Annotated in this window: 62 protein-coding genes, 1 pseudogene and 1 riboswitch (1 of these 64 only partly in view); of the genes and pseudogenes, 7 read left to right on the forward strand and 56 right to left on the reverse strand. The window is 38.7% G+C overall.

Features of this window, described 5'->3' with window-relative positions:
* A protein-coding gene (locus FS608_RS17155) for a MerR family transcriptional regulator (protein WP_144553196.1) crosses the window boundary here: on the forward strand, positions 1-347 show its end. The gene continues 487 nt to the left of window position 1, outside the view; the window shows 347 of its 834 coding nt (coding positions 488-834); the start codon falls outside the window, past its left edge; it ends in the stop codon at positions 345-347.
* Between the two features lie 154 nt (positions 348-501).
* On the opposite strand, the gene FS608_RS17160 is transcribed toward FS608_RS17155, so the two are convergent.
* From FS608_RS17160 to FS608_RS17215, 14 genes are all read right to left on the reverse strand, one after another.
* Complete coding sequence (locus tag FS608_RS17160) at positions 502-1,110, reverse strand: transglutaminase-like domain-containing protein (protein ID WP_144553198.1); 609 nt, start codon at positions 1,108-1,110, stop codon at positions 502-504.
* A gap of 92 nt (positions 1,111-1,202) precedes the next feature.
* Complete coding sequence (locus FS608_RS30840) at positions 1,203-1,370, reverse strand: hypothetical protein (RefSeq protein WP_222127371.1); 168 nt, start codon at positions 1,368-1,370, stop codon at positions 1,203-1,205.
* A 78-nt stretch (positions 1,371-1,448) separates the two neighbouring features.
* Complete coding sequence (locus tag FS608_RS17165; protein WP_144553200.1) at positions 1,449-2,930, reverse strand: amino acid permease; 1,482 nt, start codon at positions 2,928-2,930, stop codon at positions 1,449-1,451.
* 216 nt (positions 2,931-3,146) lie between these two features.
* Positions 3,147-3,794, reverse strand: coding sequence for a HutD/Ves family protein (locus FS608_RS17170; RefSeq protein WP_144553202.1), 648 nt, complete (start codon positions 3,792-3,794; stop codon positions 3,147-3,149).
* A 155-nt stretch (positions 3,795-3,949) separates the two neighbouring features.
* Entirely contained in the window at positions 3,950-5,623 is a 1,674-nt protein-coding gene (hutU, locus tag FS608_RS17175; protein ID WP_144553204.1) for a urocanate hydratase, read from the reverse strand.
* Positions 5,624-5,826: 203 nt separating this feature from the next.
* Positions 5,827-5,985 (reverse strand): hypothetical protein, encoded by a 159-nt coding sequence (locus tag FS608_RS30380; protein WP_186328783.1) that lies wholly within the window; start codon positions 5,983-5,985, stop codon positions 5,827-5,829.
* Positions 5,986-6,148: 163 nt separating this feature from the next.
* The gene (locus FS608_RS17180) at positions 6,149-7,447 is read right to left on the reverse strand and encodes a Glu/Leu/Phe/Val family dehydrogenase (protein WP_144553206.1); all 1,299 of its coding nucleotides are present in this window, start codon (positions 7,445-7,447) and stop codon (positions 6,149-6,151) included.
* A 73-nt stretch (positions 7,448-7,520) separates the two neighbouring features.
* Entirely contained in the window at positions 7,521-7,703 is a 183-nt protein-coding gene (locus FS608_RS17185) for a YolD-like family protein (RefSeq protein WP_144553208.1), read from the reverse strand.
* 241 nt (positions 7,704-7,944) lie between these two features.
* Positions 7,945-9,483, reverse strand: a complete 1,539-nt coding sequence (gene hutH, locus FS608_RS17190) for a histidine ammonia-lyase (RefSeq protein ID WP_144553210.1) — start codon at positions 9,481-9,483, stop codon at positions 7,945-7,947.
* Between the two features lie 113 nt (positions 9,484-9,596).
* A complete protein-coding gene (gene hutP / locus FS608_RS17195) occupies positions 9,597-10,046 on the reverse strand; it encodes a histidine utilization transcription antiterminator HutP (protein WP_144553212.1) in 450 nt (149 codons plus the stop codon).
* A 447-nt stretch (positions 10,047-10,493) separates the two neighbouring features.
* Positions 10,494-11,105, reverse strand: coding sequence for a LysE family translocator (locus FS608_RS17200; protein WP_144553214.1), 612 nt, complete (start codon positions 11,103-11,105; stop codon positions 10,494-10,496).
* Positions 11,106-11,274: 169 nt separating this feature from the next.
* Entirely contained in the window at positions 11,275-11,835 is a 561-nt protein-coding gene (locus FS608_RS17205) for a CBO0543 family protein (protein WP_144553216.1), read from the reverse strand.
* A gap of 167 nt (positions 11,836-12,002) precedes the next feature.
* Positions 12,003-12,158: a YrvL family regulatory protein gene (locus FS608_RS31780; RefSeq protein WP_144553218.1), complete on the reverse strand. Its 156-nt coding sequence runs from the start codon at positions 12,156-12,158 to the stop codon at positions 12,003-12,005.
* Positions 12,159-12,248: 90 nt separating this feature from the next.
* The gene (locus tag FS608_RS17215) at positions 12,249-13,172 is read right to left on the reverse strand and encodes a DMT family transporter (RefSeq protein ID WP_144553220.1); all 924 of its coding nucleotides are present in this window, start codon (positions 13,170-13,172) and stop codon (positions 12,249-12,251) included.
* A 149-nt stretch (positions 13,173-13,321) separates the two neighbouring features.
* Between FS608_RS17215 and FS608_RS17220 the strand changes: the two genes are divergently transcribed.
* Positions 13,322-14,695 carry an aminotransferase-like domain-containing protein gene (locus FS608_RS17220; protein ID WP_144553222.1) on the forward strand — a complete coding sequence of 458 codons (1,374 nt, stop codon included), beginning with the start codon at positions 13,322-13,324 and terminating at the stop codon, positions 14,693-14,695.
* 207 nt (positions 14,696-14,902) lie between these two features.
* Here the strand turns inward: FS608_RS17220 and FS608_RS17225 are convergent, their stop codons facing one another.
* The 18 genes and pseudogenes from FS608_RS17225 to FS608_RS17300 all read right to left on the reverse strand — a co-directional run bounded on the left by FS608_RS17225 (position 14,903) and on the right by FS608_RS17300 (position 31,082).
* A complete protein-coding gene (locus FS608_RS17225; protein WP_260871722.1) occupies positions 14,903-15,727 on the reverse strand; it encodes an AraC family transcriptional regulator in 825 nt (274 codons plus the stop codon).
* Positions 15,728-15,839: 112 nt separating this feature from the next.
* A complete protein-coding gene (gene bla / locus FS608_RS17230; protein WP_144553493.1) occupies positions 15,840-16,718 on the reverse strand; it encodes a class A beta-lactamase in 879 nt (292 codons plus the stop codon).
* 398 nt (positions 16,719-17,116) lie between these two features.
* Positions 17,117-19,102: a peptidoglycan D,D-transpeptidase FtsI family protein gene (locus FS608_RS17235; protein WP_260871723.1), complete on the reverse strand. Its 1,986-nt coding sequence runs from the start codon at positions 19,100-19,102 to the stop codon at positions 17,117-17,119.
* A 191-nt stretch (positions 19,103-19,293) separates the two neighbouring features.
* Positions 19,294-21,090 carry a BlaR1 family beta-lactam sensor/signal transducer gene (locus tag FS608_RS17240; protein WP_144553228.1) on the reverse strand — a complete coding sequence of 599 codons (1,797 nt, stop codon included), beginning with the start codon at positions 21,088-21,090 and terminating at the stop codon, positions 19,294-19,296.
* Positions 21,090-21,476 carry a BlaI/MecI/CopY family transcriptional regulator gene (locus tag FS608_RS17245; RefSeq protein ID WP_144553231.1) on the reverse strand — a complete coding sequence of 129 codons (387 nt, stop codon included), beginning with the start codon at positions 21,474-21,476 and terminating at the stop codon, positions 21,090-21,092. Before FS608_RS17245 ends, FS608_RS17240 begins: the two co-directional genes overlap by 1 nt.
* Before the next feature lie 190 nt (positions 21,477-21,666).
* Positions 21,667-21,822 (reverse strand): hypothetical protein, encoded by a 156-nt coding sequence (locus tag FS608_RS30385; RefSeq protein ID WP_186328784.1) that lies wholly within the window; start codon positions 21,820-21,822, stop codon positions 21,667-21,669.
* Complete coding sequence (locus FS608_RS17250; RefSeq protein ID WP_144553233.1) at positions 21,822-22,340, reverse strand: YfiT family bacillithiol transferase; 519 nt, start codon at positions 22,338-22,340, stop codon at positions 21,822-21,824. The genes FS608_RS30385 and FS608_RS17250 overlap by 1 nt, the downstream gene beginning before the upstream one ends.
* Positions 22,341-22,803: 463 nt before the next feature.
* Positions 22,804-23,304 carry a hypothetical protein gene (locus FS608_RS17255; protein WP_144553235.1) on the reverse strand — a complete coding sequence of 167 codons (501 nt, stop codon included), beginning with the start codon at positions 23,302-23,304 and terminating at the stop codon, positions 22,804-22,806.
* Complete coding sequence (locus FS608_RS17260; protein WP_144553237.1) at positions 23,279-24,289, reverse strand: DUF3231 family protein; 1,011 nt, start codon at positions 24,287-24,289, stop codon at positions 23,279-23,281. Before FS608_RS17260 ends, FS608_RS17255 begins: the two co-directional genes overlap by 26 nt.
* A 207-nt stretch (positions 24,290-24,496) precedes the next feature.
* Positions 24,497-24,658: pseudogene (locus FS608_RS31330) on the reverse strand (DedA family protein); the annotation flags it as partial.
* Positions 24,655-24,900: a DedA family protein gene (locus FS608_RS31335; protein ID WP_260871724.1), complete on the reverse strand. Its 246-nt coding sequence runs from the start codon at positions 24,898-24,900 to the stop codon at positions 24,655-24,657. The gene FS608_RS31335 and the pseudogene FS608_RS31330, both read right to left, overlap by 4 nt.
* A 209-nt stretch (positions 24,901-25,109) precedes the next feature.
* On the reverse strand, positions 25,110-25,619 hold the full coding sequence (pssA, locus tag FS608_RS17270) for a CDP-diacylglycerol--serine O-phosphatidyltransferase (RefSeq protein WP_395947784.1): 510 nt from the start codon (positions 25,617-25,619) through the stop codon (positions 25,110-25,112).
* Between the two features lie 378 nt (positions 25,620-25,997).
* A complete protein-coding gene (gene phoU, locus FS608_RS17275) occupies positions 25,998-26,657 on the reverse strand; it encodes a phosphate signaling complex protein PhoU (protein WP_144553241.1) in 660 nt (219 codons plus the stop codon).
* 14 nt (positions 26,658-26,671) lie between these two features.
* The gene (gene pstB, locus FS608_RS17280; RefSeq protein ID WP_144553243.1) at positions 26,672-27,445 is read right to left on the reverse strand and encodes a phosphate ABC transporter ATP-binding protein PstB; all 774 of its coding nucleotides are present in this window, start codon (positions 27,443-27,445) and stop codon (positions 26,672-26,674) included.
* Between the two features lie 14 nt (positions 27,446-27,459).
* Positions 27,460-28,242: a phosphate ABC transporter ATP-binding protein PstB gene (gene pstB / locus FS608_RS17285; RefSeq protein ID WP_222127376.1), complete on the reverse strand. Its 783-nt coding sequence runs from the start codon at positions 28,240-28,242 to the stop codon at positions 27,460-27,462.
* Between the two features lie 55 nt (positions 28,243-28,297).
* Positions 28,298-29,185 carry a phosphate ABC transporter permease PstA gene (gene pstA, locus FS608_RS17290; RefSeq protein ID WP_144553246.1) on the reverse strand — a complete coding sequence of 296 codons (888 nt, stop codon included), beginning with the start codon at positions 29,183-29,185 and terminating at the stop codon, positions 28,298-28,300.
* Positions 29,182-30,105, reverse strand: a complete 924-nt coding sequence (gene pstC / locus FS608_RS17295; protein WP_144553248.1) for a phosphate ABC transporter permease subunit PstC — start codon at positions 30,103-30,105, stop codon at positions 29,182-29,184. The genes pstA and pstC overlap by 4 nt, the downstream gene beginning before the upstream one ends.
* Before the next feature lie 77 nt (positions 30,106-30,182).
* Entirely contained in the window at positions 30,183-31,082 is a 900-nt protein-coding gene (locus FS608_RS17300) for a phosphate ABC transporter substrate-binding protein (RefSeq protein WP_260871725.1), read from the reverse strand.
* Between the two features lie 138 nt (positions 31,083-31,220).
* Between FS608_RS17300 and FS608_RS17305 the strand changes: the two genes are divergently transcribed.
* The 5 genes from FS608_RS17305 to FS608_RS17325 all read left to right on the forward strand — a co-directional run bounded on the left by FS608_RS17305 (position 31,221) and on the right by FS608_RS17325 (position 33,599).
* A complete protein-coding gene (locus FS608_RS17305) occupies positions 31,221-31,454 on the forward strand; it encodes a hypothetical protein (RefSeq protein WP_144553252.1) in 234 nt (77 codons plus the stop codon).
* A gap of 159 nt (positions 31,455-31,613) precedes the next feature.
* Positions 31,614-32,012 carry a YkvA family protein gene (locus tag FS608_RS17310; RefSeq protein WP_144553254.1) on the forward strand — a complete coding sequence of 133 codons (399 nt, stop codon included), beginning with the start codon at positions 31,614-31,616 and terminating at the stop codon, positions 32,010-32,012.
* Between the two features lie 228 nt (positions 32,013-32,240).
* Complete coding sequence (locus tag FS608_RS17315; protein WP_144553496.1) at positions 32,241-32,534, forward strand: ArsR/SmtB family transcription factor; 294 nt, start codon at positions 32,241-32,243, stop codon at positions 32,532-32,534.
* Between the two features lie 315 nt (positions 32,535-32,849).
* Positions 32,850-33,248, forward strand: a complete 399-nt coding sequence (locus tag FS608_RS17320) for an ArsI/CadI family heavy metal resistance metalloenzyme (protein WP_144553256.1) — start codon at positions 32,850-32,852, stop codon at positions 33,246-33,248.
* A gap of 150 nt (positions 33,249-33,398) precedes the next feature.
* Positions 33,399-33,599 carry a hypothetical protein gene (locus tag FS608_RS17325; protein ID WP_144553258.1) on the forward strand — a complete coding sequence of 67 codons (201 nt, stop codon included), beginning with the start codon at positions 33,399-33,401 and terminating at the stop codon, positions 33,597-33,599.
* Between the two features lie 419 nt (positions 33,600-34,018).
* Here FS608_RS17325 and arsC read toward each other — a convergent pair whose 3' ends face one another.
* From arsC to cobJ, 24 genes are all read right to left on the reverse strand, one after another.
* Positions 34,019-34,438 carry an arsenate reductase (thioredoxin) gene (arsC, locus tag FS608_RS17330; RefSeq protein WP_144553260.1) on the reverse strand — a complete coding sequence of 140 codons (420 nt, stop codon included), beginning with the start codon at positions 34,436-34,438 and terminating at the stop codon, positions 34,019-34,021.
* A gap of 13 nt (positions 34,439-34,451) precedes the next feature.
* Complete coding sequence (locus tag FS608_RS17335; protein WP_144553262.1) at positions 34,452-35,093, reverse strand: MIP/aquaporin family protein; 642 nt, start codon at positions 35,091-35,093, stop codon at positions 34,452-34,454.
* A gap of 29 nt (positions 35,094-35,122) precedes the next feature.
* Positions 35,123-35,470: an ArsR/SmtB family transcription factor gene (locus FS608_RS17340; RefSeq protein WP_144553264.1), complete on the reverse strand. Its 348-nt coding sequence runs from the start codon at positions 35,468-35,470 to the stop codon at positions 35,123-35,125.
* Positions 35,471-35,594: 124 nt separating this feature from the next.
* A complete protein-coding gene (locus FS608_RS17345; RefSeq protein WP_144553266.1) occupies positions 35,595-36,095 on the reverse strand; it encodes an arsinothricin resistance N-acetyltransferase ArsN1 family A in 501 nt (166 codons plus the stop codon).
* Between the two features lie 184 nt (positions 36,096-36,279).
* Entirely contained in the window at positions 36,280-36,756 is a 477-nt protein-coding gene (locus tag FS608_RS31340) for a hypothetical protein (RefSeq protein ID WP_260871726.1), read from the reverse strand.
* Positions 36,757-36,793: 37 nt separating this feature from the next.
* Positions 36,794-39,394: a phosphoenolpyruvate synthase gene (gene ppsA / locus FS608_RS17355; RefSeq protein WP_144553269.1), complete on the reverse strand. Its 2,601-nt coding sequence runs from the start codon at positions 39,392-39,394 to the stop codon at positions 36,794-36,796.
* Positions 39,395-39,653: 259 nt separating this feature from the next.
* Positions 39,654-40,454 (reverse strand): HoxN/HupN/NixA family nickel/cobalt transporter, encoded by an 801-nt coding sequence (locus FS608_RS17360; protein WP_144553271.1) that lies wholly within the window; start codon positions 40,452-40,454, stop codon positions 39,654-39,656.
* Positions 40,455-40,671: 217 nt separating this feature from the next.
* A complete protein-coding gene (locus FS608_RS17365; protein WP_144553273.1) occupies positions 40,672-41,562 on the reverse strand; it encodes a GHMP family kinase ATP-binding protein in 891 nt (296 codons plus the stop codon).
* Between the two features lie 64 nt (positions 41,563-41,626).
* Positions 41,627-43,144 (reverse strand): cobyric acid synthase, encoded by a 1,518-nt coding sequence (locus tag FS608_RS17370; protein ID WP_144553275.1) that lies wholly within the window; start codon positions 43,142-43,144, stop codon positions 41,627-41,629.
* 97 nt (positions 43,145-43,241) lie between these two features.
* A complete protein-coding gene (locus tag FS608_RS17375; RefSeq protein WP_144553278.1) occupies positions 43,242-44,441 on the reverse strand; it encodes a CbiX/SirB N-terminal domain-containing protein in 1,200 nt (399 codons plus the stop codon).
* A 101-nt stretch (positions 44,442-44,542) separates the two neighbouring features.
* Positions 44,543-45,382 carry a methyltransferase domain-containing protein gene (locus tag FS608_RS17380; protein ID WP_144553280.1) on the reverse strand — a complete coding sequence of 280 codons (840 nt, stop codon included), beginning with the start codon at positions 45,380-45,382 and terminating at the stop codon, positions 44,543-44,545.
* A 94-nt stretch (positions 45,383-45,476) separates the two neighbouring features.
* Positions 45,477-46,016, reverse strand: a complete 540-nt coding sequence (locus FS608_RS17385) for a cob(I)yrinic acid a,c-diamide adenosyltransferase (protein WP_144553282.1) — start codon at positions 46,014-46,016, stop codon at positions 45,477-45,479.
* Between the two features lie 12 nt (positions 46,017-46,028).
* Positions 46,029-46,583, reverse strand: a complete 555-nt coding sequence (locus FS608_RS17390) for a nitroreductase family protein (RefSeq protein ID WP_144553284.1) — start codon at positions 46,581-46,583, stop codon at positions 46,029-46,031.
* Positions 46,577-47,338: a uroporphyrinogen-III C-methyltransferase gene (gene cobA, locus FS608_RS17395; RefSeq protein ID WP_144553286.1), complete on the reverse strand. Its 762-nt coding sequence runs from the start codon at positions 47,336-47,338 to the stop codon at positions 46,577-46,579. The genes FS608_RS17390 and cobA overlap by 7 nt, the downstream gene beginning before the upstream one ends.
* Positions 47,335-47,964: a precorrin-2 dehydrogenase/sirohydrochlorin ferrochelatase family protein gene (locus FS608_RS17400; protein ID WP_144553288.1), complete on the reverse strand. Its 630-nt coding sequence runs from the start codon at positions 47,962-47,964 to the stop codon at positions 47,335-47,337. Before FS608_RS17400 ends, cobA begins: the two co-directional genes overlap by 4 nt.
* Entirely contained in the window at positions 47,961-49,319 is a 1,359-nt protein-coding gene (locus tag FS608_RS17405) for a cobyrinic acid a,c-diamide synthase CobB (protein ID WP_144553290.1), read from the reverse strand. Before FS608_RS17405 ends, FS608_RS17400 begins: the two co-directional genes overlap by 4 nt.
* Positions 49,316-50,452, reverse strand: coding sequence for a cobalt-precorrin 5A hydrolase (locus FS608_RS17410; RefSeq protein ID WP_144553292.1), 1,137 nt, complete (start codon positions 50,450-50,452; stop codon positions 49,316-49,318). Before FS608_RS17410 ends, FS608_RS17405 begins: the two co-directional genes overlap by 4 nt.
* Entirely contained in the window at positions 50,445-51,227 is a 783-nt protein-coding gene (gene cobM / locus FS608_RS17415; RefSeq protein WP_144553294.1) for a precorrin-4 C(11)-methyltransferase, read from the reverse strand. The genes FS608_RS17410 and cobM overlap by 8 nt, the downstream gene beginning before the upstream one ends.
* Positions 51,227-51,931, reverse strand: coding sequence for a precorrin-2 C(20)-methyltransferase (gene cobI, locus FS608_RS17420; RefSeq protein ID WP_144553296.1), 705 nt, complete (start codon positions 51,929-51,931; stop codon positions 51,227-51,229). Before cobI ends, cobM begins: the two co-directional genes overlap by 1 nt.
* A complete protein-coding gene (gene cbiE, locus FS608_RS17425) occupies positions 51,928-53,124 on the reverse strand; it encodes a precorrin-6y C5,15-methyltransferase (decarboxylating) subunit CbiE (protein WP_144553501.1) in 1,197 nt (398 codons plus the stop codon). The genes cobI and cbiE overlap by 4 nt, the downstream gene beginning before the upstream one ends.
* Positions 53,099-54,235, reverse strand: coding sequence for a cobalt-precorrin-5B (C(1))-methyltransferase (locus FS608_RS17430; protein WP_144553298.1), 1,137 nt, complete (start codon positions 54,233-54,235; stop codon positions 53,099-53,101). The genes cbiE and FS608_RS17430 overlap by 26 nt, the downstream gene beginning before the upstream one ends.
* Positions 54,210-54,884, reverse strand: a complete 675-nt coding sequence (locus FS608_RS17435; RefSeq protein ID WP_144553300.1) for a precorrin-8X methylmutase — start codon at positions 54,882-54,884, stop codon at positions 54,210-54,212. The genes FS608_RS17430 and FS608_RS17435 overlap by 26 nt, the downstream gene beginning before the upstream one ends.
* Positions 54,865-55,641 carry a precorrin-6A reductase gene (gene cobK / locus FS608_RS17440; RefSeq protein ID WP_144553302.1) on the reverse strand — a complete coding sequence of 259 codons (777 nt, stop codon included), beginning with the start codon at positions 55,639-55,641 and terminating at the stop codon, positions 54,865-54,867. Before cobK ends, FS608_RS17435 begins: the two co-directional genes overlap by 20 nt.
* A 9-nt stretch (positions 55,642-55,650) precedes the next feature.
* The gene (gene cobJ / locus FS608_RS17445; protein ID WP_144553304.1) at positions 55,651-57,273 is read right to left on the reverse strand and encodes a precorrin-3B C(17)-methyltransferase; all 1,623 of its coding nucleotides are present in this window, start codon (positions 57,271-57,273) and stop codon (positions 55,651-55,653) included.
* 139 nt (positions 57,274-57,412) lie between these two features.
* Positions 57,413-57,590: riboswitch (cobalamin riboswitch) on the reverse strand.
* Between the last annotated feature and the right edge of the window lie 81 nt (positions 57,591-57,671).

The raw sequence follows: 57,671 nt of genomic DNA on the forward strand, positions 1-57,671 counted from the left end.
TCTCTCATCTGGATTCAGGATATCCAATTGGTGGGATTACGAAACGGGAGCAGGTATTGAAGGGAGAATTCTCTAATTATAGCTTTTTATATATTGAGCAGCCACATCCAAAGGTGGGATATCCGTATTTTCAGGCTGTCAAAGGTGACTTTCTCATTGGGTATCATATTGGGGATGAGAAAACAATACATAAAACATATAAGCGACTTTTTTCAGAGATGGAACGTTTAAATTTAGCTTTAGCTGATTATGTTTTTGAAGAGTATATTTATGATACCGTTGTAATGAATCAGAAGGAACATTACGTCACCAAAATTATGATTCAAGTCGAACAAATAGAGAGTTAATTATTTTATGGACGTGCTTGGGAAATTTAACCCAAGCTTTTTTTATTTTGATAGTAAGCAACTCTTATAAAACAATCCTGCACGTTACTAAAACAAGCAAAAAAAGACCGCCGAAGCGATCCAGGTCAAACTCTTGCATCCGTTAGTGAAACAACTACAAACTCTCTGGTAAGTGATGTTTATACATATCTAATACATTTGTATTTTCTTCTAAAACAGCCACAATTTTGGGATGAGGCTTAGCATAGATAACTGGATAATCCTTTTCATCAAGTTCTTCATTAATGCGAAAAGCTAATTTTTCTTCTTCAATTGAAAATTGGGCATCAATTCCCTCTTTATTTCCACGAGCATCAACCCTAATCCATTTATTAAGTGAATTAAGGAAGATAGCATTTAAAGCGTGTATACAATACCCTTTTTCTGGAGTATCAAATAACATCAATCTTTGATAACAAAAACCTGTTGGTATTCCCTGTAAACGCAATAAAGACGCTAATAGGTGTGATTTTGCATAGCAAATTCCTTCTTTAAAGTCCAATACTTCCGAAGCATTACAAGTAACTTGCTTCGATTGAATATCCCAAGAATGGGAAATTTCATCACGAACAAATTCAAAAGCGATTCTTGCTTTTTCAATTTCTGTTTGAGATGGATTAAAAAGTTCATATGCTTTCTTTTTTATAATTGGATTAGAATAATTAACTTCGTTTAATTCGAGTAAATAGTCATCTAATTTTTCCGACTTACAAACCAAAATCATAAACCGTCCTCCCCTCATAAAGTGTATAAATATGTATATATAAGCAATATTATACAATTTTCATTTGTTGAATTAAAGGATTTATTATTGTGCTACATGCCCCTCAGTGGAACAAGAACAAAGGGCTGCCGAAGCAACCCTTTAATCAACTCAAACACCCGATAGTTTAAGTATAACATTTCACAAACTTTATCCAGAAATAAGAGTAGGGATGTCATTCCTTCCGATTGAACAGTGTTCATCGGAGATACGGTAATCATCTGATATCTGCATGGAAAACGCCCCCTATGAATAGCACTAACGCCTTGAAATTCCAAAGCGTTAGTGAAAAAGTGATCTTATTCTCGACTGAAATCAGCCTCTTGTAATGGAACCATCTTAGATTTCTTTACAATTTTATAGCTAAAATATCCAAGTAAGAATAAAGGTAATCCAATATAAGAAACCAGAATTCCATACCAGTCAATCTTATCCCCGATAAATGCCCCGTAATTTGTTCCGAGCATTGCCACTAAACATAATATTGTCGCTAGTATTGGTCCTAACGGGAACCATTTCGCAAAATAAGGAAGATCTTTAAAGTCTCTGCCTTGCGCAATAAAAGCTTTTCGGAATCGATAATGAGTAACAGAAATACTTAACCATGAGAGATAACCTGCTAGTCCGGCAGCATTTAATAACCATGAATAAACTGCTCCGTCACCGAAAAATGAGGTTAGGAAGCAAAGCATTCCTATAATAGTAGTTGCATACAATGCGTTTACCGGAACGCCCCCTTTATTTACTTTTTTCAAAAATGCTGGTGCTTTACCTTCTTCTGCCAATACCCATAGGACCCGTGAACCAACATATAAACATGAGTTTCCTGCAGATAAAACGGATGTAAGGATGACAGCATTCATCACAGCTGCGGCAAAGGACAGCCCAGCATGTTTAAAAACAAGAGTAAATGGACTTACAGCAACATTTTCAAGATCAGAACCTAATAAATTTGGATCATTATAGCTAACTAAGCATCCGATGACAAAAATGGCTAAAACATAGAATAAAAGAATTCGCCAGAAGATTTGCTTAATCGCTTTAGGGATATTTTTTTCAGGATTTTCACTTTCACCTGCAGCTACTCCAACCATTTCTGTTCCTTGAAAGGCAAATCCTACTACCATAAAGACACTAAATATGGATAAAAGACCTCCCTTAAATGGCGCCTCTCCTTTTGTAAGATTTCCAAATCCACCGGTATGCCCATTCATAATTCCAAAGATCATCAATAATCCAACAACAATAAAAATCATAATGGTTACAACCTTGATGATGGAAAACCAAAATTCGGATTCACCATAACCTTTTACAGATAAAACATTTAGACCAAAAATAAGGAAGAGAAAAATTGCACTCCAGATAATGCCTGGAACATTAGGCAGCCAATATTTCATAATCAATGAAGAAGCCGATAATTCAAGAGCAAGAATAATAGCATTGTTATACCAATAATTCCACCCAACCGCAAACCCTAAGGCAGGGTCAACAAATCTTGATGTATAGGTACTAAAAGAACCCGAAATTGGTATAAATGCAGCCATCTCCGACAAGCTTGTCATGAGGAAATAAACCATGATCCCAGCAATAAGATAGGCCGCAATCGCCCCTCCTGGACCGGCATCATGAATAGTAGTACCACTAGCTAAAAAAAGACCTGTTCCAATTGTTCCACCAATTGCAATCATGGATAGGTGCCTAGTTTTTAATTTTCTTTCTAAGTGTTCATGTTGTTCTCCTAGATTTGTTTGCTGCGTTTGTATTTTTTGTACCGTTTGCATAAAACACCTCTTTTTTTAGTCTCTTATAATTAATTCTTATACAATCTTAAAAATACAATAAGACAGTATAAAAAAGCGCTTTCATGGATTCATTTATTTAAATATTAATATCCTCCAAAATAGTAGATTAATTGAAGTAATTCCGAGACATAAGTAACTGTGATAGTGATTGATTTTGTTCAGCAGATGCAATACTGAGAAATAGGCATCCTGTTATTAAACAACCATGCTTGCTCTAATAATCGTAACCATTTTTTCCATTTTACGACGAAACTTAATACTCATTTCCTCAGATAAATTCTCCCTCATAATAATCAGTGTATCGCCTTTTTCGAAAGATAAAGGGTCTTCTTCACCTATTTCAACTCCTACCATTCCATCAACACAATAAAAAACCTCTGCTGTTCCTGTCACATCCAACATTAAATCTTGAATATCCATATTAAACTGAATGCAGGTAAGCCCTCCATTCCACCCCTCTGATAACATTAAATTAAAATCCCTAACAATCCCTTTGCTTCGTGTTGTCCATCCACCATCAAAGCGATCTTGCTCAAAAGGCTTCAAAACCACCGAATGTTTTCCTTCATGCACCAGATACATTTCACCTTCTAGTGTCATAATTACTCTTTGGATACCTGGCAGATGTGTAAATAGGGATTCTTCTAGTTCGATATCAGCAGTACTAATGCGCCATTGGAAATTCCGTTTACTATATTCCGCATCTTCAGGATAAATGGCCAGTTGCGTTGTTTTTCCACCGGACCATAAATTCGTAGTTTGTTCATTTTTTTTTACAAATTTTATTGAATAAGTCATATTCCCACTCCACATATCTATCAAAAAATTTAACTCTTTGCTCATTCATGCAGATCCCGGCGATATTCTTCTATACTTTTGTTCAGACATCACACCTTTAACAAGGGGAGTTGTTGAGCTCCCCTGCAAGGTAAAGAGCTGAGAAGCATTTCTGATAAAAAGTGCTTTACTCAATCGTTTCAATCCATTTCGGTCCGGTCTTAGTCTTGCTTTAACATTGGCATTTTGATGCCTTTTTCTCCAGCTGTTTTAATCGCTAGTTCATAACCAGCGTCAGCATGGCGGACAACACCCATACCAGGGTCAGTCGTTAATACGCGCTCTAAACGTGTTTCCGCTTCTTTCGTACCATCGGCAACGATTACCATACCAGAGTGTTGAGAATATCCCATACCTACCCCGCCGCCATGATGTAAGGAAATCCAGCTTGCGCCACCTACTGCGTTGATCATAGCATTAAGAATTGGCCAGTCAGAAACTGCATCACTGCCGTCTTTCATGCTTTCTGTTTCACGGTTTGGAGAAGCAACAGAACCAGCGTCTAAGTGGTCACGACCGATAACGATTGGCGCGGAAACTTCACCTGAAGCAACCATGTCGTTAATGATTTTACCAAAACGGGCTCTTTCACCGTATCCTAGCCAGCAAATACGTGCAGGAAGTCCTTGAAACGCAATTCTTTCTTGTGCCATACGAACCCATTTGCAAAGATGCTCATCATCTTTATAAACACGAAGTAATGCTTCATCAATTTTGCGGATATCTTCTGGATCTCCGGATAATGCTGCCCAGCGGAAAGGTCCTTTACCTTCACAGAATAATGGACGGATATAAGCTGGAACGAATCCAGGGAAATCAAAGGCATTTTCTACGCCTTCGTCTTTTGCTACCTGACGGATATTGTTACCGTAGTCAAATGTGACAGCGCCTTTTTGCTGCATTGTAAGCATTGCTTTTACGTGTGTTGCCATGCTTTGTTTAGATAGTTTTACATATAGTGTAGGATCTTCTTCTCTTAAACTAGCTGCTTCTTCTAATGAATAACCAACTGGAACATATCCATTAAGCGGATCGTGAGCTGAAGTTTGGTCTGTTAGTACATCTGGGTTGAAGCCTTTTTCAATCATTAATGGTAAGATTTCTGCTGCATTTCCAAGAAGTCCGATGGAAAGTGCTCGTCCTTCTTTTTTCGCGTCAAACGCTATTTTAAGCGCCTCATCAAGGTCTTTTGTTTTTACATCCAAGTATCTTGTTTCGATACGACGGTCAATTCTCCATTCATCTACATCGATCGCGATACAAACTCCATCATTCATGGTTACTGCAAGTGGCTGAGCGCCGCCCATTCCGCCAAGACCTGCTGTTAATGTAATGGTATGTTTTAAAGAACCGCCAAACTCTTGACGTGCAAGTTCTGCAAATGTTTCATACGTACCTTGAACAATACCTTGGCTTCCAATATAGATCCAGCTACCTGCTGTCATTTGACCGTACATCATCAAGCCTTTTTTATCTAGCTCATGGAAATGCTCCCAGTTTGCCCATGCAGGTACAAGGTTTGAGTTCGCAAGCAATACGCGTGGTGCATCTTTGTGTGATTTCCATACAACTACTGGCTTACCTGATTGAACTAAAAGTGTTTCATCATCTTCTAGTTCTAAAAGCGTTTTCACAATTGCATCAAAAGATTCCCAGTTTCGAGCTGCTTTCCCAATCCCGCCGTAGACAACAAGATCTTCTGGTCTTTCTGCTACTTCTTGGTCTAGGTTGTTATATAGCATTCGAAGAGCAGCTTCTTGAATCCAGCCTTTTGCATGTAGTTCCGTACCTATACAGTTTTTAATGATTCTTTTTTCAAATGTTTTCGTTTCCATAACATCTACTCCTTTTGTTTAACTATGGCTTAATTATAAAAATAAAATCTTTTAAAAAATACGAATGAAAAATTCTAAAACTTAAAAATTCCTTAAAAATTGCGTGTGATTATATAAAAGGTATTTATCTAAAATAGCCATATTTTTAGAATTGTTCATTATTTTTTAATCCCATAAATAAAGGTCGATTCATAGTAAAGATCTTAAACAGTGACTAATTCCCTACTTTGTTCAGTAATGTAAATAATCTCAGAAAGAATCCTATAGTCTTCCATGTTTTCGAAAGCAGCTCTTGCATCTTCTTCTGAATCAAATTCATACATAGTAATATTTGAATTTGAATAGGAAGTGATGACCCACATAAAATCTCCTCCAATTAAGATTCTTATATATTGCTAGATAATTTTTAAATTTTATCAATAGTATGAATAGATTTATATTTCAAAATACTCTGTACCATCCCCAACAAATCTTTAACTATATAGATTCCATGGGTATTCGGTTATTAAATAATAGATAATAGATTTAAACCCAGCCACGAAAATGCGATGCTTCTGCCATTTTTCTTATTCCAACCATATATGCAGCCAAGCGCATGTCTACTTGGTATTGTTGGGACGTGGAGAAAACCCTTTCAAAGGAATCGACAATTTTATCACGTAACCTTTGGGCTACTTCTTCTTCAGACCAATAAAAACCTTGGTTGTTTTGTACCCATTCAAAATAGGAAACAGTTACACCGCCAGAACTTGCAAGTACGTCCGGTACAAGTAATACGTTACGATTTGTTAATATGTGTGTTGCTTCGAGTGTTGTTGGTCCATTTGCGGCTTCAACAATAATATCAGCCTTAATCTTATTTGCATTCTCGCGTGTAATTTGATTAGAAATCGCTGCAGGAACAAGAATTTCACATTCTTTTTCAAGTAACTCCTGATTCGTTATAACGTTTGTAAATAAATTTGTTACTGTACCAAAACTATCGCGCCGATCGAGTAGATAATCAATATCAAGCCCTTCCGGATCATAAAGAGCACCATATGCATCTGAAATGCCAATCACTTTTGCTCCTGCATCTTTCATAAATTTTGCAAGATAACTTCCTGCATTTCCAAACCCTTGGATAATAATGCGTGAACCCTTTATTGGAATCCCTCTTCGTTTTGCTGCCTCTTCGATGCAAATCGTCACTCCGGCAGCCGTTGCCGTTTCACGGCCTTGAGAACCTCCAAGTACAATCGGTTTTCCTGTAATAAATCCTGGCGAATCAAATTCTTGAATTCGGCTATACTCATCCATCATCCATGCCATAATTTGCGGGTTTGTATAGACATCTGGAGCAGGAATATCCTTCGTTGGCCCAACAATTTGGCTAATTGCACGCACATATCCTCGACTTAAACGTTCTAATTCAAGAAATGACATGCTGCGAGGGTCACATATAATTCCCCCTTTTCCACCGCCGTATGGAAGATTAATAATACCGCATTTTAAACTCATCCACATGGACAACGCTTTTACTTCCTCTTCACTTACCTCCGGATGAAAACGTATTCCCCCTTTTGTAGGACCAACAGCGTCGTTATGTTGCGAACGGTATCCAATAAAAATTTTAATGGAACCGTCATCCATTCGGACGGGGATACGTACCGTGAGAATTCTAAGCGGTTCTTTTAATAACTCATACATTTCCTCGCTATAGCCTAATTTTCTTACCGCCATTTTTATAATAGATTGAGTGGAACTTAATAATTCCAATGTATCATTTTGCGAGCCATCTTGTTTTTGAACTCGTTCGCTATTTATATCAACCGCCACTTTCATTCGATGCACCTCTTATATAAGTTGTTTGAATTGAATGGACCAATGTATTATTTAAAGCAAAAAAAGATAATATTTAATGAATTTTTCTAATATCGGATAAACGAATGGAGAGATTTTTTTGCTGTCTGTCTTCTAATAAAAGTGCTTGTTTCTGTATATCAATTAGACATACACGACCATTGCATGTTAGTAATGAACTATTCTCATAGTAAGTAATTGTAATATATTCTTTTTTTGTCAACTCTTTTAAAAACATCTGTTATCCCTTCTCCGAAGCTTGGAATTTCCGAAAACAAATAAAAATAATTGATCCTTTAGATCGTATGAGTTCTGTACTATTCAGTAAGAAAATAGTCACCGGAGCAAACCATGCTCCGGAATGACGTTAAAGATTTGAATAAGAGGCGAGCATAGTAACCACTATAACTATTCCTTCCATTTCCGAAATAGGGATGATTTTGAAAGATGTTTTTCTAAAAACAACTCCATCACCTTGATTACTGTTTGGAAATTTCCTCTTTTCTAACATGTAAGTTTTTTTCTACAAATGATTTCCAGTCGATTTCATTTAACCAGTTTGTAGCTGCCTCAATATCCTTTGAGAACACACGATCTTGCGTAATGCTTGGGATAAGCTTTCTCGCTTCCGTATAAAAAGCATTTGTAAATGAAGCCATCTTATCTATGCCACGATATTCCACTGCCTGCAAGGCGCAAATAAGTTCAATGGCCAATACACGGCGGACGTTTTGAATGATTTGATGAGCATGACGGGATCCAATTGTCCCCATGCTTACATGATCTTCCTGGTTCGCTGAAGATGGGATGGAATCCACACTTGCCGGGTGCGCCAATGTTTTGTTTTCTGATACAAGCGCAGCCGCCACATATTGCATAATCATCGCTCCCGACTGCAAACCCGGCTCTGGGCTTAAAAACGGCGGTAGATCATTTAGCTGCGGATTGACGAGACGCTCAATTCGGCGCTCTGAAATATTCGCAAACTCCGCCATGGCAATTTTAAGGAAGTCCATTGCAAATGCGATCGGCTGGCCGTGAAAGTTCCCTCCCGAAATAACCTTTTCACCATCATCGAAAATAAGCGGATTATCGGTTGCTGCGTTCATTTCAATTTCAAGTTTCTCTTTTACATAATCAAGTGCCTGCCATGATGCGCCGTGTACTTGTGGGATACAGCGGAGAGAGTATGCATCCTGTACCCGAAGTTCTCCTTGCGTAGTGACAAGCTGACTGTCACTAATCATTCGCCGAATACGTTCCGCGACTTCAGACTGTTGACGATACCCACGTGAAAGATGAACATCAGCATCAAAAGCATCCTTAATGCCACGTGATCCTTCTAATGTCAATGATGCTATCGCGTCCGTTTGAAGTGCAAGCTGCTCGGCTTCGATGTAATTGACTAGACCCATTGCTGTCATAGCTTGAGTACCGTTAATTAACGCTAAGCCTTCCTTCGCTTGCAATGTCAGTGGAACGATACCTTCTTTTGACAAAGCTGTGACGGCCTTCATTTGTTCCCCTTTATAAAACACTTCACCCTCACCCATAAGCACAAGAGCCAAATGGGACAGTGGTGCTAAATCCCCGCTCGCTCCAAGTGAACCTTGCTGCGGAATGACCGGATGTATATGTGCATTCAAAAGCTCAAGCAAGCGTTCAATGACAACGGGACGCACTCCAGAAAAACCTTTTAATAATGCGTTAGCACGGAGCAGAAGCATGGCACGTGAAACTACTTCAGGGAACGGTTCTCCTACGCCGCATGCATGAGAGTGAATCAAATTCCACTGCAACTGCTCGACATCTTCAGCATCAATCAATACATCACTAAACTTTCCAAACCCAGTTGTAATACCGTAGATGACTTTCTTTTGCTTTACGATCATTTCAACAGCTTCCCTGCTTTTTTCCACATTGCTCCAACTTTCCGCTGAAGCTTTTACAAACGCATCATTATATAAAACCTCTTTTGCTACTTCAATCTTTAAAGTCTGACCTGTTAATTCAATCATTTCTTACACCCCTTATCATTTTTTAAAAAACCAAAAAGGGGGCCGTATTGACAGACGTATCCCGTCGTCAATACAGCCCCCTGTTTAACTAATAACTATAGGCTTGTTATTATTTAAATGTGGTTAATACCTAATCCGATCGCTTCATGCTCAAACCCGCGAACCGGTGCTCCAATTGTTCCATACACTGCAACGGCAATCCATTCGCCTTCTGCCTTGTTTTCAAACGGATGGCCTCGAAGAATCGCAAAGCGAAGCCCTGCTGTTCTAAGCATTCCGCCAAGCTCAACTTGACCACGTGTTACACCGTGCATCGCTTCAATAATCGCATGATACAATGCATGCATTTCACGATAAAGTTCAGAGTTGACTATTTCTTGCCTTTTCGCTGACGTTTCAATGGCTGCTACGATTTTCTGCAGCTCCATTGATCCAACCTTCCCTTTTCCATAGCGCCAATTCATTTGCGTAAGCTTACTTACTATTAAAGCTTCTTCCTCTTCTTTTGCAAACGCGTACATGATTGCCTGCTGACCAATTTTTCTGTCGAATCCCTTCGTCATGCAGTTACCTCTTTTGAATTTTAATTTTCTAAATTGACTAATAACTGATTTTCATTTTAAACGTATTCCTATCGTTAGGTCAATAAATATTTTTCCCATATTATTATTATTTATATACTTTCAGTAACTACATAACGGGAACGACATAACACCTGCCTTCACGAAATCGTATGCCGAATTTCTAAGACACCAAGGATACCTTCCATTGATACCGCATGTGACCCTCGCCATTTAACTCCAACTACGCCAAGTTAAAGGCATGAACTGAAGCGGACTGATTGTAGGATCAGTGATAGGTTTTGATGCTTTCCATTTAGTAGAAGAGCTACTAACTCAACATTTACAAATAATTATTGGTAGCGAACAAGGTGGATTAGGTTCAAATAAAAATAGTAATTATATTTATGTAGTTATCATAATCTCTTCTTCTTGAACAAACCTGCCCCGTTACTGCAATAAACCCCAAAAGGAATATATTCCAAATAAAAAAATGATAAGACCCGATAATCGGTTAATCCATATTAAGGTTTGTTTTTTTAGAGATTTCTTGAAAAACCCCACAACAAAACAGAGGATAAGCCACCAAATTCCTGAACCAATAAATACACCTAAAACCAAAGTGACCACTGATCCTTCATTAGCTTGAGTGAGTCCTAATCCTGAAAAAATGCCAAGAAAAGATAATATCGTCATAGGGTTTGTCAAAGTAAGGAAAAAAACTGAAGCATAATCGCCAAATAAATGCTGACCTTGGACTTGTGCAGGGTTTTCTGAAGCTTTAGATATTGCTATTTTTATTCCTAAATAACAGAGGAATGCTCCCCCTGCTAAATGAAACCAAAACTGGTGTTCTATAAAAAAATTTGTAATAAAGGTCAAACCCAGCCCTGCAATAAGTCCATAAACGCCATCCGCACTTGCTGCCCCAACTCCCGACACAATTCCATATATTCTCCCCTGACTTAATGTTCTTTTAATAACTAGGACACCAATAGGTCCTACAGGAGCAGCAATAGAAAAACCAATAACTAAACCTTTCAAAAACACAAGAATCTCCATAGGTGGGTATCCTTCCAAATAAAATATCTTTAATTTAATGTAGTGTAACACTATGTTACGCTATTCTACTTTGAAGCACACAAAAAAAGCTGCCTTCAATTTGCAGCTGGATTTATAACATAAGCCCCCTTTAGTTGATCAAAAATTTCTAAAGGTTAGCATCTTTAGATTAATTTTTATTGATTTTCTCAAAGGAATTCCTTCGACTAAACCAGTGAGCGATTAAATAGAATAAAGTTAAAATAAAGAATGAATATGTATAAGCCCAATCAATTTTTTTGTATAAATCAATCATACCTAATACTGGCATTCCCACATATGCAGCTAATCCACCAAAAATAACAGCTTTTAAATATGGATTAAAGCCAGGCTTATATTGCAACAATAGCATTACAAACACAGGTAAAACAGAAAGCCTGAATGAAAAGTTTATTGTTGCTACGGGGACTAACTTCACTGGGTAAGCCCACTTTCCAAAACTGACCCCAACCGTATCAAGAATCTCTGATAAAACCATCACCAATAAACCTGCCGAAAAAATACGAGCTGAACTCTCACGGTTACGGAATATCCCCCAAATAACCCAAGGGATAACCATCATAGCTAATGCAACCCACCATTGCCAAGTAAATAAGAAAGCGTTCATTATTGCTTCAATAATTAACTGATTTGCTTCAGTAATTTTTTGAGTTGCTCTATCAATTTGGTTCAATCCTTCTTGATATGTCATCGAATATTCACCTTGTTCAATATATTTATTGTCTGTTAGTTTTTACCACATTTTCTTCAATTATTCTGCCCCTTTAACTTAATAAGGACCGCCGTTTCAATTTAGAAATTGCGTTGCTTTAATTCACTCTTGCAACCGTAGCTTAAAAAGAACCAATCAAGTAAAAATTAATTTTTATTTTTTTCTCTATTATCAATAGCAATGTCAATACAGAATAATAATAAAACGGCAATGATTTCTGTTTTCGATGAAATTGTACTTCTATCCAAATATTCATCCACTGTATGCAATGCTAGCCAAGTAAATGTGCAATCAATAACCATCCGTATTACAAATTATTTATATTTACCAGAACAAAGGGCTGTCGAAACAGCCCTTTGTTCAACTCAAGCACCAGTTTTATGAATATTTCGTCACAAACTTTTACTTTTATCATGAAAAACATTATTTTTATAATGTGACCCCTTCTTTATCACAGGTGTTTTTTTTCCAATTATTACGCATATCACTACAACACTCGCTAAAACAATCGTAAGCCATGTAATCGATTCTCCTAAGAAAAATACAGAAAATCCGATCATTAAAAAGGGCTGTAAATATTGAATCTGTCCAACTCTTGCAATCCCTCCTAAAGACATCCCACCGTACCAAGCAACATAGGCTAAAAATTGGCTTACAACAGATAAATAGAACAAACTTATCCAAGCTTCGATAGGTGCTTGTAACATATCAACTGATATGCTTAAGCCAACAGGAATAATAAAAAACGGAGCTCCAATTAATATAGCCCAAGCGATGACTTGCCAACTACCAAGCTCTTTTGAGAGTTTTCCACCTTCTGCATAACTTAATCCAAGTACTAAGACAGCAATAATTAGTGCAACATCTCCATTTTGTAATTGACCTAAACCTAAATACACGGCATAAAGAAGCACTATGATCGAACCAATAATACTAGCAATCCAATAGCGCTTAGAAGGCCGCTCGCCTCCACGCCACAAAGCAAAACCAGCTGTCGCGAGTGGCAGTAAAGCCAGTTCAATTGCGCCATGTGATACAGGCAGTGATTTCATTGCAAATGTTGTTAATAACGGAAAAGCAAGTACAGCACCAACGGCAACAATACCCAAGCTTTTTAATTGTTTTTTATTAGGTACTGATTCTTTTTTTATGATAAAAATGATACTTACGATTATTGCTGCAATAACTGTCCTACCCAACCCAACAATTGTCCCACCGAAATAAGGGACAGCAATACTTGTAGCTGGTAATGTAAGACTAAAACTAACGATCCCGATAAAGCCCAATAGCATTCCCCTTTTAATATTGTTTTCCATTCAAATTCCCCCTTAACAAACATACAAATGTATTCCATAATCAAGTTAAACAGAATTAGCTAATTAAACATGATTGTAATGAATATCAACTCTTTTTAAAACAAGAAAATTCCATATCTGTCATGGGACAGATACATAGGAGAAAATACATGACAACAAAATATAAAGCTATTTTAGAATGGGTGAAACAACAAATAGAGGATGAGCAGTTAAAAACAGGTGATAAACTGCCTTCAATTCGGCTGCTCGCTGAACAATTTCAATGTAGTAAAAATACGGTTGTAAAGGCATTACTTGAATTGGAACAACAACATATTGTCTATGCTAAACCTAAGAGTGGCTATTACGTTGTTGATTATTACCAAACACCTAGTCCACACGAAAATGATATTGATTTTTTATCTGCTGGTCCGGATAAACGGATCATGCCTTATGAGGACTTTCAGCATTGCATGAACCAGGCGATTGACCATTATAAAGAACAATTATTTACTTATAGTGAGCAACAGGGACTTTTTTCTTTACGAAAGGAACTTGTGAAGTATTTACAACATTTGCAAGTATTCACGAAACCTGATCGACTTGTTATTACTTCTGGCTCACAACAAGCTCTTCACATTCTATCCATCATGCCGTTTCTGAATGGGAAAAAGAATGTATTAATTGAGCAGCCCACTTACTTTGGGATGATAGATACTTTACAGCTTAATCAGATTACAACATTAGGAATTAAATTAACAATGGAGGGTATTGATTTTGAAAGGCTTGAAAACTTATTTCGAACCAATGATATTAAATTCTTTTACATCGTTCCAAGATGCCATAATCCACTTGGGCATCATTATACAAATGAAGAAAAGAAAAAAATCGTTGCTCTTGCAGAAAAATACGATGTATACATTGTAGAGGATGATTTCTTAGCAGAGTTAGATACGGATTTAAAAGCAGACCCATTGTTTGCGTATGAACCTAACGGAAGAGTTATTTATGTAAAGAGTTTTTCGAAAGTATTTTTGCCAGGGCTGCGTATTGCCACTGTTGTACTCCCTGAAAAAATGATTTCCACCTTCGTAAGCTATAAATTTAGCACTGATTTCACTTCATCGCCACTTTCACAAGGAGCATTAGAAATCTATTTAAAAAATGGTATGTTTCAATATCATTTAGAAAGCGTAAAAAAATTGTACTTAAAAAAAATGAAAACACTATTAGAAGCCTGTACATTGTATTTACCGAACTATGTACAATTCACAAAGCCAAAAAGTGGTTTTTATCTCACCATCTTTTTGCCTTCACATATAGATGTCGATAAATTGATTTACCTATTACAGGAAAAACATATTTATGTGGACAACGCTTCAAGAATGTACCTAGCTGAAAACAAACAGCAAGCAATTCGATTAAGCATTTCACAAGTAAATGAAGATAAGATTAATCTCGGTATTCAACAATTAGCAAGATATATAATCGATATGTGTGAAAAAAAGAAATACAATCCATTCTCGTTTAAATCCTATCATTAAGGTCGATTCTAAATAGGGTGTTACCATTATAAAGGCAACACCCTTTCCTGTTACTCCGCCACCCATTTTGATTGTACGGCAGATAAAATTCCCAATTTAGCCCCCTCATCTTTCATTACCCGAAAAGCTGTATCATCTTTTCACGCTGGTTTGCCCTTATTTAAGGTTTATTTCTTTTTATATCAATCCATTCATCTTGCCTTAAACTTAATCAATGATTAAACGATCAATTAAGACAACGTCTTTACTTTCACGAAACGTCCCGGCGGATACACCAACGGCTTTGCGGAATACTTTGTTGAAATAGTTGGCATTTGCATACCCTACCTGGGCAGCAATGTCTGTTACAGAGGAACTCGTTGAACGTAGAAGCCCCGCTGCTTTTTGAATTCTGATTTTGGTAAGGTAATGCACAGGTCTCATGTTTAGTTGTTGTTGAAACTGCTTAATAAAGTAATATCTTGAGAAACCGGATACGGCCGCTATTTCGTCGAGTGTGATTGGTTCATGATAATGTGTTTGGATAAAGGATAAAGCTTCTGTTATCTGGAGAGAGAAACCTTTCGTTGCTTTTTCAATATTCCTTATGAAACGATAACACTCCATAATAAACTCATAAGCTTTTGCAGAGGCATAATAGGCATCTGTAATCTTTTGATCATATGTTTCTTGATAGATTTTCAGCAAAAGCTGGATCAATTTTGAAACCGGAGGAACTTTCAAGACAGGACCACTCTGTTCTTTCATAAACCGCCAGCAATCGGCGGCTTCTCTTCCCACTAATGTAATAAACATAAACTCCCATCCCTCGCTATCCTTTGGAAAGTAATAACGATGATTGCTAGGAATTTCGGCAATTAATGCTTCTCCTGCCTTCACTGTATAACTTTTATCCCCTATCTCAAATCTTCCCGATCCTGACAGAGTGTATTGAAACACATACGTGCCGACGTCTCTTCGCTTTAACCCATGCCAATCATAAAATTCACCGGGTATTTTCTCCTCCCGGCCTAGCACGAAAATGTTTGCCACGTCGTTAGGAAGTACATCTTGAAAACGAAAACCGTACGTTCCGTAATCAATTCGATAGGTAGTCCCAGCTTCACTTTATAGGAGGTAAACATGAGTAAATTTATCTTTCTCTTCACTTCATAGCGTTAAGTGCAACCCTAGCAGCTTCGGCAATAAGGGTATTGTTATAGGTGGCATTCTTTGTATCCCGACTAGATAGAACTGCGATGACAATGGGAGCTCTATTCGGAGGCCAAACAATCGCAATGTCATTCCGCGTTCCATAGCTTCCTGCCCCGCTCTTATCATCGACTTTCCAACCTGTTGGTGCACCAGCACGAATCAATGCATCTCCGGTTTTATTTCCCTGCATCCAATCTGTCAGGATCTTACGTTTATCCATAGAGAGCAAGTCGCTAACTGCGTAAGCCTTGAGGCTCGTAGCAAGTGATTTTGGTATGCTTGTGTCACGTGTATCTCCAGGAAGTGCTGAGTTCAAATCCGGCTCGTAGCGATCAACCTGGGTAACGTTATCGCCAATTTGCCTCAGTGCTGTTTCAAATCCCTTAGGGCCTCCCAGTTTCTCTAATAAAAGGTTCCCTGCAGTGTTGTCGCTATATCGGACAGCAGCCTCAATAACTTCCCTAAGAGTCATCCCGGTATCTACGTGAAGCTGTGTGACGGGTGAATATGAAACTATGTCCTCGCTATTGTATGTGACTAACTCGTTTAGTTGATCAATTGAGTAATGCTTCAGCAATGCACCAGCCGCTAGAGCTTTGTATGTAGATGCGTAAGCGAACCGATCATGAGGCCGATAGGATACAGTCCGATTTGTACCTGTATCGATAGCATAGACTCCGAGCCGGGCGTCAAATTTGCTCTCGAGTTCAGCAAACTCACGGTGTATATGGGGTACTGGTGTTTTCCTGACTGCCTTTTCGGGCTTGTCGGAAAGGTTATTGGTGGTCATCGACCAGCCGGCAAGAGGTACAATTGCAACCACTAGCATAAGTAGGGCGAATATAAGATTATCTATGTTAAAAATATCATGTTTCCTCAAGATCTTAACCTCTTTCTATTAATACTAGATGTCTGGAAAATAGAATAAGCGAGTTTAATCATAATGTTTTAATTACCCCCGCGGCTATTAACCAGCAGATTCTACAAATTGTGTGTTACACTCAGATTCATTTCCATTATTTATGGAACGAAAAATTTATTCCGTTAGCAGCTTATTTAATCATGTTCAATATCATTTTCATAACTTTTACTGCCCTGAAATGCTGGGGGAGAATTTCCTCCTTTCTTTAATTTGACGCATGTGTAATATTAGATTACAAAAAATACTACATATGTAGTATTTAACCACGCATGTAATACTACACGTGTAATAAAAAGATGTCAATATTATTTTGTTGTCAGCTGTCCTTTTTCATTAAGGTCAAAATATGCCCGAAAAACCCGCTGGCTGATGATATTAGCTGCACTGTGTGGCGAAGCATAACCATCACGGTAGGCATTAGGTACAATAACGGCAATAGCAATCTCGGGATCATTGAATGGAGCATAACCAGCAAAAGAAAGATTCCAAGTCTTCACCCCATTTTTATAGGATTCCGAGGTCCCGGTTTTACCTGCGGCATTGTAGGGTTCGTCTTTAAAATAACCTCTCGCCGTTCCTTTGGAACCATGGGTAACCAGCCAAAAACCTTGTTGAACCCGATTTAGCATCTCCTCACTCATATCCACCTGATTCAGCACCATTGGTTCGATTTCATCGATCACGTTGCCCGGTTCATTGCCATTCTTATTGGATTCCCGAATCTCCTTCACCAATTGGGGCTTCATTCGGTATCCTCCATTAGCAATCGTTGTAATATACTGGGCAATTTGCATCGGTGTATAGGTATCTAATTGTCCGATGGCAATTTGAAAGTAGGTGCTAGTATTGGTTCCTTTAATTCCTGCCGTTTCATTATTAAAACCAATTCCGGTCGGAATGCCCAAACCAAATTGGTTGAAATAATAGCGGATAGTTTCAATTTTTTTCGGATTAATATTCAATGTGCCATTGGGTATATACTTGCCGCCCATAATTTCTATCGCGGTTTTCCACATATAAACGTTTGATGAACGCTCTAATGCCTCTAATTCGTTAATTCTGTTCATGACTTGGTAAGAGGAAAAGGTTCCCGACCCCTTAAATCGCATGACCTCATCCAGCTCGGTTTCCCCGAAATCCCTGACACCCGTTTGGTATCCGGTTAATACGGTGGCGCCCTTTACAACGGAACCCTGTTCAAACGCATAAGTGAAGGTTCCCGGTGTAAAATCGGTAAACTCCCTGGACTGCCTGTTATACACTTTGCCTGACATTGCAAGAATGCGGCCTGTTTTCGGTTCCATCGCCACAACAAAGGCAGTGTCAAGCGTATCCGTATGCGGCTTTTGGATTGCACTGACTAATTCTTCCTGCATAATTTTTTCCACTTGGACTTGGAATTCCATATCAATGGTCAGAACAAGATCCTTACCGCTCTTCCCTTCCGTCACAGTCTCTGTACTCACCACATTTCCATTTGTATCTGTCACCGTTTTCACTTTTTCCTTTTGGCCTTGCAACACTCCATCATAAAGCTCTTCAATATAGCTTTTCCCGACGCGGTCATTCAATTTGTACCCTTTAGTCGTATAGTATTCCACCTTATCAGCCGGAAGGCCTTCATCTGCACTAGTTACTTCCCCTAGCATATTCCAAAACGCTTCCCCGTATCTTCGGCCCCTCTTCCAATCAGTCGTGACATCTACGCCTGGCAGATTTTCCATATTTTCATTGACCTTCGCATATTCTTCCTCTGTTACATTTTCATTTTTGATCATCGTCGGGGTTAATGCGATAGCGGAAGAAAGTTTCCGATAGATGGCTGCTAGATTTTTGTCCATTGCCTGGAGATCGCTTTCTGAAATGCGGTTCAGTTTTAATTGATATAAATCCTTGTCATTCAGCTTTTCGTGTTTGTATAATTTCTCCTCATTCTTTGTGATTAAATCCATGCCATTGTTGTTATGTACCAACAGCCAGATATCTTTCAAATCCCGATCGGTTACTTTATTAATTTCTCTATCAGTCATGACCAGAAAGGTATTTAACTTTTTGGCCAGTTCAAGCAAATCACCTGGCTGCGGATTTTTAGGCGGTGTATAGACTATCGCCTTTTCCGGTATATTGTAGACAACCAACTTATGATTCTTATCATATATTTTTCCACGCGGAACTGAATAGCTGACAGGAGTCACATCTGTCTTCTCTGCCTGAGCCGCATAGGTTTCCCCTTTGATAATTTGGATAACGCCAAGGCGGAGAATCAGGATAGAAAAAAGAACAAAGATCATGAAAAAGAGACCATTCAGTCTCCATCGGATTGGATTTTTTACTATATTTTCCTTCTGCCTTTTCTTCTTCAAAACGCATCAGCCCTTTCATATTGGAAAGTTTATGTACAAGGTTACCAAAATACTACAATTGTAGTATTTAGTCCGAAAAAAGTCCCAAAAAGTTGGGGTATCCTTTCTGGGGTTAATTATTAATATATCTTTTTATGATTCAGGATCTGCTTAGCTATCTCCGCTGCCTTGCTTCCTTGCGCTTCCCCATTCATGTTTTGAATATTAATGGCAAAATAAAAACGATTATCACCTTTATCAACAAAGCCAATAAACCAGCCATTTACATTCTTTCCATTAATCATGCCGGTTCCCGTTTTACCATACAACCGTCCATTCTTTTGGACATCGATTAACATTGCCTTTTTTACCGCTTTGATATTTTCATCTTTAAAATCCCATCGATTTTCTTCTAATTGGTATAATAATTGTACTTGTTCAATGGGTGATATTTTTAAGGAAGATTCCATCCAGTAACTATCCAGATTCCCTGAAAGATCCTCATTCCCGTATTTTATTTTGTGAAAATAATCTTGCAGCTGCTTTCTCCCTACCTCCCGATCGGTATTTTGGAAATACCAATTAACGGAACGGCCCAAGGCAGTCGCTAAATTTTGATTTTGATTCCATTCTGAATAGGGATAAACTTTCCCGTCCCAAACCTGTTCATTGTTATTCTCGGAAATCACATTGGATTCCAATGCAAATAAGGCAGAATATATTTTATAGGTGCTATCAGGAGAAATCCTCTGTTCACTCATCTCTCGATTATAAATTCGATATTGGTTTTTAGAGGGTTCATATAAAACAAAGCTTCCCTTGTACCCCTTAAAATAGGAGCTTAGATCTTCATAGACCGCATTATTGCCGCTAAATCGATACATATCATCTGAGCTGGCAATAACGTTTGTGATTGGAGCAAGCAATAGCACAACAATTCCTAAAACAGAGCAGATGGCCTTGCTTTTCCATTTCAATAAAAGAGAGTCGCTAGAGAAACTTGCAATGCACTGGATTCTTTGCGTGATTTGTTTTTTTGTACCACCTATACCTGGAGCAAAATGTTCAAGGGTACGATTATATTTTTTATCCGCAAACCGAATGATGGTATGCCCATATTCAATATATCCGCCCTCATCCAAGAGATTTAATACAGAAGCATCACAGGCTAATTCCCTATCGAATCGAATCCTTTTTAAGGCATACCAAACGAACGGGTTAAACCAATAAATTATACGAAACAACCACATGACGTAATTCACGAAAAGATCCTTGCTTTTATGATGGTACAGCTCGTGCAAAAACACATACTTTAATTCATTTAAAGAGAATGCTTCTCTCGTTTTACTTGGTAAAAAAATATAGGGGTGAAAAATCCCCACCGTGATTGGCGAGGTAATAAGAGACGTCTCCCGCAGCCTTATGTTTCTTTTCACCCCAACCAACTCTTTGCACGCTTCTAATAGTTCATTTAACTTTTGGTTATGAACAGCCGCAGCTGACTTTTTCATCTGATAGATTTGATAGTTTGAATAAACAGCAGCCACAACAAGAATAACCACTCCAATGATCCACACTGTAGAAAATGTATGGTAAACGAAATCGGGCGTTGACTTGTTTACCGATACCGTGAAATCATGTATTAAATCACTGTTAGACGCCTGAGAGGCATCCACTCCATTAATTCTTTTACTATTCGATGGTTCGTCTCTATGAAAAAAAAGTAGGCTTTTAAAATAGCTCGTTCCTGTACCAAGGCGAAAATAATTCCAAGGTATAAAGGTAGCAAGGAATGGAATGCAAAGAAAATACCAAATATGATAATGTGCTTTCACCGTCATATGATTGTTTAATAGCTTTTTGATTAACAGAATGATGAAAATAAGAAGGGATACCACGATTGTACTAACTAAAATTCGCAGCAACATGGTATCCATTATTCTTCTCCTTTCTTGTCTCTCATGGATAATATTTTCTTTAATTCCGAAATATCTTCATTCGATAACTTATCATTTTCTATAAAATTTAATATCATTGAATTTATCGTGCCACCGAAAAACTGCTGTAGAAAGGAATTACTTTTTTGCTCAACATACTCGTGCTCTTCAACTAGTGAAGAATAAATAAACACTCTCCCATCTTTTCTTGCGTGCAAAGCCTTTTTCTTAACTAGGCGCGCCAGCATGGTGTGAATGGTATTTGGCTTCCAATCACTTCTATTCGATAATTTCTCCACTACCTCAGGAGTCGAAATCGGCTCAAAGTTCCATATAACCTTCATCACTTCATATTCTGCTTCTGATATTTGTGGAATATCTTTCATGATAGCCCTCCTACTTTTACAACTGTAGTATTTATTATAGCAAGATGGTCCAAAAACATAAAGAAATAGTCGTGACTTTAGCTTATGGTAAATAATCCCCTTTGCATGCTGAATTTGTTACAAATTCCTCTTTGATCTCTTTCAGTAGTAATTGACATAAGATTCTCCCAAACCTTTTTCACTTAAAAATTCAACAGAGATTGCCCACGTCCATTCTTTCACTAAGCTGCCCCATACGTAATATACGTCTTGTCAGTTCAGAACGTACAGGTGTAGCCAATGTTAAGTGTTCCTTCTTTAACAAACCTGCCCCGTTATCTTTAAATGTAATGTTCACAGCGTCCATTACCAGCCCTTACGATGACACAAAGAAGTAATATGTGCAAGATGATGTCGCCCGTGCCAAGCGTAGATTCCTATATTTTTACCTACTGAAACTTCACCCGAATCTGGGTGGATAAATGTCTTTTCTATATCAACTGGACTTAGACTACGTAATAGGTTTGTCCAGCGTTGGTGTAATGCTTCGAGCAGAGAAAGTGACATATTAATTGGTAATTTATAATCTGAAAGTTCCGCCCATTTCGTCTCGTCGTATGGCTTAATTACAGGTTTTTCTTCTGTAAGAGCCAATTTAAAGCGAACGTAGGCATTCATATGACTATCCGCAAGGTGATGTATTACTTGTCGAACAGTCCACCCTCCAGAACGATAAGGTGTATCAAGCTGTTCATTATCTAATTCTTTTACAGCATCTCGTAATAATCTTGGTAAACATTCAATCTCATTTATCCAATCCTTTGTAATGCTGCTAGTAATCTCACCATTAAATTGAAATTTTCCAATAGGATATTTCATATCCATCTACTTTTCCTCCTATATAGCCCCTTGTAATTTTTTTGGCTAACTAAATGAAATGTTTAAAAATATGAATTCTACATCATTTCCTATAGTTCCTTTAAACCAATAGAGGTTTTACCTAAACAGCTCGTTAATCCAATAAGAAAAACAGCCTAAATGCAGCTGGATCTTCAACTCATGCCCCCAATTGATATGGACATGATAAAAAAACTGAAAACTATTCGGAATGACTTGTTTATTCTTCAACTAATTGCCTTTGGAGTTGCTAAAGTTAATCAAGGATAAATGGATGGTTTATGACGATCCATTTTTTATTGCCTTTATTAAGCCACGTTAGTACCATAAGAAAACGGGATAGCCGCAGCCATCCCATCTTTAACATAAGCAACGGTTATTTTAAATGTACTCCTTCACAAGCTTTATTTTAAGAAAACTCGATTTATCGTTATACCACTGCAAATGAAGGTTATCCTGTCTTTATGTTTAATATTATCTTTAGAGCAAAACCGATTATCAATCCAGGAATAACACACAGCATTGGAAACCACACCGACCCCAATAATACCCCAAAAACTTTCACTTGTGTTGAATACATAATTCCTACGGTCACAAGGAATGCCGAACTAACGAAGGCAAAATAGGAATAAGGTAGTTTTCCTCCTCCAGCATCCTTAAAGGCATCCCACATCGCAAAGAAGTATAAACAAGGATAAAACATAAGCCATTGATAATTTGCTTGTGAGACCGCCCCTTCAATATTTCCAATAAAACTCAAACGGATAATTTCATTAAAGTTTGCCATCACGTTTATTACAAACTCTAATCCAATAAATAAAAAGCCTTTAAAAAGTCTACCGTTTAATATTTGGGAAAAACCAGGTAAGGCTATACTCCACAAAATACTCTCAATTATTTTATCTTTTTTCTCCACCTTATTTACATCATTTGTTCTTTGCCAAGTCTTCATGGTTTGTTGCCAGAGGAGGTTGCTCCATCCACTCATTTTCTATTAAAAGATTTATGCCATCTTCAGCAAGCAGCCCCATTTCTACAATCATTTTGGAGTAATTTACTGACAAATCCCTCCGCTGACACATTGACATTGCTTCACCATAATACCCGATAGCCGAGGATAGTAAGGTAGTTATAAAAACCATCATTAGTTTATCGGAAAAAGGAGGTATTGTTGAATCAGTTACCTCGGAATCAAAAGTCCTTGGAATATGTAAATTATCTTCTTTTAACATCGAGGCTAGGATTTCTAAGTGACTTTGGCACACATGTCTAGCCCTATCCATATATTTTCGGACATCTTTAGATTGTGCAACCTGACTAAATCCCAACTCTAATACTAATTTTGTCATTGTTTTTTGCATGTTAAGATAGGTACCACTCACTTCAACTGCATTGATAGGTCTACGTTTTCCAAGCCAGCCTGTTAAAAAATTTTGTTTTTTTATAAACTCAACTTTCTGGTGATTGTTAAAAGTAGGCGGTTTGCTAACAATTCCTTTATTTACAAGAACATTAGTAGCTATATCATACAATTCCAGCGATTCAGAAATAACTTGCTTAAAATACTTCCTTTGATCTTCTCTAATGGCACACCCTATTGCACCCGCATATCTAGTTAAGCCGTGAATAGACATTATTTGAATAAAAACACTAATATAAGTATCTGTAAATAAAGCAGGTGCCTCTAGTGTTACATCATCATCTGTAAACCCTTTAGGGATTGGATAATTTTCTTTCGTTAAGAATTCCTTTATCTTTTGAAGGTGGCTTTCCGATAAATCAAGGGCAAATTGAAGCACCTCACTAATGTCTTTATCTTGTACAGTATTAATAAAATAGCGAATCATACAGCGTGATAAACTGTCATTCAGATATTGTGACCAAAGGTTTGCAAGTTCCGAAGAACTCAACTTGCTACTATGGTTAATGGGTTCCAATTTTTAGACCTCCTACATACTTGTCTAACATAGTTTATCCTGTAACTAGTTATTAATTACGGCTAACAATACACCAATGACAATAATAAAAATGACGAAATATTTACTTGCTGCTTCATGGAAAGCCTCCCACTCAGGTCCCAATACTTTTCCCAGAGTAATAAAACAAATGCCCCATAGAAATACACATATATAAGAAGGTATGATGAATTTTCGAAAAGGCATTTTAGATATTCCGTATATATAACCGGTAAAATGCCTAATCCCTGGAATGAAATAAGCAAAAACTAATAATTTACTGCCTGAGCGTTCAAACCAAGCAGAGACTTTTATATATCTTTCAGGTCCAAGATGGATATATTTCCTTATTTTTCAATAAGTTTATACCCTCCAGCCCTCCCAATCCAGTATGTTACTGTAATTCCGGCACCCCCTGATATAAAAAAGGTTAGGAGTGCAAAAAGGTAATTCATTTTCCCCTGAAAAACAAAATATCCAGCGTAACTCATTAAGAATTCACCAGAAATGGGCAAAGCCATGAGTTCAAGAAAAATACCTAAGAATAAAATCAGGTAACTGTGTTGTTCAAATAAACTTATTAAATATGACATACAAATGCCTCCATTATTATCAAAAAAGCTACATCTATTGGTTTATAACCTTCCATTTTGTTCTAATTCAATGTAGCACGATAAATGAATGAATTCGCCATTTTAATGGATTCTTAATTATGAATTAATAGAAATAATAGATTTATGGCTAAAAACAAAAAAGCTATCCCCTTTGCGAAAGGTTACTAGCTTTTTCAAATGAATCTAAATTAAAATTTTTTTACTTTAATTGGGCTCACCATTAAAACAGCAAGAATAATGGTAAACCAAGCATTACTATATGAAAAGAACCCCATTGCAGCAAGTGGCAATCCAGCCGCAGGAATAGGCAATCCTTTAAAATACCCTATGGTTGGTTTTACATTAAACTTGGCTAATCTTAACGCACCCAATAAGGGGAAAAGGATAAATGCCAAAGAGGTTAAAATGGACGGTGCAGCAATTGTATGAAATAGCAGCGCAGGAGCAACACCAAAACTAACAATATCCGCTAAGGAATCCAATTGTACACCTAATTCACTGTTAACTTTTAATCCTCTTGCAATCCTTCCGTCAAGTAGATCAAAAATAGCTGAAATGAAAATTAACATGGAGGCTACTTCTATAAAGCCACTCATATTACAGGTAATGGAAAGAACCCCGCACAATAAATTTCCCATTGTAAATAAATTGGGCACTGCTTTTGCTACTTGACTAAACAAGGTAATCCCTCCTGACATATTTAATTAGGATTTTCTATATATATCCTTCCGTTAATTCTTTAAACCACATTTTGCATTTTAATGAAATATTGATGTTTTTTAGGGGAATATACAGAATTATTTTATATCATTAACTTGCCCAATTTGATGGAAGTACCATTCTTGAATTCACTATAAAAAACGATAAAGTTATTTGGGTTAAGGTATCAGCTAATAACATCTAAAAGGCTTGGAGGAAACGTCCAAGCCTTCTTTTATATGTTTATGACACTTATTTTATCTCCTTTTTCTTGATTAGGGGAGTATCATTTTCTTCTATTACCTGAAACTTCTTTAAGATAACAAAAAAGGCTTCCATACCTCTTGTATTGTATTGGAGCCCCCTTGTTTATTGAATTAAGCGTTTAAATCATAACGTTCGCCTGTCACAAGGTAAATGACATGTTCCGCTATGTTAGTAGAATGATCAGCAAGCCTTTCAATGTAGCGGCATATGAAAGCTAACTGTGTAATTTGATTGGTATGATCGGGAGATTTCTGTATATACCCCATCAGTTCCTTAACCAATCTTCCGTACATTTCATCTACCTTGTCATCCTTCTGTGCACATTTTCTTGCAAGATCTACATCCTCTTCAAGGAATGCCTTTAAAGAATCACCTAACATTTCTAAAGCAAGATCCATCATCTTTGGGATATCAACGATTTCCTTTATATGTTTCTCTTTGCCAATATGTATGGTTGATTTTGCAATGTTGACGGCATTATCGGCAATTCGTTCAACTTCGGACGAAATTTTTAAAGCAACTACGATTCTTCTAAGGTCTTTTGCTACAGGGGATTCCTTTGCAATTAAAGTAATGGCCTTATTGTTAATTTCATGTTCTAAATCATCAATCACTGTATCATTAGTAAGGATTTCATTGGCTTTATCCAAGTCTTGATTAATAAGTGAATGGATACTATCTTTTATGGCATTTTCCGATTTCTGGGCCATATCCATCAACATATCTTTTAATTGTTTTAAATTATTATCGAAATTTAATCTTGTAATCATGATTTTTCACTCCTTTAACCAAATCTTCCCGTAATATATCCTTCCGTACGTTCATCCCTTGGGTTTGAGAATATCCTTGAAGTCTCGTCCAGTTCAATTAACTCCCCCATCAAAAAGAAAGCAGTTTTATCCGAAACCCTGGAGGCTTGCTGCATATTGTGTGTCACAATAACAATCGTATATTTTTCTTTTAGTTTTAAGATTAATTCCTCTATTTTTAACGTTGAAATTGGGTCCAGGGCTGATGTTGGTTCGTCCATTAACAAAACATCCGCTTTTGTGGCCAGGGCTCTCGCTATGCACAACCTCTGCTGTTGTCCTCCGGAGAGTCCTAGAGCAGGGGCACCTAAACGGTCCTTTACTTCATCCCATAATGCAACATCCATCAATGATTTTGTAACAACCTCTTCAAGATGAGTTCTTTTTTTGATTCCATGGATTCTTGGGCCATAAGCGACATTATCAAATATCGATTGCGGAAAAGGATTTCCTTTTTGAAATACCATCCCCACGTTTTTCCTCAGTTCGACCATATCGATTCTATCATTTAATATATTTTGACCATTATAATTAATTTCCCCAGTCATCCTTACCTTTGGGACATAATTAATCATCAAGTTCAACGTTTTGATAAAAGTAGATTTTCCGCATCCGGAAGGACCAATAATAGCGGTTACTTCTTTTTTGTTAATGGGAAAATTTATTTTCTTTAAAGCCTGATGCTCTCCATAATATAGATCTAAATCATTTATTTGAAAAACCTGTCTATGCACAGATATTTCGGACATAGTACGCCCCCCTTTTACCCGAACCTTCCTGAAATATATTCTTCTGTCTTTGTTTGTGAAGGGTTGGTAAAGATTTTTTCTGTTAAATCATATTCAATCAAATCACCGCTAAGGAAGAATGCTGTTTTATCCGATACACGAGAGGCTTGCTGCATATTATGTGTTACGATAATAATGGAATAGTCCTTTTTTAAATCCACGATCAAATCCTCAACCTTTGCATTAGAAATAGGATCAAGTGCAGAGGAAGGTTCGTCAAGAAGCATTACAGTTGGTTTCATGGCAATCGTCCTGGCAATGCAGAGACGCTGCTGCTGTCCTCCCGAAAGTGCAAGGGCTGATTTATGAAGACGGTCCTTTACCTCTTCCCACAATGCAGCCTTACGCAAGCTTTCTTCAACAATACCATCAAGCTCACTTTTCTTTCGGATTCCTGCAAACTTTAATGCATGCGTAAGATTTTGGTAAATAGATTTTGGAAACGGATTTGGCTTTTGAAAGACCATCCCTATTTCTTTACGTAAAGCGACAACATTAATTTGTTCTGATAAAATATTTAGATCCTCATAAATAATTTCCCCTTCAGCTCTTGCTCCAGGAATTAAATCGTTCATTCTGTTAATGCTTCGCAGGAAAGTCGATTTTCCGCAGCCAGATGGTCCGATAAGCGCTGTTACTGAGTTTTTTTCTATATCTAATGAAATCCCATTAACCGCCCGTTTTTCTCCATAGAAAATTTCTAAGTTTTTGACTTGCAAAATATTCGTTTTCTGGACGTTCTCTTTGCTTTGTTCCACATTCGTTTCAACCGCTCGTTCCTTAGTAGCTGTAACCAAGATTCTCACCTGCTTTTTATTTTGTTGCTGTAATTTTTCGGTGTATCAAACTGCCAATCCATCTTGCCAATAAATTAAAGATTAAAACGGAAATGACTAAGACGGCGGACGAACCGCTGGACACCTCTTCGACATCTGGTATTAAGCCTTGAGTATTGACAGACCAAATATGAACGGCCAATGTTTCCGCCGGCCGAAAAATATTTAATGGGGATCTATCTGAAAATGGATTCCAATTTGCATAATCAAGCCTTGGTGTAGATAATCCTGCTGTAAACAAAAGGGCAGCCGCTTCCCCAAAAACCCTTCCGGAAGCAAGGATAATCCCTGTTAATATGGTTGGAAATGCACTTGGTAATATTACCGTTTTTATCGTATGCCAATGGGTAATCCCCAAAGCAAGGCTCGCCTCTTTTAATTCACGAGGAACAGTTCGGATTGCGTCCTCACTTACTCGTACTATAACGGGTAAGTTGAATACTGTAAGGGCGAGAGCACCTCCTAATATGGAATAGCCCCATCCAGTAAGATTAACAAACATTAATAAACCAAACATACCGATAACGATTGAAGGGAGAGATGCCAAAACTTCCACACAAGAACGAATGAAATCCGTCACCTTGCCGGGTTTTGAATACTCTGCCATATAAATTCCTCCGCCTACTCCTAGAGGTACAGCAATCAGCATCGTAATAAACAGGATATAAAACGAATTGAATAATTGGTCACGGATTCCTCCCCCACCTCTAACATTGCTTGATGGTGTGGTTAAGAAAGAAAGGGATATGTTTTTTAGCCCGTTGACTAAAATATAGTAAAACAAACCAACAAGTATAGAAATAATAATGATCGCTATTAAATAAAATACAAAAGACGCAATTCGATCAGCAGACTTGGCATTCATTTCATTTTCCTCCTTGAAGATAGATAACGGATAAAGAGGATAAATGCAAACGACATGATTAATAGAATTAATCCCATCGACCAGAGAGTGTTATTTTCTACACTCCCATATGTTGTATGACCCATGTTCAACGTAATAATGGTTGTTAAGGTAGCAGAAGCTTCTAACAAACTTGATGGTAATGTCTTCACATTCCCAATGACCATCTGAACAGCCAATGCTTCCCCAAACGCTCTCGCCATACCAAGTACAATGGCAGTAAGCAGCGATGGCAATGCTGCAGGAATCAACACTTTCCTAATCGTTTGCCAACGGGTTGCTCCTAATGCATAAGAACCTTCTCTTAATGGCTTTGGCAAGGAACTCATTGCATCAGTGGCAATGCTTGTTACGGTTGGTAATATCATAATCGAAAGCACAATCGTTCCGGAAAGCAGACTAAATCCCAGGCCTCCAATATGTTCCCGGATAAATGGAACTAAAACGGTAAGCCCAATGAATCCATAGACAACGGAAGGAATTCCGACAAGTAACTCAATTACCGGCTGCAGGACCTTTTTCCCCCAGGACTGAGCAATTTCTGTCATAAAAATGGCGCCGCCAATCCCTAATGGTGCTGCAACAAGGGCCGATAAAAAGGTCACAGCAAAGGAACCAAAAATAAAAGGTAATGTTCCATACTTCGGATTAGCTTTGTTAGTAGGGTCCCAGCTCTTACTGGTTAAGAACTCAATTACATTGACACCATTCTTAATGAAGGATTGCAGCCCTTTTGTAGTTAGAAAAATAGTAATGGCAATAGTTGCGGAAATCATGATCACCGCACATAAAAGAACAAGGACTTTTCCTCTGAATTCCCCGCCCGCTCTATCTTTAGCTGATTTTAGTAGTCTTTCTTTTGCCGGAAGCAGTTTTTCCATAATGCACAAACACCCCTGAATTACGTTATAAGGGTAAATGTGTTCGTACATTTACCCTGTTCCCACCTACGTTCTCATTATTTATTTGTTTGATTCCCTTTAGCGTCACGTTCCACCTGCATTTTTGTGACGGGTAGGTACCCTTGGTCTTTTAATAAGGTGTTTTGAACGTCGTCTGACATTAAATAGTCCAAGAATTCTTTCGTTGCCCCACTTGGTTCACCTTTTGTATAAGAATGTTCATAGGCCCAAATAGGGAATTTACCGGATTGTACATTTTCATCAGTAGGTTCCACTCCATCAATCGACAGCGGATTTACCTTATCATCAGTGAAATAAGAGAGGGCTAAATAACCAACGGCACCTGCGGTTTCATTAACGATTTTTTTAACAGTATTTGAGGAATCCTCGGTAATCCCTTCCGCGGGTGTTGCACCATCTAGACCGAACTTGTTAAATACGGCACGAGTACCGGAAGCATCTGGGCGGTTAACTAAGACGATTTTTTGATCTTTACCGCCAACGTCTTTCCAGTTAGTAATTTTCCCAGTAAATACTTTAATCAGATTTTCTTTTGAAATGTCTTTAATCCCGACTCCAGGATTAACTGCGGCAGTAATACCAACAACGGCTATTTTATGATCGACTAATTGATCTGCAGGGATCCCTTCTTTTTCTTCTGCAAATACATCGGAGTTACCTATTTGAACGGAACCTTCCGCAACCTGCGATAAGCCTGTACCAGATCCGCCGGCATTCACTTGAATATCCACATCCGGATTGTTCGCCATAAATTCTTCCGCTGCAGCTGCAATGAGTGGCTGCATGGCAGATGATCCTGAAACAACTATGGAACCAGATACTCCTTTGTTAGCGGTGTCTCCACCGTTATTCTTATCATTGCCTCCACCGCATGCAGCGGAGAAAACTATTAAAGCTAACATCGTCATCCATAAACTAATTTTTTTCATATTCATCATTCTCCCAAAAAAAATTTAATTTCATATTTAGAATGCCTTCCGGGGTTTTTTTTATTAATAAAATTTGCTAAAAAATTGCATGTATCAATTGTTTATAAACAACAAAATTAATAAGAGATAGTATGAGCACAAAAAATGAATAAGCGAGGGAACGATGTGATAAAAGAAAGCGAAACGAGTAATGCTACTACGCAGGCAAATCAGGCTATGAGTAAAAGTTTTAATGATTATAGTGAGAGGATGTCTTCCGAGCCTACTTCTGATACAGAAATGGCAAATCAAAAAATTCAGGAACAATTTTATCAAAATGAAGATGATAATCTTTTGCCTTTTCATGTAGATATCAACAATCCTCCTGTAAAGAAATAAAAATAAGTAAAATCCCATCTATCAGCCAGATGGGATTACTTAATAATAATAAAAAAAGTGACTTCAAGTTAGATTTAAATAAGACCTAGTAATAATCCCAAAACGGATTCAACTCCCTCCTTTTTTATCTTATAATCATTACTAACAAGGGGGAGTTAGATGGAACAAGAAAATACTTTAACAAAAATCAAAAACTACGCAAGAAAACTAAAACAAAATTTATTCGTCCTTTATTTATCATATAAAGATCATAGAGTACCTTGGTATGCTAAATTGGTTGCTATTTGTGTAGTTGCTTATGCTTTTAGTCCGATCGATTTAATCCCTGACTTCATTCCTGTGATTGGTTATCTCGACGACTTAATTATTGTTCCACTGGGCATTTCACTGGCACTAAAATTAATACCACCTTACATAATTGAAGAAAACAGAGAAAAGGCTGAAGAAATCAGGAAAAAAGGTAAACCAAAAAACTGGTTTGTTGCTGTACTATTCATTATGATTTGGATTTTACTTGCATTTTGGGTTGGTAAATTATTATTAGGTTTACTTCATTGAAAATAGTTTGTAAATAACATGAAGGGATATGCTTCTTTGCATATCGCTTCTTTAATTAATCTGCCAGTTAGGACAGTAAGAAAACGGGATCAATTTTTTTTGATAAATACATTGACACAAGAAAATTTTGGATATATTATAGATACATCAAGATTATTTGATGAAAGAAAAGATGGTGAGAATATGAAAGATGAATCGAAATTAAACATCGAACTTCAAGACGTATCGATGGACCGAATGTTCGAACAATATGAACAAAAGTTTAAAGCGCTTGCAGACAAAAAAAGACTTCAGATCATGAATCTTTTAACCAAAAACGGCAGCATGTGCGTATGTGACTTATCTCCCTTGATAGATATGGCTCAATCAAAATTGTCCTACCATTTAAAGATTTTATTGGATGCCAACCTAATCAAAAAAGAAACAAAAGGAACATGGAGTTATTACGAGCTGAACCAGGAAGAATTAAACAATTTATTGTCTCATGAGCTTTGCTGTATTTTCAAGCCAACCCACTGCTAATTTTTTCGGGTAAACATCAATTTTTTTTGATTAATACATCAATATAAATTGATTAAGGAGGAACTCAGGATGTTTTTTAATGAATATGAATTCCATAAAATGATAAAACTGCGCCAGGAGGAAACGGAAAGAAAAGCCCACAATGCTTGGAAATACCAGGACACTCAGAAGGAATCATTCCTAGATAAAGTAGTTCGAAAATGGAGTAGTCGCGAGAAATTAATAGTGGTACAGAAAAATTGCGGATGCGCTTGCGAGTGCTAAGTATGGAGTCTCACTATTTATTTTAAATAAAACAATTTGGAGGTAATCAAAATGAAGTATGCACATGTTGGTCTTAATGTTACAAACCTAGAGAAATCAATCGAGTTTTACAGCAAACTATTTGGGGCTGAACCCGTGAAGGTAAAGCCTGATTATGCGAAGTTCTTGCTTGAAACACCAGGATTGAATTTCACCCTTAATCTTCAGGATGAAGTAAGTGGAAATCAGGTGGGACATTTCGGTTTTCAAGTAGAAAGTACAGAAGAAGTTATCGCATATAAGAACAGGCTTGCAGATAACGGCATCCTTTCCCAATACGACGAAATAAACACAACCTGTTGTTATGCTCTTCAAGACAAATTCTGGATTCATGACCCGGATGGAAATGAGTGGGAGTTTTTCTACACAAAAGCAAGTGTAGATATCAACAATGAAAATGCTTCTACATGATGTGTCCCTCAAGCCAATCTTGAAAGCGTCGAGTATTGTTCTACGACTGCTTTAAATAAAAATATATCTAATTGCTGTTCTTAGAGGTAATTTCATTTTACTAAGGGTCTCACCCACGGTTGAGATCCTTTTTAGATAAGGAGGACGATTATGACTGTCAATCATGCAGGTGCATTAAAGAAGGAGTATTTTTTATCTTATCTAAACCTAATTACAATATCGAGAAATTGTTCCTTAGACCAGGCAAAAGAGATTGCCATGGAGCTATTTTTTCATTGCAACACTGACGAATACGGTTTTCAGACGTATCAACGTTTTTTGGATGCTTATCACGAACTGGCATTAAAATAAAAAAGACCACAAAGGTCTTTTTTTAACAGCATCTTCCCGTATTACCGATCATTGAAATCCCTTGACCATTTCCGCTGCGATCAAGGATAAGGTCTTCCGTGTTCGGTTCAATTATAGGGTCGATTGCTACTTTTATGTCATTTATAGTGACGATAAAATCGTCTGCTTCCGGCTCATCCAGAGCCAGTCCAATCCTTGGCTGCCCTCAGCCAAAGCCATCAAAAAAGATGCGAATGTTTTTAGCATTCTCCTCTTTTAGCATTTTTTTGAATTCATCACGAGCTTCGTCAGTGATTTTCATGTCGATTCCCTCCTCTTGCATTGCCTATTTATTTTAATCCACTTCTTAATAATAAAGTAATAAAATTGCTTGATAATTAAAGTCAAGAGAGTTAAAAATCTCCTAGCTATTAAATCCTCTACTCACCAGTTTTAGCAAAACACTTAATGCGATTGCCGATTTCATCGCGGACACGTTGGAAGAATGCCCATTTTTCTTTTTCAGTTCCCTCTGCCTTTGCAGGGTCATCAAATCCCCAGTGCACTCGTTTTACATGTGGAGGAGTTACGGGGCAATGATCTGCTGCATGTCCGCATAGCGTAACAACCAGATCAGCATTGTTTAGAATTTCAGGGTCGATTACATCGGATGTTTGTTTAGAAATATCAATACCAGCTTCCTTCATCGCTTTTACGGCATTGGGGTTTAATCCATGTGCCTCAATGCCAGCACTTTTCACTTCCCACTCACTACCTAAATGCTTTTTTGCCCAACCCTCTGCCATTTGGCTTCTGCATGAGTTACCCGTACATAAGAAATAGATTGTTTTTTTAGACATGATGTATACTCCTTTAATTTTCATGTAGTATTTTATAAATAATTGCCGCACACCCTGCTCCTAAAATCGTTGCGACAATATACATCCATAAATGTTGAGTGGTACCTGATACAATTGCTGGGCCAATAGACCTTGCAGGATTCATGGATGCACCACAAATTGGACCTGCAAACATTGCTTCTAATCCCACCGTAGCACCGATTGCAATTCCTGCGAAGGATTTTACCGCTTTTCCATGAACCGTAGAGCCAAAAATAACCATCATCAAGAAAAAAGTAAGAATAAATTCCAATATAAACGATTGTCCCCATGAACCTCTTGGTAAGGTGGTTCCAAGTGTTGCAACATTTCCAAATAAACACAACAAGGTTGCGCTGGCTGCAATGCCTGCAACGATTTGAATAATGATATAATAAAGTGCTTCTTTCTTACTTATATCTCCGTGAATTAAAAATCCAATCGTAACCGCAGGATTAAAATGGGCACCAGAGAGGTGACCAAACGTAAAAATTAATGCCATAACAACAAGCCCAAATGTAAGGGCGACACCTACATGCGTTAAACTATTTGTAAGATTATCTATTACAACAGCACCGGTTCCAGCAAATATAAGAAAATAGGTTCCTAAAAATTCGCTGATTAACTTTTTTTTCATTCTGTTATTTCCCCTTGAAGATTCAATTACTAACTACCACAACGAAGCGTAGGTTTGCTTGTTTCAATCTGTTTTATTTTTTCTGTCTGAACTGGTACATGCTCTAAAATATTTTCGATAAGTCCGTAAAAATCACTGTGTGAATTCAAGGAATAATAAATCCATTGACCTCTGCGCTCCTCTTTAACGATTCCTAAATCCTTTAATTTCCGCAGATGTTGGCTAATGGAAGGCTGGCTCATATCAAACACTTCTTGAAATTCACACACACAGCAATCTCTGTGTTTTAACATCGCTACCATGGTCAGCCGTGTTTTATCTCCTAATAACTTTAAACCATTCGCAACCCGTTCTAACTCGATTGATAAATTTAACATGTTTTTGTTTCCCCCACACACATTAACATATAGCTATTTACTTATGTATCGTATATCAAGAGTACCTAATCTTCAAGTTATATTATGTAAAGTTATTGTAAAAAAAGAGATAACCAAAAATAGGTTATCTTAACAATTTTTCCATTGCCATAACATCAACAAAATCGCCGTCCAACTTCCCTTGGTTTTGAAATACTCCCACCTCACGGTATCCCATTTTCCTGTATAATCCCTGACCAAGTTGATTAAAGGGAAAAGTGAATAGGACAATTTTGTGGAAATGATTATCTTTTGCCAGTGTTTCAATTTCAGAGAGCAGCTTTTTGCCCAATCCTTTTCCTCTCTGATCTCTTGAAATATAAATGGATAAATCGGCAACCCCGTTATATGCACAGCGGTTACTGTAAGGATTTAAAGAAGCCCAACCCGTAACATTTCCATCTTGTTCAGCCACCAATATCTTATATCGCCCCTGATGCACCTCAAACCATTCTTTTATATAGTGATAGTCCTTTTTTTCCTCCTCTAGTGTGGCGATTCGATCTTCAATCCCCTGATTGAAAATTTCTAAAATGACCAAGATATCTGATTCCTCGGCATTCCTTATAATAAGCTTGTTATTCACTGGTAGTTCCTCTCCTTTAAAAACTTGTCACATTATTGATTTCGACATTTTTTATATTCTGTAAATAGTATCATAATCCTTGTTAAACTATTCACCCCGTGCAATAAAAAAAGCTGCCATTATGACAGCTTGATTTGCAAATCTTGCACCCTTTTGTTGGAGAAGAAATGAATAAATTTTGACTTTATTTTGGCAAATTATTTTTTTCTTCCCAAGCATGCATCAAGTTTTTGTGATATTCCTTTGGTTTTTCAATTAATATCCAATCTATTGAATGTGCAGTTTTGGGCATCCATTTCTTATGGCGAATTCTTATTTTTTCGTGATTTGTATAGTGAGGATAAATGACAGTAGCCTTTGAAAAACTGGATGTACTACTTTTAAAAAACTGAATGTCTTCAATTTCATCCCAATAAACCTTATTTCCTTTTAAATCGACAACAATTCCCTCATCATCCCAAAAAAATTCTTTGCCTTCATTTCTTTTCCGCCAAAGGTAAATCGAAGATCCGATCGTGAAAATAGAACAAGTGAACAACATAATCGACACAATCGGGGCAGCACTAAAAGCCAAGATGCACAATATTCCTAATAATATCCCAGCAACTATAAAAACAAATATTAATAAAACTGATATTCTGTACTTTCGAACTTGTTCCAAAAAATACAACACCTTTGAAAAGTTTAATTTATAACAATTACACTATTTCGATATACCCATCTGTCCCATGCACTCGAATTCGTTGCCCGTCTTTTATCAGTTTCGTAGCATTTTCTACTCCGACAACGGCTGGTAACCCATATTCACGTGCGATTACTGCTCCATGGGTCATCAGTCCACCCACTTCGGTGACAAGACCTTTTATGGATACAAACAATGGTGTCCAGCTAGGGTCTGTATAGGAGGTGACTAATATATCTCCATCTTCTAGATCCGCATCTTCTATATTTAAGATGACACGCGCCCGTCCCTCGATCACTCCGGCAGAAACAGGCAGACCTACAATCGCTTCGGCTGGGAGATTTTCTCGTTTGTACGCACCTGAGAGTGTTTCACCATCCGATGTGATCACACGTGGGGTAGTCAGTTTTTCATATAATTTGTAATCGTCTTTCTGTTTGTTAATGATCTCGTAATCCAGTTTATTTGTACGTACGGCCTCGCGGAATTCTTCAAATGTGAGATAATAGATATCTTCTTTTTCATGAATAACGCTCGCTTTCACGAGTTGTTCAGCTTCCTTCAGTAATGCCTGCTTATAAACGAAGTAGCGATTAATCATGCCGTATTTTGGATATTCACGATAGCCGATGAAATTCCGGATTCGGTCAATCATTCGTTTTGTTTCTTTCGCCTTTTGTTCACCATCCGGTAATTGTTTCAATCGGTCTAATAACTCTTTTTCCTTTTCCAAAGCAACACGCAGCCCTTGCTCGAATTTCCGCTTGCCAGCATTGGGCTCAAAGTTTTTGATGTTACCAACGATCATGGGGACAAGTATACTTGGTTTTTCACTCCAACGTGTTCTCGTCATATCAATTTCACCGGCACATCTCATTCCATATTTGTTGAGAAAAGCATTGAAAGCGTCTCGGGTTTTCCTTCCTCCTTCAAACTGATCCAGTTCATCCAAAAAGTTTTCATCTTTTACATGCTGTAAATAATCAATTACTTCTGGATAAGGACGAATCACATCAGCAACATCCAATAGCGTCAGACCCATTTCCGAAGTGATATTATTTGGTACAGATTGTGAAAGCGTGTCTGCTGCGTTTTTTTCATCTAACCACTCGTTCATTTTTTCATTGATCCATGTTGAAGCATTCATAGCAGCCATAAATGTCGCTGTACTTTGTGGGTCAAATAAAATCTTCTTTAATTCCTTTATATCTTCTAGAATAAAATCAAATAAATCTGATCCTGATTTCGTTTGGATGTTTTGTTTTAGCTCTTCTATCGATGTTTGATTTTTCTTAATCAAATCAGAAACGATAGAGGGATTGTTTTCGAATTGTGCCTGCATATCCGTATTGCCTCTCATGGGCCTCGGTGCTTCATTATCATTTGGTAATATTTTTATAAAATCTCCACGCTCAACAATGTTCATAATTGCGTCTTTCATGAGTGGATCGTGTTGTCCCATCATATTTAATAACATGTTCCTGCTGACAGGTGAAGCAAGTTGATGTGATATATCAACAAACAACCTTCCACCAGCTTTACGCATCGGTGCATTAGTTGTTAATAGGAAAAAAGACAATCCCAATGGCTTGATTGGGTCGGTCATCATTTGTTGATGACCGACAGAGATATACACGTGATTTTCCTGATCGTTTGCTTCAGGGATCGGGAAAATCGTAGTGATTGGCCGGCTCTGGACAATATAAAATGTATCATCATCTAAACACCACTCGATATCTTGTGGGCATCCAAAATGCGCTTCAATCTGTCTTCCGATCCGTGCTAATTGCAAAATTTGTTCCTCAGTAAGTGTTTGCGTCTTTTGCTGATCAGGTTCGATCTGCTGTGTCTCTGTTCCGCCCTCTTTTAGTCCATAAATAGCCAACTTTTTTGTTGCTATCCTCTTATCGACGATTTGATCTTCCTTTACTTTGTAACAATCGGCAGATACCAAGCCAGAGACCAGCGCCTCTCCAAGTCCGAAACTGGCATCGATTGATAGCAGCTTGCGGTTTCCACTAATCGGATCAGCTGTAAATAAAATCCCTGAAGCCTGTGGGAAAACCATTCTTTGGACGATAACTGATAAAAAAACTTGTCTGTGGTCAAATCCATTTTGGATACGGTAGATTACTGCGCGATCCGTAAATAGAGAGGCCCAACATTTTCTGATATGCTCCAAGATGTCTTCTTTTCCGATGATATTCAAGTAAGTGTCTTGTTGACCAGCAAAAGAGGCATGTGGCAAATCTTCAGCGGTCGCACTTGAACGCACGGCATAAGCCTGTTCATCTCCATACATGGAGAGATAGTTAACAACTGATGTCTCCACATCAGAAGGAATTTCAGCTTCCATAATCATTTGCCGAATCTTCCTGCTGATATCTCCAATTTGATCCCGGTCTTCTACTTTTAGCACGGTTAGTTGATACAACAATTCTTGAAACGTTTCGTTATGTTCAATGGCTTTTTGAAATCCCACGGTTGTAACGGCAAATCCTTCTGGTACATGTATTCCGTGAATTTTTGATAATTCCCCTAAATTCAACCCTTTTCCACCAACCAGCATAAGCTGCGTTTTATCCAATTCCTGAAAACCGAGAGCCAAAGAACTCATCCTACATCTCTCCTAACCATTAATGTTCTTTGATTTTACCAGTGCTAAATGAGAATAAACAGTCTATATCGACCATTTTTAATATGGTATAATTAATATAGGAGGAGTACAAAAAAATTCGAGGATTTTTATGAAAATTGATGCCTGTTTCACTCTTCTTTGTTATTCACCCGTCAAAACCGAAATCAAAACTAAAAATGACGTATATTTTAGATAAAAAAAGAGCTCTGACACAATAAAATTGTCAGAGCTTTTTTAATTAATTCGTAGAATTTATTTCATGATGTTGTCTCTTAGAACGAAGGCTTATAAAGATAAATGAAGCGACTAAGAAAATGAAAAGAATGATTCCCACGATTTCGAAATCTAGTTCTGCCCAAGGGTTAAAGAAAGTAAATGCCAGATAGAAGGAAACTCCGTATGATAAGAAGACAATCATCCAACCCATTAGTCTTGAAGCAGCTTGACCGATTTGGCTGGACTGGTTCACCATTTTATATACAATCATGGAATCAATTGTATCTGTAATCATCATGCCAAACATAAAAACTAATCCTAAAAATAAAGGTGTGTATTTACCTGTGTTACTTGCAGCCATGGACCAGACAGCTGTTTGACTTACCGTCTCGGCAGCTAAGGCAAACAAAGCCCCTACTAAAATGATAATAAAGGGATTGGTAGTTCCCTTCGCAACTTTTGGAATAAACTTTCCCTTTAATCCACTTAGTTGAAATTCTTCATTTTTATTTTTAGTGCGTAACAGATTGTAAGTATTTAATGTGCCAATGAGGAATAAAGAAATAATCGATACCCATGATGCAAAATTATCAAAATAAGCTGGGAATGAAAAATTCTTTATCACCATTCCCAAAATCCCAGCCATCACCGCTACGATTCCTCCATGACCAAATGAAAATAACGTACCAACCCAAGGTGCAAATTTACTTCCCATTCTCCAGTTATAACGGGTTTGTCCATCAATAAAGGCCAGATGATCCGCATCTAACCCATGTCGAAGTCCCAATACAAAAACAAGTAAAAACAGTGATACAGTTTCCATTTAAATATTCCTCCTTTTATAAACAAAATACAACATAAAAAATCCTCAACCTTTGACATATTGAGGATTTATAGGTACGTGCAAAAAGACGACAAACTGGCAGAATACAATTGTCGTTCCTTCTTCGTACACCTCTCTCCTTTCCACGAAGGCTGTTTTGGTGTTACAACCTAGGTAGGTCTCCTGGCTTTTGAATCTTCACAATCTATCAATTACTTTAATCAATAGAATTGATATTTTTGACATTTTCAACATTGGAATAATAAAAAGGGGTTTTTTTCAGGTTCTTGAAAAGAAGTGACAAATGCTTTGATAATTGGAAAACAATCTCGTTGCTATTCGGTCTATTTTTGTCTATTAAAATTCCCACCACTGTTCCACTGTGAGCAACAACAATTCCACCTTGAAATGCATGAGCTAATTTTTCCATTTCAAAAAAATAAGGTTTTCTTAATATTTTTTGATTCACACGTGCACTAATCGTTGTTGCCTTAGAGATTAGAGAAAACTCGTTTTTATTGAACCCTTCTCTGACCCAATGATATGCTTCTGAAAATAGATGTTGATCATACCGATCATATGCTTTTGTAAATTGATTAAATTCAATTGTATTTACGGCTCCTCCGAGGTCTATCCCAACTAGGATGAAGGGCGGTAAAATTCCTAATCTTTCAATAAGATCACCGTGTATATAATCATAAGCCACAACATCTTCATACATAACACCATCTGTTGGCTCAATCTTAGCGGCTATTGCAGAAATGATATCTTGCGTTAGGGGGAGAGAGTAACTATGAGCAATTGCTTTCATAGATGCTACAATATCTGCAGAACTACTCGCCATCCCTTTGCCCGTTGGAATATTTGACCGAATATCAAGTTTACCGCCACCATTCAAACCAAACTGATTTAATAACAATTTTCCAGCTTTAATTGCTTTCACCTTTGAATTCACACCTGTTAATTCTGGTGAAGTTGGATCTGGGATAAAGCTTGCCTCACTTCTCAAACTTTGAATTGGAAAAGTTATTAAAAAAGGCCGTTCGTCTATTATTCCTTGAACAAGTTCTCCAAATGTTCCATTACAACTTCCCTTACCTATTTTCATTGTGAAAGCTCCTATTTCAACTACCGTACAATCAACAAAGAATTGATAACTGTTTGGGCACCCTTCATTGGGTAATCCCCCTTCTTGGAAATTCCTTCATTTTTTGATCAATCAAATCAAGCTTTACGTGCGACCTTACATGATCTGCTAACAAATCAAATGCTTCTTCACGCAATTGGTTGAAGGATACACGCTGATGAATCGGCTCCAATCCTTTTCCTTTGCGAATCTGATTCAGCAGTTCCTTACGAAATTCATCATTATGAAAAATCCCATGAAAGTAAGTACCAATGATTCTTTCATCTGCGGTTTTACATCCATCTGATCGTCCTTGTGTATCAATTAGTCCCCGAGATTCTCGGGTTGTCCCCGTAACTCCCATATGGATTTCATAACCTGACACGTTGAAATGTTTGCCGTTAAGATGTAAGAGTCCGTTCGATAACACGGTCGTCTTGTCTTTTGAAATGGTCGTCATGATGGGCAGTAAACGGAGACCTTCGATTTCTTGGTGAAGTGACTCAATGGCAAATGGATCCTCGATTTTTTCACCGAGCATTTGGTAGCCGCCGCAGATCCCAAATAGAACGGATTCGTGCTTTTGCTGCAATTCCACGATTTTCTCGGCGATACCGCTTTTTCTTAAAAACAGCAAATCCTCGATCGTATTCTTACTTCCAGGGAGAATCACTAAATCAGGGCTGTGTAATTGATCTGCTCTTGTTATAAACCGGACATGGCAATCAGGTTCGGCAAAAAAAGGATCGACATCGGTGAAATTGGAGATCTTCGGATACTGAATCACCGCAATATCCAGTTCTTTATCGGTATTTCGTGCCGATGTATATTGATTTAATATCACGGAATCCTCGGCATCGATGTTTAAATTCTCCAAATAAGGAATCACTCCCAGAACCGGTTTTCCTGTATATTCCTCAAACCATGTTAATCCTGATTCGAGGAGCCGGATATCACCGCGGAATTTATTGATGATGACGCCGATGACACGGTCACGGTCATTAGAGTCCATGAGCTGGAGGGTTCCTACTAAACTGGCAAAAACTCCGCCTTTTTCGATATCCCCAATCAATATCACTGGCGCGCCAGCCATTCTTGCGACCCGCATATTGACCATTTCCCTGTCATTCAAATTAATCTCGGCAGGACTCCCTGCCCCTTCAATAACAATCCGTTCATACTTTTCTGACAGAACAGCCAGCGACTCTTTAATAAGCTCAAGACCCGTTTGGAAGAATTCCTTGCGGTACACACTAGCTTCCATATTTTTATACGGTTTTCCATGGACCACAATTTGGGATTGGTTAGCCCGATTCGGCTTAATCAGTATCGGATTCATATCAGTTGTCGCCTGAATCCCTGCCGCTTCGGCCTGGACCCCCTGTGCTCTTCCTATCTCTTTTCCGTCAACTGTTATATAAGAGTTTAACGCCATATTTTGTGATTTAAAAGGTACCGTTTTATATCCGTCCTGGGCGAATATACGGCAAAAGGCCGTCACGACGACACTTTTGCCGACATCAGAATTGGTCCCTTGAAACATCAGTTTAAGAGCTTTCGCCATTTTCTTTGAACTCCTAACATTTCTTGATTTACTTTTCGACCAGCCCAGGGCACGAGCCAAAATCAAAATGAGTATAACAATAGCAGTTGTCTAACCTCTAATTATGGTGATGATGATGTTCATACCCATGTTCTTCCGCATATTTACGGAAATTTTCTAAATCTTGCATTCCAGTCGAAGTACCATTTATGGCCTGATTCATACGTTCTAAAAGTACCGTTCTTAACTTTGGATGATAGCCAAAATACCCAGCAATATCAATTGATACATGCGGATAAGACTCTTTAAACTGTTCGGCCATATTATTCATTCTTTTCATTAAAATACCCGTAAATAAAAAATACGGCAGCATGATGATTTTTTTTGCACCTAATTTAATACAGCGTTCCATTCCATCCTGCACAGTTGGCGTCGTTACCCCCATAAAGGCACTTTCAACGATAGATACATTTAATTTCTCCCACAATAATCTGCTGATTTTATAAAAATCACCATTAGCATATGGATCGCTGCCGCCTCGACCAATTAATAAAATGGCCGTATCCTCATGCTTTTGATTCACATCAAAACCTGCTTCAGTCAGTCTTGTTTTTAAAATTTCAAAGACTTCTTCATGAATACCTATCGTTTGGCCGTAGGTAAATTGAACATCTGGGAAATGCTCTTTAGCATGTTCAATTTCTGCAGGAATGTGCAGTTTAGAGTGTCCTGCATGTAATAAAATGATGGGAATGACATGGATTTCATCCGCACCTTTTTCAACACACAACTGAATCCCATCTTCAATAGTTGGTGATGCAAATTCTAAAAAACATGTTTCAACTAAAAGGGCTGGATCTATGTATTCTGTCATTTGCCCGACAAATTCGCGAACCTCTTTATTCCCTGCCTCCAGCCTGCTGCCATGTCCAACAAATAATACAGCTTTTTTCATCGGTCCATTACCTTTTCTGTATTTTTCAATTCCTTTTATGCGGTCTTCGCTCCGTTTTCGCACACCGTGCTCCATTGAATAAATAATCGCATCTTGTTCAACTGCTTCATGAACAATATCACGAGCAGTTTCTTCATGTTGAACCGAATACCATGTCCCTTTTGGGTAATCAATTACAACGCATTTATCTTTACAGCGGCCGTTACAGCGTGTACGCGATGTATGAATATGCTCATCCAAACGGTTTTTACGGATCTCATCACGAATTTGCTGCGTGACCTCTTCAGCTCCTGCTCCCATACAGGTTGCCCCATTGCAAATGAGTATGTGACGCTGCATTTGCGTTAAATTCCATGTTGTCATAAAGTGACCTCCCCCTCTTCTATCACCTTGTACCCCCTATGTCTCTTTGTATAACAACAGCGCCCCCTATAAAAGTCCATAATAGTAATGCAAAACGAAACTTAGTCATGTAACACCCGAGGCTCCCAACTAATGATCGCTGCATAGAATGGATGACGGTACACATACTGGCCATCCTCCAAAGCAATATAACGTTCGAGTGATGCTTTCACATGTGCCATATCAAACCGGGGTGATAAGATTTTTTTGCTTTGTGCTTCATATAATTGCTGCAATGTATCATAACGATACTCACGCTCCAGCTTCAGCATTTCACAATTTGCATAAATTCCTAACTGATACAGCATATTGACGATGGTAATATAATCACGGCGAGGATATTTAATGTCATAGCCAAACTGCTCATCTAAAATAACGTAATGCGGCTGAATAGGTCCTGTTGTTACGCCAATGATGGCTCGCTTTTTGGCAAGCCTGTTCATTTTTTTCAGCACCGCATTCATTTCATACATACGATAAAAGCAGTTCACCCCAATCACAACATCATGCTGCTTAATTTGCGTTTCTTCCCATTTACTATGAACGAACTGAACATTTGCATCGTTTTCAAAGTATTGTTGTAAATACGCCAGCACACTTTCAGAACCATCCACTAACGTTAAACTTTTGACATCCTGACGGAGTTGGAAGGTATAGTTGCCCCATCCCGGCCCCATTTCAATACAAGATGAATTTTTGGGGATATGCTGTTTCATTTTTTCGTAGATTTTTTTTGCATAGTCATCTGTTTGCATGTATGTTTTTTTCTTCATGGACTGAGCCCAAAATGCTTCTTCTAGCTCATCATCGATCATTCGTTCTGGCATCTTGCCATGCCAGTCTAACATGCCTTCTTTCCACAACTTTTCAAAATCAAATTGTAAAGGGGATTCTTTTATCATTGAATTTTCTCCTCAATCTCGACAACAAAACTGGAAAACCCTTTTCTGGTGAATTGGTTGCCAGTTTGTGATTTACCCATGGCGTACTGAGTGCTTAAAACTCAAGCCCCTTCATCGCTTTAACATCCTGTTCCGCATAATAATGTTTTGTGGCATCAATCGTTGACACTAAATCAGCTAAAGCGAGTAGCGATGGATGTGCAGAACGGCCTGTGATGACAAGGTGCATCGTTTTAGGACGGTTTTGTATGGCCGTTAACACCTCTTGAAATGGCAATACATCATCGATTGGAAATCGTGTGATGGCTAACGCATTATTCAGCTCATCCAGTACTAAAACATCTGTTGTTTCATCATTTAGCTCTTCTTTTACAGTCTCCCAGGCTTTCGCAAGTGCATCACGATGCTCCTCCGGTGTTTTCGTCCATGTAAAACCGATTCCTAATTGCACTGTTTCAACACCAAGTTTTCGCAGGGCAATTTGTTCACCATATGTGCGTTCAGGTGATTTAATAAATTGAAAGTATTTCACCTTCATGCCGCGGCCAATTGCACGTAATGCCACACCAAGTGAAGCAGTTGTTTTTCCTTTGCCTTCTCCTGTATAAACTAACAGCATCCCCTGTCGAACCATGTACAAGCCTCCTTATAGCCACGTTGTTTTTTCTGCAAATGGTGTACGCTTTTTCACGGAAGTGATTTCTTCTGCAGGGTAACCAATGCATAACGTCCCTACTAATTGCTCTCCATCCGATGCACCAATAAAATCATGTAATGCTGTATCATGCACTAAGCCAACACCGCGTGTACGCCAGACCATGCCTAAACCCAGCTGTTCGGCCATTAACCACATCGACATAATCGCACCGCTGACTGCAAAGGTATTATCTTTGGTTGCACCTTCATCTCCTTCAACAATGGCAGATGTCACCACAATGACAAGCGGTGTTTTTGTGATGGCCTCCATTGAGCTTTCCACTAAATGTGGTTTTGTTGGGAAACGTTTTTGTAAAAAATCCAGTGCCACCTGTTCATAACGTTTTAAGCTGTCGCCCTGTAATACATAGAAATGCCAGGGCTCCCGCATACGGTCATTTGGTGCAAACGTTGCTGCTTCTAATAACGTCTCAATTTTTTCACGTTCCACTTCGCGCGTTTCAAATTGGCGAATCGCACGGCGCTTTTTTAATGCATCTAACATAATTCATGCTCCTTTTCTATAAACCAGGCAATTTGATCCCTTACACTAACCACATTGCCAACTAAAATCATGGCTGGATTCGTGATACGATGGATTTGAATATCTTGTGCAATCGTGGAGAGATTGCCTGTAATCGTACGCTGATTTTTGGTTGTGCCCCATTCAATGACGGCAACAGGGGTTGTTTCACTTTTGCCATAGGTTATTAAGCTTTTCGTAATATGCGCGATATTGCCAATGCTCATATAAAAGGCGACCGTATCAATTTGAGCAAGAGCGGACCAATTTAAAAAGTCCTGCTCCTTTTCTGAGCGGCCATGACCTGTAACGATCGCAAAGCTTGCAGCATGATCACGATGTGTCACAGGAATCCCAGCATAAGCAGGCGCGGCAATCCCGGCTGTAATACCAGGCACGATTTCAAAAGGAATATCGGCTTGCCGTAATATTCCGGCTTCTTCTGCACCACGTCCAAAGACAAATGGGTCACCGCCTTTTAAGCGGAGAACTTGCTTGCCAAGATTGGCTTGTTCCACTAGCACACGATGAATTTCATCCTGAATCAGTCCATGTCTGCCAGGTTCTTTTCCACAATAAATCAGCTCGGCGTCTGCTTTCGCATGTTTTAATAATTCAGCATTCACCAGACGGTCATATAAAATCACATCTGCTTGCTGAATGCACTCAAGCCCGCGAATCGTCAATAGTTTTGGGTCACCAGGACCAGCTCCTACAATATATACAAATCCGCTCACCGTTTTTCTCCTATACGCTGCTGCAGCCACGCTTCACATTTTTGATTTTCACCTTGTTCTATCCATTGTATTAACTGTGGATCAAGTAGCTCTGCTAATAGCTGTTTTTTCGCATCGCCCGTAAACACTTGTAAAATTCGCTGACGTGCTTCCTTTAAAAATGAAACATACTGCGCGTAATGCATTCCAAATTGCTCTTCTAAATCCGTCTTTACTTGGCGTGTCAGACCTGGGCTTGCTCCAGACGTCGATACAGTCAATACGAAATCACCACGGCGAACGACTGCTGGATTGATAAAATCAACACGTCCTTTTGCATCCGCACGGCTGAGTAATTGCCAATGTTGTGCCGCTTCTTCCACTGCATTATTTACCTCTTCATCATTTGTAACCGCGAAAATCAGTGCTGCATCATCTAAATCAGCAGGTACAAATGCTTTTTCTTTCCAAGTCACAAGCCCTTCATTGATGTAGTCCTGCAATTTATCGGTAACAGCTGGGCTTATCACTGTCACTAGTGCCTTTGTTGTAAGCAGTGCTTCTACCTTTTGACGTGCTACATGTCCGCCCCCAACAATAACAACCTTTTTATAGTCAATATTCATTAATAGTGGGAAATAATTCATTGTTTATCCTCCAAACATGCTTTCAGCCAATTTTTCACGAGCTGTGGATTCGAAGCAAAATGAAAGTGTGTATAACCAGCAACAATATTTTTATGTAGATAACCTTCCTGCTGAGCACGAAAACGGCCTTTACTAAAATAAGCTGGTGATGCATGCTCCCCCTCATAAGTTGAGTAATGGAACTCATGCCCTTTTGCCTGTTCCTCTTCATTGATTAGAAAATTGCCCGGAACACCTGTAATTTCCCTGTATCCAAGTGCCGCTAATTTATCTTGCATCCGCACACGTCCTGGAATGATCCCAAGCATCGGGAATACCTGTCCTTGACGATCCACAATTTCCTCTGTTAAATACATAAAACCGCCGCATTCCGCTAAGGTTGGCACTCCTCGCTCAAGCGCGGCTCTTAATGATTGCTTCGTTTCCTCATTTTTCGCCAAGCTTTCTGCAAACTCTTCCGGGAAACCGCCACCGATATACAGCCCCTGCGCTTTTTCTGGAACTTCCTCATTTTGTAATGGAGAGAAGTAATGCAATGTGGCACCATATGTACGGAGTAATTCTAGATTTTCTTCATAATAGAAGTTAAAAGCGGCATCCTTTGCAACTGCAATATGTACTTCTTTTCTTTCGGGCTGTGCATCAAAGATAGATTCAGAAACGTCCAATGATTGTGTTTTTGTAATTTCCAGCAGTTGTTCAATATCCACAGTTTCTTCGATTGCCTCTGCAAGACTATCAAAATATGAATCTAAATCACCACGTTCAATGGCTGGTACTAAACCTAGATGACGGCTTGGCATCAGAGGTACGGCTCCTTTTGCCAGATAGCCAATGACAGGAATTCCACATTCTTGTTCAATTGCTGCTTTGACAATTTCAAAATGGCTTTTACTTCCTAATTGATTGGCAATAACACCAACAATATTGGAGCTTTCATCTAACAGTTGAAATCCTCTGACAATCGCAGCCGCACTTCTTGCCATACTTGCTACATTGACAATTAAAATGACGGGACTTTTTGTAATCTCACTAATATGAGCAGCAGATCCTTCATTTGATAATGGGGATTTGCCATCATAAAAGCCCATCACTCCTTCAATTATAGCTGCATCTGCATCTTGGCTCGCTCTTGCGACAATGGCACGGACTGTATCATGGGACATCATGAAACTATCAATATTACGAGAAGGGCGTTTTGTGACAGCTGTATGATACGTTGGGTCAATATAGTCCGGGCCGCATTTAAAGCCTTGGACTGTTAATCCACGCTTCATAAGCGTACGCATGATGCCGATTGTGAATGTTGTTTTTCCAACACCGCTTCCTGTGCCGGCTAGAACAAATCGATTCATCGTACTTCCTCCTCAAAGTTGACACGTGCAATGGATATCGTCACATTTCCGCTTTTCTTTTTCTCAAGCAGTAACTCTTTCGCATTCGCATAGCGCAATGCGGCCGGCTCACTAACTCCATACGCTCCTGTAAATTTAAAGACTGTTTCCGATGGGTTCTGCATTGGAATTTCATTTAGCTGGTCAGGTGTGTAAGTTACAAACGGCCAGTTATGTTTAGCAATTAATTCAAGCAGACCTGTTTCGTTTTTCTTTAAATCGATGGTCGCAACTGCTTTGACACATTTTTTACTTAAACACAGCTCTGCTAATGTTTCATCTATGACTGCTTCAATCTCTGCCATTGACGTACCACGATTACAGCCAATGCCAAGTACAATTGATTTTGGGCGATACATAACTCCGTTTTCGAGCAGGACCTCTTCATGTGCCTCAATTAAACGATCTGTAATAAGCAGTGCTGCTTGTGGCTTTGCCATGATCGCTTCATCTATAGTTGGATAAATTTTTAAATTGTCCGGCATTAAGCGATCGTACATCCACCAATTTTTTTCACCCGTTTCCTGCACGATTGCAACATGCTCTTCATTGACAACCGATGCGCTAACAGGTGTTAATTTTTCTTCACTTTCCCACATCCACCCAAATTGGGCGCCAAATAAATCCACGGGAATCGTTTTTTGAACATCTGACGCTGTTGTAACTACGGGTGCAGCACCAATCGCATGGGCAAACTCATGGGTTAAGGCATTGGCACCGCCAATATGTCCCGATAATACGCTGACGACATACTGGCCTTTATCATCCACCACTAACACGGCAGGATCTTTCTTTTTATCAATCAAAAGCGGAGCAATCATGCGAACAACAGCACCGAGGGAAATGATGCAAATGATTCCTTTATAGTGCTGGAACAGAGCGGGCAATAATAGACGAACCGTACCATCGAATAACTGAATTTGGCGCGACTCTTCGTCCCCCTGTTCGAATTTCTTCATATAATATAGATCCGCATACGGGAATTTTTCCGCGTAGCTTCTTGCATGTGCCACCCCATGTTTTGTAATGGCAACAAGAGCATATGGTTTGCGTTTTTCGATTACAGGAATTTCCCCTTCACGTAAACTAATCATTCCCCTTCACACCTTTGCGGAAGCCATGAGTAAAAGTTTTGTCATAAAGCTTCGAACGATAATTTTTTTCATGGATATGCGGGTCTAATGCCCAGCCTGCTAGAATCATCGCATGCTTGCGAATGCCATTGACACGCATTGCTTCATCTAATTCAGCTAGTGTTGTGCGCACAATTTTTTGGTCAGGCCACGAAGCACGCTGTACAACTGCAACTGGTGTATCGTCTGCCCAGCCTGCTGCCTGCAATTCTTTGGTAATTTTCTTTGTTAATGTTGCACTTAAAAACATGGCAATCGTACAGTGATGGCTTGCCAGTGCCTGTAATTTTTCACGCTCTGGCACAGGTGTACGCCCTTCAGCCCGCGTTAAAATGAGGGTTTGAGTTAAATCAGGAATCGTCAGCTCTGCACCAACTGCTGCTGCAGATGCAAAAACAGAACTTACACCTGGCACCACTTCATAGCTAATATCATGCTGCTTCAATAGAGCCACTTGCTCCATCGTTGCCCCGTACATCGCCGGGTCACCTGTATGTAAACGTACAACCTTTTTGCCTGCATCGACACGCTCGACAATACAATCCACCATTTCTTGAAGATGCATCCCTGCTGTGCGGATAATTTCTGCCGACTCCTTCGCTTCCGCTACTAACGTTTCGCTTACGAGTGAATCAGTATACATCACAACATCCGCATCTTTTAATAGCTTTAAACCTTTCACCGTGATTAAATCCGGATCTCCAGGACCTGCTCCGATAATCCAAATTTTCTTCATTATTTGCGCACCACCATACATGACAAGTAATTTAATTCTGCACCCCGTAGTTCATTAATCTTCCAAATGACCTCTTCATCAGAGGTAACTTTTGTAACGACATGTGCATTTTCTAATAAATTCATTTCCTCTAATAGATCGAGCATTGCGTCTATAACTTTTGCTACTTTGATAAAGACGATCGCATCGTGGTTTTCAATAACACGGCGCATTTCTTCCATATCCTCCGTCGCAGGAATCATGGCGACATGGTCATCACCATCAGCCAATGCAATCCCTAAGCGATTAACAGAACCATTAAACGAAGAAATGCCTGCTACCGTTTCAATCGGAACATCCGGGTACATCGATTTCATTAAGTTCATTAAATGTATAAATGTGCTGAACAGCATCGGATCCCCTTCAGTCACAAAAGCTACATCTTTTCCTTGAGCTAAATAGCTATAAATAGCTTCCACAGATTTTGTCCACTCAGTTCTTAGTGTATCTTCATCTTTAGTCATGGGGAAAACTAAACCAAGCATCTCTTTTTCTGCCGGGTTAATATACACTTCCACAATACGATGGGCATAAGATTTACTGCCCTTTAATTTTTTGGGATAAGCAATGACGGGGCTTTCCTGCAATCTTCGAAATGCTTTTACTGTGATTAATTCTGGATCTCCCGGCCCGACACCTAATCCAAATAAGGTTCCTATTCTCATGATTCTTTTCCTTTCCTTGCTGTCACAATATAGATTGGATTTAACGGTTCAAAACGTGTTAAATTTAAGATTGGCTTACTTTTTGAAATTTGTGCCTGTAATATCGATACTTCACAACCTAATGCTTTTAGATGCTGCATCGCTTCAGCAAGATTTTCGATCGTTGCAATATTCATAACAAGGCGTCCATTAGGCTGTAAGCGTGAAATACATGTTTGCAATAAATGCTCCATATTTCCACCGTTACCGCCAATAAAAATCGCATGCGGATCTGGAAATTCATCCAGACGGTCAGGTGCCTTACCCAGCACTGCAACAAAATCTGTACGATGTTTTAATTGATTTTCCAGGCAATTTTCAAGGTCACCCTCATTTTTTTCAATGGCGTACACGGCACCTTCCCGAGCCATTTTCGCCGCCTCAATTGCAACTGAACCTGTGCAGGTTCCAATATCCCAAACAATGCTATTTTCCTTAAGCCCCAACTCCTGCAGACAAAGAGTCCGAATTTCTCTTTTCGTAATTAATCCTTTATCTGGCTTTCGCTGAAGAAATGCATCATCTGGAATTCCAAGAGAAGAACGTTCCACTACTTCACGCTGTTTTAAAATCACAACATTCAATGGAAAAAAGGAGCTTTGCTCCATTTCGTCCAATGTGAAGCTGCGGCAGCGCTCGTTTTCACCTTGTAGATTTTCAGCAACGAAGGCATCATATTCTGTCATGCCGAATCGCTTTAAATACTGTGCAATTGCCTGCGGAGAATTCGTTTCATCTGTTAAAACAGCAATTTTTTTACGTCCATCAATTCTTTGTGCAAACCCTTTTATGGAACGACCATGCAAACTGACAAGATACGCATCCTGCCAGGTTTCCTGCATTTTAGAAAAAGCGAGCTGTACCGAGCTGGTATAGGGAAAAATTTCTAATGGAAGCTTCTTCGCAAGTACACTGCCAAGTCCATAAAACAGTGGGTCCCCGGACACTAATATAACGACATTTCGTGTTTCTTGTTGTAATTCAGCTGTTAACGCTGACAAACCGCCTTTGATTACTTTTTTCTCTTTTTTAAATTCCGGGAAAAAATGCAAATGACGCTCCCCGCCTACAAGTACATCACATTCATCAACCCACGCTGTATATTGGGGGAGCAATCCTGCAGCGCCATTATCCCCTATACCAATCATCTTCATCCAATTTGTCAATATTCTCAGCCTTTCCTAAACAGTCTCCATTCATGGCATACAAGGTTGTCGACACTTTCATTTCAGTGTCCATATGATTCAGTGCATAGTAGCAGCAGTTTTTGCATAGTGCTGCAAAGAATGCCTCGTTTCCCTGAAGCATATCCCCCACCTGCGAAGCCGTATTCGCCTGTAAAATTTCTCGCTGCGTCTCCTCAGCAACACCCACTTTATTGGCCATTCCTGCTAAAAACTCAAAGCTAATCGGTGCGCTTTTTGAGTGTACCATCATAACGCCTTGAGCAACTTTTGAGAACTTACCCATCATCCCTACTAACGAGACTCTCGGTATCTTCTTCCGCGCAATATTTTTTAACGTAAAACCAACAAAATCGCCCATTTCGATAAATGCTTCTTCTGGTAAATGAGGATACTGCTTCATCGCATATTTTTCACTGCGTCCACCCGTTGTAATGACTAAATGCTCACATCCTGATTCTTTTGCTACATTGATCGCTTGGACGATACTTGCCATATAAGCAGAACTTGAAAATGGAACGACTGTTCCCCGTGTACCTAATATCGAAATTCCGCCGATAATGCCTAACCGCCCATTCAGTGTTTTCTCAGCAATTTCTTCACCATCTGGTACAGAAATGACTACTTCAATTCCGCAATCCAAGTTAAATTTTTCAATTGCTTCTTGTACAACGCCATATATCATTTTTCGTGGTACGGGGTTGATCGCTGCTTGACCAACTGGTACAGGTAGTCCCGCTTTTGTCACTCGCCCTACACCAACCCCGCCATCTAAATGGATGCCTTCTACTTTTGAATAACAAACGGTACTCTGAATTCGTGCTTGATGTGTAGCATCAGGGTCATCCCCGGCATCTTTGATCGTTTCACACATAACCCGGTCATCTAATACTTCAAATGCCGCTACTTTAAATGTTGCATACTGGCCAACCGGTAAATAAATGGTGACTTCATCTGGTACCTTTCCCACGACAAGAGCTTGCAGTGCTGCCTTTGTCATTGCTGTTGCACAGGCTCCTGTCGTATAGCCGTGGCGCATTTGTGAAGGGTCTTTTTTATTTCGTTTCTTTTGCTCGTTCATCCGCCATAATCGAAATGGCATTAAGTGCAGCGACTGTCACTGTACTGCCACCCTTTCTCCCTACATTCGTAATAAATGGAATTCCTTCCAGTACTGCTAACTCCGCCTTCGACTCTGCTGCTGATACGAAGCCAACCGGCATTCCAATAATTAAATCCGGTTTTGCCTCACCTTCCTTAATTAATCGAATTAACTCCAGCAGCGCGGTTGGCGCATTGCCAATGGCATAAATTCCTCCTTCTTGTAAACGAGTTGCTTTTTGCATGGAAATAATAGCCCGGGTTGTTCCTTGAGCCTTTGCTTCCTTTGAGACATCTTCATCCGCAATATAACAATGCAAGTCCCCGCCGTGCTTTTGGAATCGTTTGCGGCCAGACCCACTTTCAATCATTTGTACATCCGCCACTACATGACGGCCCGCTAAAATGGATTGAATCCCTGCTTCAATAGCATCAGGCGTAAAAATCATGCTGCGGCCTAATTCAAAATCTGCTGAAGCGTGAATCACCCGCCGAACAACCAACCATTGTTCATCAGTAAAAGAATGTTCACCCATTTCTTCTTTGATAATGGCGAAACTGTGATCATAAATCTTGTCTGGATCGACCGTTACAGGAATAAATGTTGTATTAAAGTTCATATTTGCCATGAATAAAACCTCCCAATAATTGAGTTACTTCTTCGAATGAAGTACAAAAATTTTCATATTCAATCGCTGGCCGCTTTATTAAAATTACAGGAATCCCTAATTGCAGAGCAGCTGTCATTTTTTCATCTACAGATCCCACTTTGCCGCTTTCTTTCGTAATCATTAAAGTCACATGATATTGCTCACATAGTGCTTTATTTAATGATTCTGAAAATGGTCCTTGGATCGCAATAATGTCCTTTTGTTTGATGCCTAAACTATGACATTTCTCCATGTTCCCTATATTCGGAAGCATTCGGCAAATTAGCCGAATTTCATCACGCATTAAATATTTCGTAAATATTTCCAACGTTTTGCTGCCTGTAGTCAGCATGATCGTACCTTGATGAGATTGAGCTAATTTAGCTGCTTCTTCATAACTTTCAACTTCTGTGATTAGTGGAGAAATAAACTGTTCTTCTGGCCTTTCATAACGAATATAGGGAATATCACATGCTTGTGCTGCTGCCATTGCGGTTTTCGACGCTTCTTCCGCATATGGATGGCTGGCATCGATAACACAGGTCATCTTTTGCTTCTGAATAAGCGCCATCATGTCATCAACGGATAACCGACCTACTTGATATGGAATATGGTGGGCATTTAAACTTTCGGCTGCAGATTCTGTGACAACTGTTGCTAATAAAGGATAGCCTTGATTTTGCAATTGAATGGCTAATGCTCTGGCATCACTTGTGCCTGCTAAAAATAAAATCATGTGTTCCTCCTAATCTCCACATGGTGCCGGCTCGACTTCAATTTTGGAGCTCATATCCTGATAGTTAAAATACTGAATTTTTTTCACTCTTTTAAAATATTTAAAAAGGCGTTCATTTGGATGGGCATTTTGTTTGTACTCTTCTATAATCTTCGTTAATAATGGCAGCAGCTCATCTGGTTCAATTCCTTCTGCTACTGGCTGAGCAGCATGAGCTGTACGGCCAACCGGCTTTGCGCCAATAAATAAATCAAATCTTTTCTGGCGGTAAACGATCCCGATATCATCGAATACTGCCCGATAACAGGCCATACCACAGCCGTTGAAACCAATATGTAATTCTTTTGGAAGCTTTAAGCCCCCCAATTTTGATGCTATTTCTTCAGCATATGGAATCGATTCTGCTTTTTCCCCGTAGCAAAAATCACAAGCTTTTACATTTAAAACATCGCCCATAGGCATGACAATTAATTGATTTTGTTCAAGTTTTTCAACAACCGATTCTGGCTGATCTGTTGGAATCTTTACTAAAAATCGATGATCCGGTGTATATTCCATGGTGCCTGTCTCTCCAATGGTTTCTGCCAATACGCGCATTTGCTCATGCGTAATAAATTTATTAGCAATACCAGGTGAAACAGCAAATTCAAATATATTTTCGATCGGCTGCTGAACTAAATACGGATGTTCTATTTCCGATTTAGTCACCATGGATAAAGCCTTTAAGGCCAAATCTAATGAACTGGCTTCTTGTTTTTTTCTTTCAATTTGTTCATATCCAGCTTGCGCTTCCCCTGTTTCTTGATTTAATGCCCATGGTTCGGCTTCTTTTTTCAAACGCTGATGCGGTTTTAAACTTTGCTTTTCTTCACCTAGCGTATATTTACGCTGATATCCTCGAGGGGTAATGATTTTATTGTCATAAAAAAAGGTAGAAGAATTCCCGATAATAACCGTTGTCAGCATTCCGATATCATGTTCAAGCATTTCAGACAGTGTTGTCAGCACTACATTTTGATTTTCACGATAAGCACTTTTCACAAGTCCCACCGGTGTTTCAGGCGAACGATATTTTAATAGAATATTTTGCGCCTCTACAATTTGCCGTGTCCGCCTGCCGCTTTTCGGATTATATAAAGCTATAACGAAATCCGCCATCGCAGCTGCTTCTATGCGCTTTTCAATTACAGTCCAAGGTGTCAAATGATCACTTAGACTGATCGTGCAGGAATCGTGCATGACGGGCGCACCCAATAAACTCGCACAAGAATTAATGGCTGAAATACCTGGAACAATTTCAACCGCAATTCCTTCTTTTTCAGTCCAGCCCTTCTCAATCAGCACTTCATACACTAATCCAGCCATACCATAAACGCCTGAATCTCCGCTGGAAATGACTGAAACAATATGGCCTGCTTCAGCTTTCTTAACTGCATCCTGAGCACGTGAAACTTCTTCTGTCATACCCGTACTGACAATGGATGTTGCTGATACGTAAGGTTCAATTAGCTCCACGTATGTCTTATAGCCAATAATACAATCACTTTGCTGCAATGCATCTACAGCCCGATTAGTAATATGCTCACGATCACCGGGACCAAAGCCAACAACAAAAATTTTCCCCTTTTTCATAGACTTACCTCCAAATAAAAAATGCCTGCACTCCTTTTAAAAGGAATACAGGCATGTGAAATGACAGTATAAAAAAAACATACTGAAACACAAAAACAATAGTTAGTATTGTCTCGCCTATACTTCTCCCTCCGAAAAGCAAGTGTCGTTTAAATAAGCAGGTTTCCTGACTTAAGCTTCATTTTACTCTTGCACCTTCCCGATTTCTCAGTGGTATAGCAATTTCATCAGCTTTTACAGTAGCGGGGGCTGTACTAGACTTTCACTAGTTTCCCTATTACCTCACAAATGTGAGCACTTATTTAAAGTGATTATTAAATTTTTTTTAAATATACCATATAATCTCAAAAGTTAACAATCTATTTTTTTTTAAAAAATTTTATAACAACTTATGTAGA

Source organism: Bacillus sp. X1(2014), assembly GCF_007678255.1.

Coding starts and splice junctions, on each gene's coding strand:
- FS608_RS17310 (WP_144553254.1), top strand. CDS start 31,614: ATGGAACAAGAAAATACTTTAACAAAAATCAAAAACTACGCAAGAAAA.
- FS608_RS17165 (WP_144553200.1), bottom strand. CDS start 2,930: ATGCAAACGGTACAAAAAATACAAACGCAGCAAACAAATCTAGGAGAA.
- pstB (WP_144553243.1), bottom strand. CDS start 27,445: ATGTCCGAAATATCTGTGCATAGACAGGTTTTTCAAATAAATGATTTA.
- FS608_RS17335 (WP_144553262.1), bottom strand. CDS start 35,093: ATGAAAAAAAAGTTAATCAGCGAATTTTTAGGAACCTATTTTCTTATA.
- FS608_RS17325 (WP_144553258.1), top strand. CDS start 33,399: ATGACTGTCAATCATGCAGGTGCATTAAAGAAGGAGTATTTTTTATCT.
- FS608_RS30385 (WP_186328784.1), bottom strand. CDS start 21,822: ATGGACGCTGTGAACATTACATTTAAAGATAACGGGGCAGGTTTGTTA.
- FS608_RS30840 (WP_222127371.1), bottom strand. CDS start 1,370: ATGATTACCGTATCTCCGATGAACACTGTTCAATCGGAAGGAATGACA.
- FS608_RS17235 (WP_260871723.1), bottom strand. CDS start 19,102: ATGATCTTTGTTCTTTTTTCTATCCTGATTCTCCGCCTTGGCGTTATC.
- FS608_RS17170 (WP_144553202.1), bottom strand. CDS start 3,794: ATGAGCAAAGAGTTAAATTTTTTGATAGATATGTGGAGTGGGAATATG.
- FS608_RS17200 (WP_144553214.1), bottom strand. CDS start 11,105: ATGGAGATTCTTGTGTTTTTGAAAGGTTTAGTTATTGGTTTTTCTATT.
- bla (WP_144553493.1), bottom strand. CDS start 16,718: ATGCTAGTGGTTGCAATTGTACCTCTTGCCGGCTGGTCGATGACCACC.
- pstC (WP_144553248.1), bottom strand. CDS start 30,105: ATGGAAAAACTGCTTCCGGCAAAAGAAAGACTACTAAAATCAGCTAAA.
- arsC (WP_144553260.1), bottom strand. CDS start 34,438: ATGTCTAAAAAAACAATCTATTTCTTATGTACGGGTAACTCATGCAGA.
- FS608_RS17220 (WP_144553222.1), top strand. CDS start 13,322: ATGACAACAAAATATAAAGCTATTTTAGAATGGGTGAAACAACAAATA.
- pssA (WP_395947784.1), bottom strand. CDS start 25,619: ATGTCAGGAGGGATTACCTTGTTTAGTCAAGTAGCAAAAGCAGTGCCC.
- FS608_RS17435 (WP_144553300.1), bottom strand. CDS start 54,884: ATGGCAAATATGAACTTTAATACAACATTTATTCCTGTAACGGTCGAT.
- FS608_RS17390 (WP_144553284.1), bottom strand. CDS start 46,583: ATGTTAGATGCATTAAAAAAGCGCCGTGCGATTCGCCAATTTGAAACG.
- cobK (WP_144553302.1), bottom strand. CDS start 55,641: ATGATTTTATTTTTAGCAGGCACAAGTGATGCCAGAGCATTAGCCATT.
- FS608_RS17250 (WP_144553233.1), bottom strand. CDS start 22,340: ATGGATATGAAATATCCTATTGGAAAATTTCAATTTAATGGTGAGATT.
- FS608_RS17320 (WP_144553256.1), top strand. CDS start 32,850: ATGAAGTATGCACATGTTGGTCTTAATGTTACAAACCTAGAGAAATCA.
- phoU (WP_144553241.1), bottom strand. CDS start 26,657: ATGATTACAAGATTAAATTTCGATAATAATTTAAAACAATTAAAAGAT.
- cobJ (WP_144553304.1), bottom strand. CDS start 57,273: ATGAAAAAGGGGAAAATTTTTGTTGTTGGCTTTGGTCCCGGTGATCGT.
- FS608_RS30380 (WP_186328783.1), bottom strand. CDS start 5,985: ATGTGGGTCATCACTTCCTATTCAAATTCAAATATTACTATGTATGAA.
- FS608_RS17375 (WP_144553278.1), bottom strand. CDS start 44,441: ATGACAACATGGAATTTAACGCAAATGCAGCGTCACATACTCATTTGC.
- FS608_RS17430 (WP_144553298.1), bottom strand. CDS start 54,235: ATGAACGAGCAAAAGAAACGAAATAAAAAAGACCCTTCACAAATGCGC.
- FS608_RS17365 (WP_144553273.1), bottom strand. CDS start 41,562: ATGAAAATAGGTAAGGGAAGTTGTAATGGAACATTTGGAGAACTTGTT.
- FS608_RS17215 (WP_144553220.1), bottom strand. CDS start 13,172: ATGGAAAACAATATTAAAAGGGGAATGCTATTGGGCTTTATCGGGATC.
- pstA (WP_144553246.1), bottom strand. CDS start 29,185: ATGAATGCCAAGTCTGCTGATCGAATTGCGTCTTTTGTATTTTATTTA.
- cbiE (WP_144553501.1), bottom strand. CDS start 53,124: ATGAAGATGATTGGTATAGGGGATAATGGCGCTGCAGGATTGCTCCCC.
- FS608_RS17255 (WP_144553235.1), bottom strand. CDS start 23,304: ATGAAGACTTGGCAAAGAACAAATGATGTAAATAAGGTGGAGAAAAAA.
- FS608_RS17370 (WP_144553275.1), bottom strand. CDS start 43,144: ATGGCGAAAGCTCTTAAACTGATGTTTCAAGGGACCAATTCTGATGTC.
- hutH (WP_144553210.1), bottom strand. CDS start 9,483: ATGATTGAATTAACAGGTCAGACTTTAAAGATTGAAGTAGCAAAAGAG.
- FS608_RS17205 (WP_144553216.1), bottom strand. CDS start 11,835: ATGACATATCAAGAAGGATTGAACCAAATTGATAGAGCAACTCAAAAA.
- hutP (WP_144553212.1), bottom strand. CDS start 10,046: ATGACGAAGGGATTCGACAGAAAAATTGGTCAGCAGGCAATCATGTAC.
- cobI (WP_144553296.1), bottom strand. CDS start 51,931: ATGAGAATAGGAACCTTATTTGGATTAGGTGTCGGGCCGGGAGATCCA.
- FS608_RS17360 (WP_144553271.1), bottom strand. CDS start 40,454: ATGGAAACTGTATCACTGTTTTTACTTGTTTTTGTATTGGGACTTCGA.
- FS608_RS17180 (WP_144553206.1), bottom strand. CDS start 7,447: ATGAAAGTGGCGGTTGATATAAATAGCGAACGAGTTCAAAAACAAGAT.
- hutU (WP_144553204.1), bottom strand. CDS start 5,623: ATGGAAACGAAAACATTTGAAAAAAGAATCATTAAAAACTGTATAGGT.
- FS608_RS17400 (WP_144553288.1), bottom strand. CDS start 47,964: ATGAATTATTTCCCACTATTAATGAATATTGACTATAAAAAGGTTGTT.
- FS608_RS17385 (WP_144553282.1), bottom strand. CDS start 46,016: ATGGTTCGACAGGGGATGCTGTTAGTTTATACAGGAGAAGGCAAAGGA.
- FS608_RS17300 (WP_260871725.1), bottom strand. CDS start 31,082: ATGAATATGAAAAAAATTAGTTTATGGATGACGATGTTAGCTTTAATA.
- FS608_RS17405 (WP_144553290.1), bottom strand. CDS start 49,319: ATGAATCGATTTGTTCTAGCCGGCACAGGAAGCGGTGTTGGAAAAACA.
- FS608_RS17185 (WP_144553208.1), bottom strand. CDS start 7,703: ATGTTTTTAAAAGAGTTGACAAAAAAAGAATATATTACAATTACTTAC.
- FS608_RS17240 (WP_144553228.1), bottom strand. CDS start 21,090: ATGGATACCATGTTGCTGCGAATTTTAGTTAGTACAATCGTGGTATCC.
- FS608_RS17305 (WP_144553252.1), top strand. CDS start 31,221: ATGAATAAGCGAGGGAACGATGTGATAAAAGAAAGCGAAACGAGTAAT.
- ppsA (WP_144553269.1), bottom strand. CDS start 39,394: ATGAGTTCTTTGGCTCTCGGTTTTCAGGAATTGGATAAAACGCAGCTT.
- FS608_RS17315 (WP_144553496.1), top strand. CDS start 32,241: ATGGACCGAATGTTCGAACAATATGAACAAAAGTTTAAAGCGCTTGCA.
- FS608_RS17380 (WP_144553280.1), bottom strand. CDS start 45,382: ATGATAAAAGAATCCCCTTTACAATTTGATTTTGAAAAGTTGTGGAAA.
- cobM (WP_144553294.1), bottom strand. CDS start 51,227: ATGAAGAAAATTTGGATTATCGGAGCAGGTCCTGGAGATCCGGATTTA.
- FS608_RS31780 (WP_144553218.1), bottom strand. CDS start 12,158: ATGGTTATTGATTGCACATTTACTTGGCTAGCATTGCATACAGTGGAT.
- FS608_RS17340 (WP_144553264.1), bottom strand. CDS start 35,470: ATGTTAAATTTATCAATCGAGTTAGAACGGGTTGCGAATGGTTTAAAG.
- FS608_RS17160 (WP_144553198.1), bottom strand. CDS start 1,110: ATGATTTTGGTTTGTAAGTCGGAAAAATTAGATGACTATTTACTCGAA.
- FS608_RS17410 (WP_144553292.1), bottom strand. CDS start 50,452: ATGATTAGTTTACGTGAAGGGGAAATTCCTGTAATCGAAAAACGCAAA.
- FS608_RS17245 (WP_144553231.1), bottom strand. CDS start 21,476: ATGAAAGATATTCCACAAATATCAGAAGCAGAATATGAAGTGATGAAG.
- FS608_RS31335 (WP_260871724.1), bottom strand. CDS start 24,900: ATGTCATATTTAATAAGTTTATTTGAACAACACAGTTACCTGATTTTA.